The following is a 57,671-nucleotide window of genomic DNA, read 5'->3' as shown; positions in this document are numbered from 1 at the left end:
TCTATTAATGAGGCTTACCGAGATTGCGCAACACAAATTAGGTACGCTCGAGAGTTGGGAGCTGTTGCTGCACCAGCTCCTCCTTGTAGATCAAATCACGGATGGGGTCTCGCTGCAGATATTAATGTCGGAGGCTTTAATTCTCCTGTATATAAATGGCTAGAAGCAAATGCGCATAAATACGGGTACGTTAATCCACCTTGGGCAAAACCTGGCGGCAGTAAGCCCGAGGCATGGCACTGGGAGTATGCAAGAAAGGTTTAGTTAAAAATGAAAAAGTCTATTATATTCTCTCTGATTACAGTATTATTACTATCACAAAACACCTCAGCTTTAACAGAGGCCGATTATCCCGCTCAAAATATACGATTATACAGCTCAAAAAGTTCAGCTTGCACTGAAGCTGCAGGCTCAGTGTCAGCTGAACTGTCAAAAAATATCCCATCAGATTGGGGGAAGATTTTCTCGGCAGCAGCAGAAAAATTTAACGTTAACCCTAATTTTCTAGCAGCGCTATATCTAACAGAACAAGGAAACACCTGGAAGCCTCTTAATTCTCAGTGGGCGTCATCACCAGTCGGCGCGAGTGGCCCAATGCAGTTCATGCCCGGCACCTGGAGTGGACACAAACAAGACGGAGATGGTGACGGTAAAGCCGATATCATGAATCCATATGACGCTGTTTTTGCAGCTGCACATCTTATACAATCCATGAGCACCGACAAGAATACTCCACTAGGAGACATTGGAAGTCCATGGAAGAGGGAGCCTATGACAATTCTCTATGCAGCAGGCGCCTATAACTGGGGTGGAGGTAATATTCAAAACCACACATCCGACTCTAGTCCACTTACAGATTCCCCAAAAGAAACTCAAAATTATCTTAAAAATATCTACGAACTATTTAACAGTGACTTTACAAAATCAGGTCACCCAAATTACAAAGATCCGGCACCTTCAGGAGAAGGTGGTAGTGAAAATAGCTCAGCTAATGTGTCAAATTGCGCAAATAGTGGCGGCGTACATGCCGGAAGTATAGTAGAAACAGCAAAAGGGCTTATAAATAAAGACAACCCAGGTACACCCTCGCAGGCATATATAGATGCTCGTGCTAAATACAACCCTGAAGCCGGTGGCGATATGAATGACTGTGGAAAGTATGTATCTACTGTTATGCGTGCCAGTGGAGCTGACCCAGACTACCCACCAGCAGGCACCAGCATCCAAAGAAATTATGTAATAAATTCATCAAAATATACTATCATAAATACTAAATCTCCTAGTGATCTTCAGCCTGGTGATATATTAGTCTACAGCGGTTCGGGATCTTACGGGCACACAATGATATATATCGGAGATCAAGGAGATGGTAACGTTGCGGTAGAAGCATCTCTTGGAGATCATCCTCCTAGATACGCAAATATTGGTAGGGTACAGACTCAATTGGGATATTCAACTAACGTAGTAGCGAGGTTAAATAAATAATTATGTTCAATATTTTTACGCAATTAGATCGCAAAGTTAAGATTGCTATTATTTCATTTGTGGGAATATCCATCTCACTTATAATCTACGCAATTTATCTGCTGCAATTCGATGCCACGATATACGTATATTCCATACCTGACAACTTGACGATGTCTTATGGCGACGTAAAAAACCAGCGAATTTCATCCAGGAAAGATATTAAAGTAAAGCACGGTAACCATAAATTTACTTTCTCAGCTAACGGATTTGAAAGTTATACTACAGAAATAAATATTAACAAAAACGAGAAGAAAAACATCATATTTGCCTTAGAACCTATTACAGATGAAGCTAAAAAAGAATACGCAAAAGACAAATATACTGATATTAAAGAGGGTATAGCTGGTAAAAAAAGTAGAGAAGCCACCCGTCAATTGGAAAATAAAAATCCCGCTATTAAATCACTACCTATCCATAGTAAAGATTTTTACATATTTCCATGTGATAGATACAGATCTGAAGGAGATAAAACAATAGGAATCTGCATAACTGTTACCGACTATTTCAATCGATCTCAGATTGATGATGCATTCGCGAAATTAAAAGAAAAAGGAATAAACCAAGAAGATTATGACATCAAAGTAAATAATCGTATTTGGCCAACAGAGAAAGAAAAGTCTACAGGAGCTGCAGTTCAATGTAGAGGCTCAAATCCTGACTGGTGCTACACATACAGAGATATTTAGCTCTTAAGCGGCATAATAATGTGCGTATAATCAGGATTTTTTATCTGCTCTCGAATTACGCACGGCGACAATTTGCCATTGAACGAAAATACTATTTCATCTGCGTCAATAATATTCAAAACTTCCGTTAGATAGCGTGAATTAAGTGTTACTTGACCGTCTGCGGATATTTTGGCTGTTGCCTCTGAGGTATTCTCGCCAAGTTCAGACGCAATCGAATGAATAGAAAGCAGAGAGTCCTCCTCTGACGCGGTAATTGTAATTCCACCACCAGATTCACGCGCAAATAACGCTGCAATTTTCGTAACTCGACTAAAATCAGACTTCTTAATAACAATCTCAGTTTCGGCAGTTGATGGAATTAATTGACGATAATCAGGGAATTTCCCGTCAATTAATCGACTAACAATTTCCATATCTCCCGTCTTAAAACAAACTTGAGAATCATCAAAAAGAACCGTAATTTTCTTCTCATCGCCAACACTCTTACTGACTTCCGCTAAAGTAGAGGCGGGAATAATGGCCGACACTTCATTGTCTGACTTTATCAGACGCTTTTCTGCCAACCTGTAGCCATCAGTAGCAGCCAAATATAGCGATCCTTCATAATTATGCCAATAAACTCCCGTAAGAACTGCTCGCGTGACGTCAGAGCTGACAGCCAACTTCGTTTGGATTATAGCTTTCTTAAGATCCTCAACGTCAATTTCATATTGTATAGCGGTCTTTTCATCAATTGTAGGCAGCTCAGGATACTCGTCAGCTACCACGCCATTGATAACTGATGAGAATTTTCCTGAAGTTATATGCAAATGTTCGTTTTTAGTTTCAAGTTCCACTGGACCGCTTGGTAAGTTCGTAATGAACTCTGATACCAATCGGGCAGGGATTGTAATAGACCCATGATCTTCAATTTTCGCACCAATGTATTGAGTAGAAGCAATTTCCAAATTCGTTCCAGCAATCAATAACCTTCCTCCATCAGTGCGAAGTAAAATATTATTCAATATCGGCAGTTCATTGCGACTTGATGCGATATCTTTAATTAGGTTAAGTGCTTTTGCAAGTTTTTCTTGGGTGACTGATACTTTCATTATACTTTCCTTAATTTTTAATTAGTCTTAATAGTAATAGGTGCTGTGGAAACTGGGTAAAAAATGTGTTCAAACAGGGGTAGAGTGGCGATAAAATAGGTGGAAAACTCTGTGTGTTGTTTGTGGACTTTATAGTGGATATTTGTGTATTATTCCACCGTCTGCTGACTTGTCGTTCTCTTTCCACATATCTGTGTGTTAGTAAGTCACCGCAAAAACACAATATCTGCACAGCTTTTCCACAATTAATGAACATATAATTTATCCTTGATGTCGTTAATTTGCTCGCGAATACTGATATTAGTAAGACTTTCTTTAGTAATCTTCTCGATTGAATGCATAGCGGTTGTGTGGTCTTTTCGTCCAAGCTCTTGGGCAATTTTCGGAAAACTCATTTTCAGCTCACTACGTAGAAGGAACATCGCAATTTGTCTTGGCATCGCGATAAATTTGTCACGCCTTGATGAGCATATATCTTTTACATCAATATTATAATAGCGTGCCGTCTTATCGATTATCTGTTTGGCAGTTATATGTTGTGGTCTGTTACGTTTAATATCTCCCAAAATTCCTTCAGCTGCCGCTAAATCAGGTGTGAAATTCTGCATTTCCGCATAAGCAAGCAGTCGATTCAAGGCGCCTTCCAGCTCACGAATGTTTGTCTTAAAGTTGGTCGCTAGATATTCTACGACATCGGAATCTAGTTCAGTGTTACTGAGTTCAGCTTTTGCCTTAACGATAGCGCAACGAGTTTCATAATCGGGCATCTGAATATCAATTGCCATACCCCATTCAAATCGACTGCGCAAACGATCGGTTAGAGTAGGAATGCTTTTTGGAGGTTTGTCTGAGCTAATAATAATTTGCTTATTGTTCTGATGAAGATCGTTAAATGTATGGAAAAATTCGTCTTGAGTTTTTTCTTTCCCAGCGATAAATTGCATATCATCGACAATTAAGACATCGACATTGCGATATTTATCAGAAAAACCTTTTTTCTTAAATCGAATAGAATCTAGAAACTCATTAACAAACGTTTCCGTAGTAATATAAAGCACGCGCGCCGAAGGTTGTTTTTTAATTATCTCGTTACCAACAGCCTGCATTAAGTGAGTTTTACCAAGTCCAGAACCTCCGTAAAGATAAAGCGGATTATATTTTTCCCCCGGATGTGCGGCGACCGCTTGGCAAGCAGCATAGGCCAAATCGTTACTTGAGCCAACAATGAAACTGTCGAATGTATATCTAGGATTAAGATTGCTAGAATGAGATCTTTTTGATGGTAAGATTAATGGTTTTGCTGGTTTTGGTTGATCACTTTTATCAACTTCACGATTAACGCGTGGTTTTTTATTGCTAGATTCGACATTATAAGAAATAGACGGGGCATTAATGCCGTTATGTGACAGAGCTTCCAATATTTGCGGATGAAATCGCTTTTCAAGTTGAGTCCTAGCGAAAATATTCGGCGCAATTATAAGAACTTCTTTGTCGGAGATTATTTCCAATTTGGTATTTTTGAACCACGCAGTAAACGACGAAGATGATACAGTCACTTCAATCTCACCTAAAACACCCTGCCAAACTGCATGACTATCCACGAAAACTACTCCCTAAAATCCTGTTAACTGTCTTTACTATAACAAATAAGGGGAGTTTTCCACAAGTATAAACGGAGTAGAAATGACTTTACTTGAAACAGGGGTGGAGTTTTCCACAGCTAGAAACCTTATCTGTTAAAACTGTGGAAAAATATACAGAGACAGTGGAAAAGTCATTGTCGACTTGCAAAAAGTACTGAAAGAATATATACTATCTATTGATATGCCAAAGCGAACATTTCAACCACACACCCGACATCGCGCAAAGACGCATGGTTTTAGGGCACGAGTTTCTACCAAGGCTGGTAGAATGGTTTTGAAGCGCCGCCGCCTAAAGGGTCGCGCTAAAATTGCTATTTAATAGCTAAAAATTATCCCGTCGATGAAGGCGGGATTTTTTGATATAATTGTAAAATATGTTACAACAATGTAATAGATTTCACGGTCATGGCAGTTTGAAGTTTGTCTATAAAAATGGACAGGCGGTTCGTTCGTCTATAGCTACAATAAAATACGTGAAAAATCCGTATCGAAATCACAGCAGGTTTGCGGTTGTTGTTAGTAAAAAAGTTTTAAAATCAGCAGTACGTCGGAATCGCATACGTCGACGTGTTTATGAAATTATTCGCTTGGAACTTACTAATATGAAAAATGATCAAGACGTGGCTGTTATTATATTTTCGGCGGAGGTTCTATTGATGTCACATAAAGACCTGAAGCAGACGATAAAGAATCTTTTCTCTCAAGCTCAACTGTATAAATAGGCAATTTTTTGCTATAATTAAGGTATGAGTTTTTTTGATGAGTTTATCGTTCGACCGATTTTAAATTTACTAATGGCTATTTATAGTATAATTCCAGATTTTGGTGTTAGTATTATTATATTTACAATTATAGTAAGACTTTTACTTTGGCCGCTAATTAAGAAGCAACTTCATCAAGCAAAGGCAATGCGTAAAATGCAGCCAGAGTTGGTGAAGATCAAAAAGCAGTACGCGAAGAATCCACAAATGCGTAATTTAGCGATGATGGAACTTTATAAAAAGCATAATATTAGTGCTTTTGGATCAATCGGTGTTATGATTATTCAGTTTCCGATTTTGATTGCAATGTATCGAGTGGTGCAGATTTTTGTTTCTAGTCGAACCGACTTGGGAAAATATGTTTATGATTTTATGAAAAATCTGCCGGTTGCTAATAATTTAGTAAATAATCCAGATCAGTTTAATCAGAATTTCCTGGGAATTATAGATTTGACACAACACGCAATATCAAAGAGTGGTATTGTTTTTGGCTTGGTTGTTTTGGCAGCAGTCGCGGCGTATTTGCAATATTTAACTTCAAAACAATTGTCACCTCAATCTGATAGCAATCGTAAATTGCGTGACATTTTAGCTGAGGCTGGCGATGGAAAAGAAGCAGATCAGACAGAAGTAAATGCTATTATGACACGAAAAATGATGAAATTTATGCCAGTAATGATGTTCTTCATTATTGTATATTTGCCAGCGGCTTTGGCTCTTTATTTGACAACAGCCAGCGCTGTGGGATATCTCCAGAACTATATCATCTTCAAGCAAGACTCTAAAGAAATGCAAGAAATTGCAGATAAAAAATCTAAAGCATCGACAAAAATTGACAAACGTGTTAAAAAGGCTACAGAGGCCAGGATAACTCGGATCAAGGCTAAGGATTAAGGAGGATTTATGGACCAAATTGAAACGGTTGAATTTGTAAAAAAATATTTAGAGGATTTGCTAACATTCTTTGACTTGAATCTGGAAGTTTCGGTAAAAATCGAAGATGGAATTGTTGTAGCTTCAATTCCACATAGTGAGCGAAGTAGCATTTTAATTGGTAGAAATGCGGAAACATTGCGTAGTATTCAGAATCTTTTGTCGACGGCGCTTCGTCATAAAGAGGCGTCAACTGTTCGGGTGAATTTGGATATTGCGGACTATAAAAAGCAGCACGCTGAAAAAATCGCCGAAAAGGCGCGCGGCTGGATTGAAGAAGTTCGACGAACTGGCGAATCAAAGGTGGTGGATTTGAATGCTGCTGATCGCTGGACGGTGCATCACTTGGCTGGTGAATATAGTGATATTGATACGCATTCTGAAGGTGAAGGTCGCGAACGACGGCTAATTATTAGTCAGAAGAGTTCTTAGTGTCTTTAAAGACTATTCTGGAGTATAGAACGTAATTCCAGACGAGGCCGACTACTGTGGCAGCCAGCTTGCTAATTAATAGAGCAAGTGATTTATTTAATCCGAAGCTTATGAATATCGGTGTGATAATAGCGATAATAATTGTCTGAATTACCCATAAACCAAATAGTGTAACTGCGGCGAATAAAAGAAATTGTTTTTTCAAGTTTTGAGATGTTGACTTAAAAGTGTATTTTTTATTTGCAAAAAACGAGAACAAAAAAGCAACGAATGTTGATATAAAATTAGCAAACTCTTTTGGGATATTTAAGAAGATTGTTAGGCTAAAAAGTATGCCAAAATCTAACACTGTATTAGTACTGCCAACGATAAGAAATCTTAATTTATCGGCGTGTTTTTTTAATATTTCCTGCATGGTATTCCTCTATTAAATATAATGGTCTGTTTTTTGTTTCAATAAATATTCGACCTACGTATTCGCCAATTATACCTAGGGATAATAACTGAACTCCGCCGAGGAATAAGATAACTGCCATTAGCGAGGAATACCCAGCACCAGTAGAAACTCCGAACAAAGGACGAACTAAAAGATAAATAATCCAGACAAAAGCAATAAACGAAATAATGAATCCAAAAATAGTTGCCATTCGTAGCGGCGCGGTAGTAAAGCTGGTAATTCCGTCGATTGCTAAGTTGAGTAGTTTTCGGTAATTCCATTTGGTTTGGCCGGCTAATCTGGGATTACGATCGTAAAATATCTCTTTTTTCCTATAGCCAATCCAGCTAAAAATTGCTTTTGTATTGCGCTGAGATTCGCGGAATTTTTGCAAAGCCTCAATGCATCGGCGATCCAGCAAGCGAAAATCTCCAGTGTCGACCTGAATGGGGATGTTAGTTGATTTTTGCAATATTCTATAATACCATTGGCTGGTTTTTTCCTTCAGCCAGGTTTCGCCTTGTCGATTGTTACGGCGAGCATAGACGTCATCGTAACCATCTTCCCAATATGAAATCATTTCCTGAATGAGCTCTGGCGGGTCTTGTAAATCTGCATCGATAATCACCAGAGCGTCACTTTTTACGTGGTCAATTCCAGCTATCATGGCAATTTCCTTACCGAAGTTTCGCGATAAATTTATATAGCTAATTCGAGAATCTTTTTTCGATTGCTCGGCTATGATTGAAAAAGATTTATCGGTGCTACCGTCGTTTATGAAGAGAAATTCGAATTGATAATTGGGTGTGTTTTTTGTAAATTCGTCCAAGCGCTTAAATAATTGCGGTAAAACAGATTCTTCATTGTAGACTGGGACGAGAATAGTGATGGTTTTCATGGTATTAAATATATTATTTTATTCTGAAAAATTGCTTAAATTTTAATAATCCAGTTTGATTTGGCAGCGGTCCATCGTGGATAATATTACGAATATAGTCGACGGAAACCTTACGATTTTTTTGGATATAAAAACGTTTTTTATAAGCTGCCGGTTTGTGGATAATTGACGCTAAAGCGCCCTTGAATGCGGGCCAACCGTTGCCGTGGCGAATTGCGCTGGCAAAAATCAACCAATATGTCAGTAAAAATCGTATACCAATATGCCAGAATAATTTACCTGGAACATTTTTAATGAAGACTAATGGTAAGTTTTTGAAAGTATTATAAACAGCTAATCCGGGAACTTTTTTACTACTAGCGCCAACTTTATGATAAGCAATAGCCTTAGGTGTAAAGCGAACTTTCCAGCCGGCTAATTGTGCTCGGAAGCTTAAATCGATATCCTCATAATACATGAAGAAATCCTCATCAAACATATCTATATCATCAAAGATTTTTGCACGATAGATAGCACCGCCGCCAGTCGCACCAAATACTTCTTCAGGCTTAGTTGGTGTGTTTTTTATGGGTTCGTCACGGTTTCTTGGTCCAGGAAGTCCCCATGTTGTGTAAAAATCTCCAGTTGTGTCAAGAGTCTTGCTATTGCGTCTTTGTAGAATTCCAGTTGCAATTCCGCATTCTGGGTATTTTGATAATTGATAAACGAGAGCTTCACACCAGTTTTTATCAGCTATCGCATCCGGATTAAGCATTCCAATATATTCAAAGTTGTTTTTTAGAGCGTAGATTAATCCTGTATTAATTCCTCCCGCGAATCCTAGATTATCTGAGTTTTTGAGCAAAACAATTTTTTCTTTTTTGTGCGAAGATATATATTCTTCAAATACAGTAACAGAATTGTCGCTACTATTATTATCTACTATAACAACAGTAGGCTTTAAGGTTTGTTTTATTAATGAATCAACGCACTCTATAGCATCGTCGGATCCGTTCCAGTTAAGAACTATAATTGCAAGTCTATTCATAATGTTCTTTTTGTATTGTATAATAGGTGATGTATATTATGAAGTGGCTAGAGGTTTTTAATAGAAAAAATAGGATTCTCTTAAGAGAGCTAGTTATTACGGATTTTAAATTGAGATATCAGGGCTCTGCTCTCGGATATGTATGGAGTGTTCTTAAGCCGCTTTTTCTATTTTCGATATTGTATTTAGTTTTTGATAAATTTTTAGGGGTAGGAAGGAATATAGAACATTTTCCAGTGTATTTATTGCTGGGGATAATTTTATGGAACTTCTTCGTAGAAGCAACTAATCAAGGACTAAATTCTATAGTAGGTAGAGGTGACCTACTCAGAAAGATTAATTTTCCTAAATATATTGTTGTAATTTCTGGCACTGTATCCTCATTGATAAATTTACTATTTAATATGATAGTGGTGCTCTTATTTGTGTTAGTAAATGGAGTCCACTTATCATGGATGTCACTATTAATCGTACCACTAATAATTGAACTGTATATATTTGCTTTAGGGGTGGCTTTTTTCTTGTCTGCTCTTAATGTTAAGTCGCGAGATACTGGATATCTATGGGAGGTATTTACTCAGGCTGCATTTTACGCCACCCCTGTTATTTATCCAATGCAGATGGTTTCACAGAAGAGTAATTTTGCTGTTGATCTGTTGTTTCTTAATCCTGTTGCACAAATTATTCAAGATAGTAGATATGTGCTTATAACTAAAGATACGATGATTATGTGGAATAGATTAAGCCCGCTAATGATGTCTGTACCGTTTTTAGTTATAGCTATAGTGGTTCTATTTGCGGTTTGGTATTTTAAGAAGCAGTCAAAGACATTTGCTGAGGAGATTTAGGATATATGAAGGACGTAGTTATAGAAGTTAATTCTCTTACTAAGACTTTTAAGATACCAACAGAGTCTAGTAACGGGATTAAACAGAAGACTATTAATTATATTAAAGGCAAAAAAGGCTACAGGGAATTTACGCCATTAAAAAATATATCTTTTGATATTAAAAAGGGTGAATTTTTTGGAATAGTGGGTAAAAATGGTTCAGGTAAGAGTACTCTATTGAAGTCTATAGCTCAAATCTATTCTCCGACGAAGGGCTCAGTACGAGTAAATGGATCTCTTGTCCCGTTTATCGAGTTGGGTGTTGGTTTTAATCCAGAATTAACAGGTAGAGAAAATGTATTTTTAAACGGAGCTTTACTGGGATTTAGCCATAAAGAGATGGAGCTGATGTATGATGATATTGTTGAATTCTCTGAGTTGGCAGATTTTATGGAAGAGAAGCTTAAGAATTACTCATCAGGGATGCAGGTTAGGTTAGCCTTCTCTGTAGCTATTAAAGCTCGTGGCGATATTTTAATGCTTGATGAAGTGCTGGCTGTCGGGGACGCGGCTTTTCAGCAGAAGTGTTTTGATTATTTTGAGAAAGTTAAGCGTAGTAATCAGACTGTGGTTTTTGTGACGCATGATATGAACGCCGTGCGCAGATTTTGCTCGAGAGCTATGTATATAGAAAATGGAACGATAAAACATATTGGATCTCCTCAAGAAATTGCCGATATATATACGGAGGTTAATATGGATGCGGTTACCAGTGCAGAAGAAGAATCTCATGACGATTCAGTTAGTATGTCTGTTGATATACCTAGTAAAAAAATTTTTACGCAAGAAGACTCGATTGATATTGGCGTGACTGTAGACGGTATTGATGAAGATGTTTTTGTGAATATATCCTTTGTGTACGGAGGGTTTGTATTTGCTGATCGCAACTGTAGAGACACTCCTAGTGACTTTATACAAAACAATAGGAGGATTAATTTCAATCAGAGTTTGGATGGCTTTAATCCTGGCAAATATGATATTCATATGTCATTACATCGCAGGGCTGATGATGGCATAATTAAACATTTGCCACGAGCATTTTCGTTTATTATTACAGGTAAGGATGATTTTCGTGATGGTCCAATGAGAATAATGGGAAAGTGGAGTGTAAAGAAGAGGGGATAAAATCAGATGAAAAATAAGATTATAAAGAGTACTAAATTTGTTATTAGAGCAGCATTACATCCGTCATACGGTAGTGAACAAGTAAGGTTGTTTCGTGACCGTAGATTTATTAATAAGAAACGATATGAAGATTATATTGAATGGTTTGATAAGCATAAAGTCACCGATGAGCAACTTAAGTTACAAAGAAAATGTTCCAAGGAATTTAAGCAACGTCCATTGATTAGTATTTTGTTGCCGACATATAATACAAATCCAGTATATCTGCGTAGCTGTATTGACTCTGTCCTATCTCAGAGTTATGACAACTGGGAGTTGTGTATTTCTGATGATAATTCTACTAGCGATCAAACAAAGAGTGTTATAAATGAATATGTAGAAAAGTATAATAATATTAAGGCTACATTTCGTAAAGAAAATGGTCATATATCAAAGTCATCTAATACAGCTCTTTCGATGGCTAAGGGTGACTATATATCATTACTCGATCATGATGACATTTTACCTCCCAACGCCTTGTTTGAAGTGGTTGATGTTATAAATAAAAATCCTGATGTAGATCTTATTTATACGGATGAAGACAAGATCGATAGTGACGGTATTCATATAGAACCATTTTTTAAACCCGACTGGAGTCCTGATTTTATGAATTCATGCAACATGGTAACGCATTTTGCTACCATAAAAGCAGGTATAATTAGAGGTGTTAATGGATTTACCGTCGGCACACATGGCGCGCAAGATTGGGATTTATTTTTGAAGATTTCTACTAAAACTAATAATATTTATCATATTCCGAAAATTTTATATCATTGGCGTAAATCTGAGACGTCTACTGCTATGAATGCTGATAGTAAACCATATGCTTATATAAATCAAAAGAATGTCCTTCGTAGTAGTGTGAGGCAAAGAAGAGAGAATGCTTATATAGATTCTCATGTTGCATTAGGATTTTGGCGTAAAAAATATGTAATCCCGACAAATCCGTTGGTGTCAATTATCATACCGACCAAGGATAATTTTAGATATATAAAAAAATGCATAGATTCAATTATTGAAAATACTTCGTATCCATATTTTGAAATAATAATTGTAGATACGGGATCTACAGATTCTCGAGTAAATGATTTTTATGAAAAATTAATAGATAATAATGACAATGTGCATGTTATTAAATACAAGAAGAAATTCAATTTTTCAGATGCATGTAACTATGGTGCAAATAATTCTAGTGGAGAATATCTGCTATTCCTTAATAATGACACGGAGGTTATTACTCACGACTGGATCCAGTCATTGCTTGAGCATGCTCAGCGTCCAGAAATAGGGATGGTTGGACCTAAGCTTATATTTGAGGATAAGACAATACAGCATGCTGGAATAGTCTTATCTGAAAGAGATATCGCATTCCATCCGTTTTATGGTCAGGATGAGCGCACAGATATATTTACGTATATTTATACCGCCAATATTCGTAATGTATCGGCAGTAACTGGTGCTTGTTGTATGATTAGTCGTGATAAGTTCAATAAGGTGGGTGGGTTTGATAATAAACTTCGTATAACGTATAACGATGTAGATCTTAACCTTAAATTACGCAAAGAAGGCTATTATAATGTCTACACTCCATACGCGGAGTTATTCCATTATGAGTCTAAGAGTGTTGGTCGCATAAACACGAGCGAGAGAGATACTAGCGAACTAGAGAGTGCCCAAAAAGAGATGCGTAAGAGATGGGGTGAATACTTGAAGAGGGATCCATTCTATAATGATAATTTTGAGCAATTTGGTCCGGGCTATAGGTTGCCCGAATAACGTTAACTATTAATTATAAATAACCGCGATAGTAAGTTGTACTGCCGCGGTTATTTATATTATTTACGATGTAAAGATGTATGAGTTATTATACTTAGTATATTCCTGATGATGTAGATATGTGGCTAGCCCATGATTGTTGACCGTCGCCCCATCCATGTACTTCGACAGTATTATTGGTTGTACCTCTGTATTTGACATAATAGATAGTGTCTTTTCCTCTTCCTTGCAAATCGGCTACTACTATGTCATTTGACCCTATTACATAGCCAGACTCTGGGTAATTACTTGCGGTGTGACGTACCCAGTTTTTTAATGAAGAATCCCACACGTGAAATTCGATAAGACCGCTCGTAGTATTGTCGTATTTAACATATATGAATTCATCTTTTTTATCTCCATCAAGATCTGCCGCAATAACTCTTCCTGTATTCATGCTAGCTGAAGGGTGGCTTGTTGCTGTGTGTCTAAACCAACTAGTTCCATTATTATTCCAACCATGCACTTCAATCATGCCGGAATTAGTCTGCTCATAATTAATCAGATAATATTCGTCATTACCATCGCCATCAGTATCTGCTGTTATAACTTCAGAAAATAGCGGATCAATAGGTCCGGCAGATGTTGCAGTGTGAGCTAGCCAACGCAATCCATCTTGAGTCCACGTATGAAACTCAACTCTACCACTTGCAGTTCCATTGTAGTCAACCTTTGTTAATACGGTATTTTTGCTATTAACCTTCCTTGATATAACCTTACTGTACTGCTGATTGAAGGTGTATGAGTTTGTCGCTGTATGTTGAGACCATGTCTGTAAGTTACTATTGGCCCATGTATGCATTTCGGCACATTTACTGCTAGTATTATTAGGTACGGATATGGTTAATGTGTCATTATTCCCATTTATTCTAGTCGGTATAATTCTAGCACCAGTTTCTACGTTAGGTATATTCTGTCCGTTTTTGCAAGAGAACGAACTGCTTGATCTGGTATCTCCAAACCAGTCCGTAAAGTAATTATAAAAGTTACGATTACCATAGGCGCTACACCCATCACCTACGCCATACCCAGATGACATAGCAGCGGCATTTGGTTGATATGGTGTATAACTATAAAGAGCGGCGGTTGTCCAATTCTGAATATTTATATTAGATCCTCCGCAAGCAACATTCGGACTCCATCGAACGAAATTTACGCCTGTTGTATATGGTGAATACCAATTAGGATTGCGTGTTATTATGTAGTGAAAGTGTTTCGCTGCCCATTCTAGCTGGTTTTCTAGGCCAAAATATTTACTATCACACTCGGCGGTGTCTGGACATCCATAGCCAGTTGCGCTTTTGAATTGCCCACGAGTTGGCCACGTGTCAGTAACTAGGGCTTGTTCTTTTTGGAGTAAAACTATTAAAAGCTGTGGGTTTACATGATATTTTTGAGAGATATCAAAGATTAATTGAGCGGCGCTTCTCCCGTCTTTTGTTTTATAATCACGGAGGCATGTGTATGGAGGACTATGCCATCCTTTCGATGTGGCATACTGAGCGCGAGTCATATCGGGTCTTCCAAACTCACTGGCTGGCTTTGCGCCGTTTGTATCACATTGGGGAACTTTACTATTTAAAAATGACTGAATTTGGTCTGCACTCATAGATCCGTAATTTGTTGCTACGGCGTCATCCATAATATTGCTTGGGTCAAAATCATTTAATACCGCAGATGCTGGCGTAGAAGATAATATCGCTCCTAAGCATATTGACGTAAGTATGCCTAATTTTAATATTAATTTCTTCATATAGTTATTTCTCCTTCAGTATCTCCAGTCACGTTGTTGTCTTCGTAATGAATATTTATTGTCCATTTTCCAGGTGATAGCTGAGACAATGGAATGTTAAATCCTTTACAGCTAGACGTACTTGGTCCAGCTTGCAGCTCTACGCTATTGAAGTATGTTTGTCCGCTAGTATTGTGCATTGATAACGTACATCTTCCGCTTGGTGATATAGTTTGGATCAAACTACGGATATAAAGAGTATTTGATTCTTTATCGACCGTTGTAGCTGTTATACTTACTCCAACTGTTGGTTTTTTGCCGTTGGATGACGGAGTTGGTTCTGGTGAAGGATCACTTCCTTGTAATGTTTTAGATTTTTGATCTGATGGCTCTTTTCTTGATTTATTAGACACCTCATCTAATGATCTTTTTTTTATGTCTTGACCAGCGTTTTTTTGCTCCTCGGTGGCTGCGCTAAATTGGCTTTGAGTAAAAGGCCAGAGCTTAAACTTATAAGAAACCAAACCGTAACCTACTAAAGACAGCAGTATGACAGCTATTAAAATCAACACTTTTATTTTTTTATTTTGTTTTTTCTGTATTTTCATAATTGTTACCTAATTAATACTACTATAGCAGATATAGATAAAACGGTAAAGCTTTAAAAAGTTCTTTTATAGAATAAAATATCTCCATTATGTACAGTGACTTTATCGATTAGTTCGTAACAAGGTAGCTGTAGTGGCGTCGTAGATAACACATGAGTAACGGATTTTCCTATATGATTGCTACAACTCAATTTTGCAATAAATACATCCGGCTGACTAAGTACGAGATCTTTGTCTATGGTGTCAGATAGAAGTATATGTGCATACCTGTTATAAATTGTCCTATCTTTTGACACTTTTGACCAGAAATCTTTATCAGGGTAAGTATTGACCCCCGTAATTGATTTCCTATTTGCCATTTGAGGGAAATTTTCTAGTACGCTTGTGCCGGACAATCCCCATGTGTCGTCACTAGACGAGGTAGAGATAATCTTTTTGGTTATAATATTATCGTTATACCCGCTTCCTAGACCTCTATATAACGGCTGCACAGTTATTGTCGACATAATACATAAAGAAGAGAGCACTAACAGTCCGAGTTTTTCCTTTTTTATAAATATAAGGGCTAGCCCACTAGAAAGGCTTATTGCGGCTAGTAATAATACGCGAAGATCCCCGGCAAAGTTACGATTGAACTTTACGACATACACGATGGTACAGACATAAATGATAATCACTATAGTTGAATATAGATATGGTAAATAGCGATATTGTGATGAAAATTTTATAGTATTGGCAAGCGTGTATATTAATGAAAAGATTCCTATAAAACCTAATCCAAGCTGCAATCTTGTTATCGGTACAAGATGCATCATGAAAGGTTTTGCTATTGAAGAGAATCCTGGAATAAATAAATGAGATATGAATATTAAGCAGGAAACAAAAATAGCAACTCCAACCCAATCTATAGTTTTATTTTTACGCCATTTGCTATATAAAATAAACAGTATAGGAATGATAAATGCAAAAGGCGTGATGATAAATGCAGACATTTCACTTTGATTAATGGATCCTTTACTTGGATCTATCGATGAAATGGATGTGTCATCCATAAGCCGGTATTGGCTATAGCCAGTGAGACCGATTAGATCAGCCTGTGATGGAGTTCCCGAATTTACGAATCGTGCCCCGGGATAATCTGTACCGGAAATGGCTTGTACAGCATCTATTCTGGTGATTAAAAATATACCAACTATGCCGATCACTGCTAGAGTAGATCCTACTATGAATGCCGTATTTACATATAGTATTTTTCGTACTTTTTTGGGTGCTTTTTTCCAAGTATTTATATAATAGCCAATCGCTACTAGAAATACGGTGATGACAACAGGCACTTGAAAGGCTGGATATAACAGTAGGGCGAAGCTTACCATTGAATAGGTTAATAAAAGTGATAATATGAGTTTCGATATTATATCACCATGTTTATATCTCTTTAAAAAAGACAAAGATTTATTTTCTATTAATTTCATTATTAATAGCAGTATGACAATTCCCCAGACGATACTCATTATAGTAATGGTTTGGTACCACCAGAATATAAAAGGGGCAAAAGAGCCTATGATAGCGATAGACCCCGACAGCACGTATTTATTGGGAAGAAATTTTAACGATAGAAAGTATATACTTAATAGTAATGATGCTAGTAATAGCCACCACTTAAAGGCAAAAGCAAACTCGAAAGGAATTATTAAAAAGGCAAGATTTTGAGGTCGGAATATTGTTGACCATTCTTTGTATGGTGCATCAGATACAAGGCTCATATTCTTGCCAGAATTTCCAAAGTTCTTGTTTATTAATGGATATCCAGCTTCTTTTTGTGCGATTGTAAATTGTGTAACAACTAGCCACTCGTCGCTGCGAATAGGTCGAGCTTCGCCTGATATGAGATTAGATGATTTACCATTAAGGAAAGAGTCATAATATAAGCCAAATGAAGATCCAGATATTTTAAATCCTGTCGCAAAAATTAGACAAAAGATAATAGTAGACGGGAAAACCCATTTTTTATACGAATCATCTTTTAATTTTGTAAAAATAGAACGTAGAACTTGCATAACATTTATTAGTATACAGTAAAAATAGCAAGTATAAAGATTGTGTTTTTTTGAGAACAAGTCTAAAAAACGAAAAATAAAAAATGAGTGATGTGCTATAATTGTTAAAGATGGTAAGAATGTAAGGAGGCTACGTAATGATAAACATCGCATCACCCGTTATAGAGGAAGAGGAGCGTCGGGCGGTAAATGAAGTTATAGAGTCAGGTATGCTGGCTCAGGGCCCAAAAGTCGCTGAGCTTGAAGAAAATTGGGCTAAATATTGTGGAGTGAAACATGCTTTAGCTGTGAATAGCGGTACAGCTGCTATTCACTGTGCTTTATATGCTGCAGGAGTTGGTGAAGGCGATGAAGTTATCACTACGCCATATAGCTTTATTGCTACGATCAACCCTATACTAATGTTGGGCGCTCGACCAGTTCTTGTAGACATAGATGAGGAAACATTTAATATCGATGTTTCAAAAATAGAAGCAGCCATTACAGATAAGACTAAGGCTATAATTCCAGTTGATTTGTATGGTCAACCTTGCGACTGGAAGGAGTTGCGAGAAATTGCAGATAAGCACGAACTCAAAATTATTGAAGATGCATGTCAGGCAATTGGCGCAGAATATGACGGCGTGAAAACTGGTGCCTTGGGTGATTTTGGATGTTTTTCACTGTATGCTACAAAGAATATTATGTGTGGTGAAGGTGGCGTTGTTACCACTAATAGTGATGATGCTGCGGCTGCTATTCGCTCATTCAGGCAGCACGGAATGACTTCATCTTACGAGTACGCTGATTTAGGATATAACTATCGTATGTCAGACTTGCACGGTGCTATCGCCGTTGAGCAATTAAAGAAAGTAGAAGACTTTACGAATAGGCGACAACATAACGCTAATATGTTAAATGAAGCGTTGGCTGGAATTGAAGAGATAGTCTTACCGAAGATTGCAAGCAACAGAAATCACGTATATCACCAATATACTATTTTACTAGATAAGAGTATACGAAGAGATGATTTTATAGCTAAATTAAGAGAAAAAGGAGTTGGTGCTGGAGTTTATTATCCAAAACCGTTGCACGTATATCCACATATTTCAAAACTTGGATATAAAGTGGGAGATTTTCCTGTTGCCGAAGATTTGGCTGCAAGAGTTGTATCTTTACCTGTTCATCCAAAAGTTACAGATGCTGATATTGAAGTAATTGCTAATGCAATTAAGGAAGCCGTAAATGACTAATAATAAAGAAGGTAAAATAAGGGTTGCTGTCATTGGTACTGGAAATATGGGGCGCAATCATGTGCGTAATTATTTCATGCTTCCAGAATCTGAACTAGTGGCAATAGCAGACGTTAATCCAGCCGCAAAATCGTTGGCTGACGAATACAAGACAAAATTCTTTACTGATTACAAGGAAATGCTTGAGAAAGTTCATCCAGATGCCGTGTCTGTGGTTGTGCCTACTCCATTTCATCTTGAAGTTGCAACTGAGGTGATGTCTCGAGGTATTAATTGTATGCTTGAAAAACCAATTGCATCTTCGGTGGAAGAGGCTGATAAACTAATTGCTTGTGCTGAGAAAAATAAAGTTACGTTTACAGTTGGTCATATAGAGAGGTTTAATCCAGTCATTAAGAAACTGAAGCAGATGATCGATGATAATGCTATAGGTGATATAACCTCGGTAGTATGTAAGCGTGTTGGTGGTTTTCCTGCTGTTGAGCCAAAAACGGATGTAATTATTGACCTTGCAGTTCATGACGTCGATATAGTTAATTATCTATTAGGACAAAAACCTAAAGCTATTCATAGCCACGGATCGCGTACTCGTCATAGTAAAAAAATTGATTCAGCAGAAATATTAATGGATTATGGTAGAGCATCAGGATTTATTCAGGCTAATTGGCTGACTCCAGTAAAAATTCGTACCATTGCACTGACTGGATCGTTAGGCTATCTAGAGGCTAATTATATAACACAGGAACTTACATATTATAAACATAATATGAAAGAGATTCAGAAAGATGGATTTACTGAATTTGTTTTGCAGGTTGGTGATCCAGAAAAGCGTGTAATAAAAGTTGATTTTGAAGAGCCTTTAGCTGCTGAATTGAAAGCTTTTATGGCTAAATCTATGGGCAGGACGGCATCAATTGTTGATCCGGTAGATGCGCGCGAAGCGTTAAAAATATCATTAGAGGCTGTTGCGCCTTTTGACGTTAAATAGGAGGATAATATGAAAAGAATTTTAGTAACAGGCGCTGGTGGATCGCCTTCTGCAAACTTTATTCGATCTCTTAGGGCTGCAGATGAAGAATATTACATTGTTGGCACAGATGCTGATAAATATTATTTACAGCGTGCTGAAGTTGATGCTAAATATCTAGCACCGTTGGCAAACGACCCAAAGTACATTGATTTTTTGAATTACATTATAGAGAAGGAAAATATTGAGTTTGTACACGCCCAAAACGATGTTGAGGTTGGGTTTTTGAGCGAGAATCGAGAGAAAATTAAAGCCAAAACATTCTTTCCAGCCAAAGAAACCGTTAAAATCCTTCAAGATAAGTTTGAGTCGTTTAAACTATGGGAGAAGGCCGGCATTAAAGTTCCTAAGACTAAACTAATTGAAGGTAAGGATACTGATTTAGATGCTCTATTAGAGGAGATGGGTGGGTCTATGTGGATTCGCGCAATATCAGGAGCCGGTGGTCGTGGATCTCTTCCAGTTCACGATGTTAAGACTGCTAAGAACTGGTTAGATTTCCAAGAGAAAAATGGCTCTTGGTCTGGTAATTTTACAGTATCAGAATTGCTTGAACCAGAGACGGTTACTTGGATGTCGTTATGGAAAGATGGCGAGTTAGTTGTTGCCCAGGGACGCAAGCGCTTATATTGGGAGTTGTCAAAAATTTCTCCATCAGGTGTTACTGGTGCTACTGGAACGGGATTAACTTACTCGGATGCTGAACTTGATGATATTGCTCGTAGGGCTGTGCTGGCTGTTGATAGCAGACCAGATGGTCTATTTGGTGTGGATATGGCTTACGACAAAAATGGTGTACCAAATCCAACAGAAATTAATATTGGCCGATTCTTTACGACTCATGAATTCTTTACACAAGCGGGTCTTAATATGCCTGAAATGTTTGTTAAGCTTGGCTATGGTGAAGAGATTCCCGCGATTGATAATAACACCAATCCTCTACCGGATGGTCTAGTATGGATTCGAGGAATGGATTTCCGACCAGTTTTGTCGGATATGGGAGTTGTAGAGGAGAGTGTTGCTCAGCGTGATCGTATCCTTAAGGAAATATCATAGGTGAAAATTCTCGTTACTGGCGCATCTGGTTTTGTTGGCAGGCGTTTTTTGGAAATGGCGCCTGCCAGCTGGGAGATAATTTGTTTAGGCAGATCCAATATTGATTATGATGATGTTAAGTGGGTTGAATGCGACTTGTCTAGTAAGGAGAGCTCAAAGATAGCTGCTGATGTATTGGCTGATAAAGAATTCGACGTTATAGTCCATTTGGCGGCTTTTGTACCAAAAAAAACTATCGAAGACAGTTTAGAGAAGTGTAAAGAAGGCAATATAGATGGGACTATTAATCTTCTAACATATTTCGGCAAAAAGGCAAAAAAGATTATTATCGGCAGCACTGTAGAAGTTTATGATAAAACAAAAATTAGTGGCCCAATTACGGAAGATAATGTTGTGTCTGGTAGTTCATATTATAGTTCCACTAAGATAGCTAGCGAAGTAATTGTTCAATCATTTGCGCAAAAAAATAACAAAGAGCTTACCATTTTGCGATTTTCAATAATGTATGGCGGATATGACCCAATTGCTAGAGCTATTCCTAATTTCATTAGAGCGGCTAAGTCTGGAGATAATCTGACTATTAATGGTCCACTAGTTCTTCGCGACTATGTGCATATTGACGATGTAGCTAGTAGTATTATATGTGCAGTTAATTCGGCGGGTGCTGGAGTGATCAATATTGGGACGGGTAGGGGAGTCTCTATTAAAGAAACAGCGGAGTCAATTATTAAAAGTATGCGATCGAGTAGCTGTATAAATATTATATCCGATAGCGGTGGTTGCAATATAGTGATTGATATATCAAAGGCAGAGAGTCTACTTGATTATCATCCTAAAGTGTTCTTTCCGGATAAAATTAATGAGATGGGTGATCTCTATGAAAATTGTAAATAGAAATATATTTATAGATTTTGATGGTACTTTGGTCGATATTGCTCCTCGTCATTATAGAGTATATAAGAAGTGTGTCGAAAAAATGGGCGGCACGCCTCTTGATCGGAAGAAATATTGGGAATTGAAACGTGATAATATTTCCTGGAATGAATTATTGTTGATAAGTGGGCTTGAGGTAAATAATAGGGATGATTATCTCGAATTATTTATTGATCGCATAGAATCGTTGGAGGAATTGTATAGAGATGAGCTTTTTGTAGATAGCTTGTCTGCGCTAAAAAAGCTATCTTCGAATGACAATAAGCTATATCTACTTAGTTTAAGGCGAAACTCAGACGCTCTAGATAAGCAGATTGAAAAGTTGGGAATTGGGTGCTTTTTTGAGGAAATTTTATCAGGGCATAGTGACACAAAAGAAGGCACATTATTAAAGAAGGCAGATATAATTAAGCAAACAATAGATAATCCCGAAGACTCTATTATTGTTGGAGATACTGAAGCTGATGTTGCTGCGGCTCAGCAGCTCAACGCTACCAGTATTGCTCTTTTGAGTGGAATTCGTAGCAAGAAGTTCTTGAAATCAATGGAGCCAGACTATTTAGTTGCCGGTATTGGTGATATAGCTAACATTAATTTTTAATCTGGTAACCTATTTCTTAAAGTTATTATTTTCATTGGATACGTCGATTGTAAGGGCTGTCAACGTTAGCTGTATTCCTAGTATAAACGGTAGTACAGCTAACATTACGCTGCCTGCGGTCGGTGACTGGTGGGCGAATAACTTAACATATAACAAAAATATAGCCAACAATAGCGATATTATTAAGAAAAACATACCCGTGAATAGGAATAGTGCTACAGGATGAAAACCATATAATACATATTTGTAATAAATTCTGCGCCAGAATCCTTTCCATACGGCCTTTAGATTTCTCCAGGCTGTCGGGATTAGTTTGATGGTTGATTTTTCGTCGCCATAATGTGCTGGTACAGCATGGTCAATGACTTTAGCATTAGCTATTGACAGAGCAGTCAGCATACTAGTTTCGTAATCATAACGTTTTTCTACTATAGAAAAATCGACTTTTTCGATTATTTCACGACGCAGCCAACCGCACCCGTTAGTGATGTCTGTAATAGAATAATACCCAGTAGAAAATTTGGTGAGTAGAGATATGAATATGTTTCCAAATTGGCGATATTTTGGCATAGTTTTGAAGGCTTCTCGATGGAAAAACCTGCTTGCTTTTACGTAGTCTGCTGATTGATCTATGAAGTCATCTAACATCGCCTTTAGATATGATGAATCAAACTGATCATCTCCTGCGACTATACCGATAGCTGTTGCTTTAGTATTTTTTATTGCATGATTATACCCAGCGATAAGAGCTCCTCCAACACCTTGATTTACCTTATTGTCAACAATAATAAGCTTACTGTATTGTTTTTTTAGTTTGTTCAAGACTCCAATAGTGTTATCAGTGCTAGCATCATTAACGGCTATAATATGATCTATGTATTCTGGTATTTTCTTTATTGTTTGAGTAATCATTTTCTCTTCGTTATAACAAGGTATAACGACTGCGGTCTCTAGTTTTCTGTACATATAATCAATTATACTACAATCGTATATGCATTATGAACGAATATGATATTCTTAATAAAGATAATATGAAAAATGGTATATTTTTAAAAATCTTTTTATTTCTTGTCGTAGGCGGTATTACGCTACTAATAGACACGTCAATATCGTATATTTTATACCACAATATACATTTGCCAGCTTTTTTGGCTAGTGGTATCGGCTTTTTGTCAGGATTTGTTTTTAACTTTCCTGTGAATCGTAAGAAAGTTTTTAATCATAGTCAATATGATAGATTCTCTTTAAAGATACAAATTACTCTTTACACATTACTTAGTTTATTTAACCTAGTAGCAACCTCGTCGATTATTGCCACTTTAGTAAACTCTAACGTACTGGATATCCAATGGGCGAAAGTTGTAGTTACTGCAGTATTTGCAATTTGGAACTTTCTGGTTTTTAATTTATTTATTTTCTCAAAGAACAACGACAAAAATGTGGAAATAAAAAATGGCTTATTCTAACTAGGGATGATTTAACTAAGAATACTATATATAATACCCTAGGGTATGACAGAGCTGTGGTTGTGAATGTGGACGGATTGTCTACGAACGATGCAGCTAGTACGTGTAAGAGCTTATAGATATTTGCCGTATCCAGATTTTTTTAATGGTTCGGCAAGTATTTCTAACTGCTCCTTGGAAATCCAACCGTTTTGAAAGGCGGTCACTTCGGGTGATCCGACTATTTGTCCAGTCCTTGTTTGGATTACACGTACAAAATCTTCGGCATCGGTTAAGCTATTTATCGTGCCAGTATCAAGCCATACGTCACCGTTGTCTAAAGTCTGCACTTTGAGTTTTTTGCGATGTAGATATTCAGCGTTTACGGATGTTATCTCCAGTTCTCCTCGGTCGGATGGCTTTACATTTTTAGCAATATCTATTACATCGTTATCATAAAAATATAGACCTACCACTGCAAAATTGGATTTTGGATGCACTGGTTTTTCCTCGATGGAAACAGCTTGATTATTCTCGTTAAATTCAACCACTCCATAGCGTTCAGGATCAAGCACTTTATATGCAAATACAATGCCGCCGTCAGGGTCTGTGCACTCTTGTAGTGAATTATCAAGGGCGGCTCCGTAAAATATGTTGTCGCCAAGTATTAGTGCCACTTTATCATTGCCAATAAAGTTTTCACCAATAATAAAAGCTTGCGCTAGACCGTCTGGTGTAGGTTGAACAGCGTATTCTAAATTTATACCCCACTGCGAGCCATCACCAAGAAGTTTCTTGAAGCCATTTTGATCGTCTGGAGTAGTGATTATTAAAATATCACGAATTCCTGCTTGCATTAACGTGGTTAGCGGATAATAAATCATCGGTTTATCATAAATGGGCATCAACTGTTTACTTATGGCTTTTGTAATTGGCCATAGACGCGTACCCGATCCACCCGCTAAAATTATTCCCTTCATCATATTCTCCTTTGTGTTGTATGATTATATATCTATGATTCGACAGTATCAAGGTTAAACGGTTTTGAGACTAATGGAGGTTGTATTTTTTAGGCGTTGTTTGAGATGTATTGCCTTAGGTCTTCCTCCCAGTTACGGCTCTTAAATCCTGTAGAGTGTAGTTTATCTAGGCTCATATCGCTATTGAGTGGCCGTGGTGCAACTCCTGGCTTGTTGGCAAAATATTCTGCGGTAGTTGTATTAGAAACGATTAAGTCTTTATGATTAGATAATTCAAATATTTTTCTAGTAATATCCGCCCAAGAAGCGAGTGGTCCGTCATTTGTTGCGTTATAAGTTCCGAATGGAGCTTTAGTTGATAATAGATGGTCTATAATACGCACTAACTCACTGGTAAACGTTAAACGGCCTATTTGATCATTAACAACGGTTGGTGAGATATTTTTTTCCGCTAATCCTAGCATGGTGCGGACAAAATTTTTGCCTTCACCAATTACCCATGTGGATCGAAGTAGATAGAAGCGGTCTAATTGTTCAACTAATAGATCTCCCGCAGCCTTACTCTGACCATAGACACTAAGCGGGCTAAGTGGCTCGTCCTCTGTGTGGGGTTTTTGGGTTCCATCGAATACATAATCACTGGAAATGTGAACCATTGTCATATCATATTTTCGGCATACTCGAGTAAGGTTAGACACTGCAGACGCATTAACTTTCCAAGACGCTACGCGGCCCTCTTCGGTTTCTGCTCCATCGACATTAGTGAAGGCGGCAGCGTTAAGTATGATATCAATGTTGGACCAGTCAAAAGATTCAACTGATTCTAAGTCTGTGATATCAAGAGTGTCAATGTCAGCAGATTTGGCATTAGGGTATTGTCTTTGTAGGGCTAATCCTAGTTGTCCGTTAGCGCCAATAATGAAAATTTTATTATCGTCCATAATTTTATACCTCCATAGGAATTACATTATTTAATAGTGGATGTGCGGCATCTTTTTCGGAAATAATTGCTTGATCCTTATTGATTGGCCAGTTGATTTTTAGCTCTGGATCAAATAAATTAACAAAAGTATACTTAGCATCTGGGAACCAATGAGCATCAACTAGATATGTGTAGGCTATATTATCATCAAGTGTTTGATAGCCGTTAGCTACGCCTTTAGGGACGAAAATTGCTGTACCCGGATTAATCTCGTGCGTAAAAACTCGGCCGAAGCTATCTCCTTTACGAAGGTCACACCAAGCTCCAAAAACACGCCCATTGGCTGTTGAAATGAATTTATTCCAAGGCTCAGCATGAAGTCCACGAGTGGCGCCAGTTTTGTCATTGAAGCTGATATTGTTTTGTACGATATTAAACGACGGTAAACCTAAGGCTTCCATTTTTTCTTTTTGATAATTCTCTTTGAACCAGCCGCGATTATCGCCATGTACGGGTAATTTAATGACAAATAACCCTGGAATTGACGATTCAGTGACTGTAAGTTCATTGTAGTTAGTTGGGTCAAACATAATTATTGTCCTTGTTTTGCATAAGCTGCTTCAACGGCGTCTTTTTGGGTGCGCCACCAGTCTTCGTGTTCGCGGTACCAGTCGATAGTTTGCATTAGTCCATCGTGCATGCCAGTTTTATTGTCTGTGTATTGCGGTTGCCATCCTAACTCGCGGCGTAGCTTGCTGGAGTCCATTGCGTAGCGCATATCATGACCTGGACGATCGTTGACATGCTCGTACCAATCTTTACCTTTACCCATTAGCTCACAAATCAATTCAATCACCATCTTATTATTAACGTGATCATTATCTGCGCCAATGATGTAGGTTTCTCCTAGAACGCCTTTTTCTAGGATTAAATGAACCGCTGAGTTATGGTCATCAACATGAATCCAGTCGCGTACTTGTTCACCGGTACCATAAAGTTTTGGTTTAATATCGCTTAAGATATTCGTAATTTGACGTGGAATAAACTTTTCAATGTGTTGGTATGGCCCGTAATTATTAGAGCAATTTGAGATAGTTGCTTTAATACCAAAACTACGGGTCCAGGCACGAACTAGCATATCACTGGAAGCTTTTGTACTGGAGTAGGGACTTGATGGTTTATATGGCGTATCTTCCGTGAAGCGATTTGGATCATCAAGCTCTAGATCACCAAAAACCTCATCAGTTGAGATGTGATGTAGTCTCTTATTATGTTTTCGAATAGCCTCTAGAATGGTATATGTGCCAATTATATTTGTTTCAACAAATGGCCAGGGATTGCGTAAAGAATTGTCATTGTGACTTTCGGCAGCGAAGTGTACAACTATGTCATTTTCAGCGACTAATTTGTCTATTAATTCGGCGTCACAAATATCGCCCTCTACGAATGTAATTTGGTCAGCTACAGTTTCCAAATTAGCACGATTTCCGGCGTATGTTAATTTGTCAATAACAGTGACTTCATATTCTGGCTTGTGTTTTACGGTATAATGCACAAAATTCGAGCCAATGAATCCCGCGCCTCCCGTGACTAGCATCTTTGTCATAAGTATAGTATATCAGGTATAATAGAGAAGTTATAGAGGAGGATATTATGAAAGTTGTAATTGTTAGCGGCTATTTTAATCCATTACACGGTGGGCATTTAGATATGATCGATGCAGCTGCAAAAATGGGTGATTATTTGATTGTAGTGGTGAATAACGACAAACAGCAATTGCTAAAAAAAGGAAAAATTATCCTTAATGAAGAAAATCGACTCCGCTTAATGCGAGCATTAAAAGGCGTGGATCAGGTGATGCTTTCTATTGATGAGAATCCTCCGGTTACAGAAACCTTAGAAATGATCGCTCGGCAATATCCGGGATGTCAATTGGTGTTTGCAAATGGTGGCGATAGATCAGCACCGGAAGTTGTTCCAGAGCGTGATGTTTGCGAAAAGTACAACATCAAAATGGTCTATGGAGTTGGCGGCTCAAATAAAGCAGACTCGTCTACTCGAATTAATCAAGCTACTGGGCAGGAAAGCTAATATCAGCTTTTCCGGCCATATTTTTCATATACAGCCAAAGTTTGCTCGGCCATGCGCTGCCATGAAAATGTCTTAACATGTTTCTTGCCTTTCTTAACGAGTTCATTGCGTAATTTGTCGTCAGATAAGATGTCGTCAATTGATTTTGCTATATCCTCGACACTGAAAGGATCAAAATAGTGAGCAGCATCACCGTGGGTTTCTGGTAAGCAAGTAGCCGTGCTCGAAGCTACGGGCGCGCCGTGTAACATTGCCTCTAATCCTGGCAAGCCAAATCCTTCACTGAGCGAAGGGAAGCAATAGACAGCTGTATTTTCGTACATCCAGCGTAATTGCTCGTCTGATATAAAGCCGGTAAACACAATATTTTTAATTCCGTGCTCATTTACATATGTCTCGTGGCGAGCGTAATTACTGTCTTTTTTACCTGCCAAAGCCAGTGTTAAATCTGGATATTTTTTTTGCAACAAAGCAAATGCGTCGATTAATCGGCGCAGGTTTTTATGTGGTGTTGGTCTACCGATATACATAATGAATTTTTTACCAATCAGCTCATCAACAGGCTCATTACCTTTTGGCAACTCATCCGCAGACTCCAAAGTTACAGTAATTTTCTCTGGGTTTACGCCGGTGAATTTAATCAAATCATTTTTTACGAAGTTAGAAATCGTAATAATATGCGAAGATTTTCTGGCGACTTTTTTATTGACCCATTTATAAATTTGCTGCTTAATCCAGAAAATGACAGGATTTTTATCTGGATTCCTAAATCTGACAGTAGTCAAATCTTGCATTGTAGTGACGACTGGGCTGGAATTATACCAAACAGGCTGCTGAACCATCGCAAAATGAACTAAGTCTGGATGGAGACTTTCAAGTTGTTTTTTAAAGTCGATTTGCTCGGCAAAAGTGTATTCTTTGTAGGGACAAATGACTTTTTTAAAGCGCGGATTGCTTGGCTGCCAATCGTCGAAATCTTTTGGCTTGAGTAAAATAACATAGTTGTTTTTATTGTCAATTTTCTGCAAATAATGAATCAGCCGTTCGATGTACCGACCAGTGCTAGTTCTTAACGTTCGGGCGTCAATTACGATTTTCACGATAATACTCCTTCCATGATTTATCAACTATTTTTTTCATTGCTTTATGGAAAATTGCGGCTGAAAATTCGTTAGCTGTGGCTGAAATCTTTGTTGGTGAAACTTTTTTTCCTGGCAGTTTCTCTAAAACTTCTATTAGCGAAGAATCTGTTTGTTCAGAGAAAAACCAACCGTTTTTTTCAGGTTTTATATAATCAAGTGCGCCACCAGCTTCATACGCAACCACTGGAATGCCAGATGCCAACGCTTCAACTGGTGCAATCCCGAAATCTTCGTGTGAACAAAAAATAAACAAATCTGCTTTTTTAATATATTTTTCTCGCGTAGCATTATCGACAAATCCTAAGAAATTAGTATGTTTATCGGCGATATTTTTTAGATTATCAACGTCTGGACCTTTTCCGATAATATCTAATTGCCAACCAAGTTTCTTACAAGCTTTAATAGCAATATCAAGCCGTTTCATTGGCACAATTCGCCCCCAAATCAGACAGCGAGGTTTTTTTGGGATGGATGTTTGCTTGCGATTTTTAGCAAGTGGCGAAAAGTTCGACACGTCAATTGGCGGAAAAATAACCATACTTTTTCGTTGGTAAAACTCTTCAATATCAGCCTGAATTCCCGTAGAGTTGGCAATAAAAACATCAACTTGCTGGGCGGCGTTAAAATCTCGTTTTTTCAGTGGTCGTACTAGGGTTTTTAAGCCTAGGCGTGCCAGCCATTGCGGACGGAAGCTTGGTCGTTTGATATATTCGTCGTAGTGCCGCCAATAAAAATGCGTTGGCGTGTGGCAGTAGCAAATATGAAGCTGATCTGGTCTAGATTTGCGGACAAATTTTGCCTCGCCATTCCCCGAGCTAGAAATGATAATGTCGAATTCACTAAGGTCGAGTTTAGCGAACCACCATTGTCTAAGAAGTGGCAATAATCGTCGAATTTTTGAAAACGGCCATCGCTGTAGATAACCAGTAACGACTTTGTTGTCTAATCTTTCTCGCCACTCATCGCTACAAAAAGAAGTGTAAATTGGCGCTTCTGGATATAATTTATGAATTTCCAAAACGACTTTTTCGGCGCCGCCACCGTAAATCCAGTCATGAACTATGGCAATTTTTGGCTTACTCATTAATTATCTTTCTGGAAAATAACCAAGCAGGTTTTTAATAAAATTGTAATATCCAGCCAGAGACTCCAGTTTTGAACATAATATAAGTCAATTCGTCGACGCTCTTCAAAGCTGATACTGCGCCTGCCAGATACTACTGCAAGTCCAGTGAGTCCTGATTTGACTGCCAGCAAAACGTGTTTTTTGTCGTAGGCGCTTAATTCGTGTGGTACCAGTGCTCGAGGTCCAACTAGGCTGATGTCTCCCTTAACGACGTTGAATAATTGCGGCAATTCATCAAGGCTAAAGCGGCGAATAAATCGACCGACTGGCGTCACTCGAAAATCATGATCTAGCTTGTCGCCGTTTTTACGATATTCTTCAATTAGCTCAGGCTTACCTACCATTTGGAAAACCTCCTCGTCGGTCTTGCCATCAAACTTTGCGTAATGTGAGCGAAATTTATAGACCTTAAAAGGTCGATTATAACGAGTGAGACGTTTCTGTTGTTTACCATGCATTAAAATTGGTCCAGCTGGGTCGCTGATTTTTACAGCAATTGCCACTAAAAGCATAATTGGCGAGGCGATAATAATCCCAATTGTCCCACCTATAATATCCATAATTCGCTTAACAATTCGCCCGTAGCCCATTAGCGGCGTTGGATGAGTGTGAATTAGCGGCACAGAATCAATGATGTCGATGGTGTGCTTGGTGGTCATAATTCCGTCAAATTCCGGCGCTTGATAGAAATCCAGATAATGTTTCTGGGCAATTTGATAATGTTCGCTAACGTTTTTTGAGTCAGTTTGGATGATGACGTCAATTTTATCTCTGGTGAGCGCCGATTCTAATGACGAGCGTCGAAGCTTTTTTAATTCAATAGGAATGAATTGGGTTTGCGCAATAATTCCGCTAATCTTAAAGCCGGTTAACGGATTGGTTTCTATAAAATCAGCCAGAACGTGAGTTAAGTCACAATTGCCAATTAATATAACACGGCGCGCGCCCAAACCGCGTTTTAAGAGCTTCAGGCGAACAATATTGGCGGCGCTGCGGAAAATCATTAGTAAGATGAAGCCAATTCCGGTGGCGTAAACCGCGACAAGCTTGGCTGGGAATAATGGAGTATTAGTAAAGAACGTCACGGAAATCATAATCATAATTCCAGTTATTGACGCTAAAAGTATTCGTCCGAAGTTTCGCAATGGGTGTGTGTAAACCTCTCGGTCGTATAAGCCAAAGAAATAGAACATCACGATCCATAACGGCAGCGTCATAAAAATGGAGGTGATAAAATCCATGGCATTGATGCTGGTATGGAATGGTCTAGGATCCAGGGAAATTCGCAAAATATAGGCAATAGTAAATGCACTTAATAAAGCTAAGATATCAAGAATGACCAGAGCAATTTTGAAGTAAAAATCAGACTTTTTCCGCATAATCTCTGGGGTAATTATACAAAAATATGCCGATTATAGCAAAACAATGAATCGTATTTATAAAACTGCCAAAAAACCAGAAATGCACAAACATCGCGATGGTTAGAGATAAGATAAATTGAGCTTTAATTTTACGGATATTTTTTATGGCAAAAAATGTAATCGTCAATGGGGCGATTAGAAGAGTAAATAGTCCAACAATTCCTAAGCCGCTGAGCAATAATATGTAAAAAACGTAGACTGTTTGGTCCGCTGGGACGTTTACGTGAAGGTGTTTTTGGATGAAATTTCCAAGGTTGCCGAGCCCGACGCCGAAGAAGAACGTTCGTGGCGATGATAGCCAGGATTTTACGGCCAGGTCACTAGCGCTAAGTCTGTCGTTGGCGGAAGCTTCAACAAAACCGGCGGGCTGGAAAGAATTGTTGCTTGACGGAACGTTTTCGGCGGGTTTTGGTGATGGATTTTTGGCGACGGATTTTTGCGGAATCTTAATTTTCCCGAGAGATAATTGATCGACCATACTGACGAAGGTATTGTGTGCGATGAAGGGCGTATTGGCGTATTTAATGTTGGCTGATGAGAACAATAAGGCGAATCCGAGTAATAATCCAGCGAAGATGATTGGAAGTTTTTTACGCACAAAAGATACGTCAATTCGTTTTACGAAAGCGATTATCAATAAGGCTGTGATGGCGATAAAAATTGCTAAAAATCCGCCACGGGAGAATGTTAAAGATATGGCAATGGTTGTGAAAAATAGGCTAAATTTGGCTAGGCGAGATTTTGATTGAAAGAGCGCAAGGAAAAATGCTGGAAGTAGAGAATTGGCGAAGAATTGCGGTTCGGCGGCGAATAAATTGATTCGTGGAAATCCAAAAACGTCGGCTTTACAGCCAGCGCAAAGCGTACCAAATCCTGTTGGCTCAAAAGTGGCGACGATGAGCTGAATAATCGCTAAAATCCCAAAAACTAGTCCGCTCCATAGTCCGATTATGATGAGTTTGTGTTTTTCTGATTTTGACAATTCGCCGTAAATTAAGCCAGCAGATAATCCGACGGCGAGTAAGAATAATAGCGATAATGAATATAACGCGGTGCGCAGGCGTGCTTCTGCGAAAAATACGCCGACGGTAATGGCGATAAAAATTGCCAAAAGTCCGCCGATTAGCCATCGGTTTTTTAACAATTCTTGGCGTTTTTTAAGTAGTAATGGCAAAGAAAATAATAGTAGGATTATGGCAACGATTTGATATAATCCTACCCGCAGTGACGGAAAATCCAGAATTGATAAGCCGACACTGGGGTGCAGGGCGAAGCCGTCGCCAAAAATAATAATAGCCAGAAGCCAGAATCGAACGTCGTTAATGTATTTTTTTACCATATTTTAAGTATAGCGTATGGTGTATACTTTAGATATGAAACTGACGAAAAAGCAAAAAATAATGTTGGATTTTATCGATGGATTTATAAAGGGCAATGGCTATAGTCCGACGCTTCGGGAAATTATGCGCGCTTTGGGCTATAAATCCGTATCAACAGTGGCAAAACATGTTGATAATTTGGTGGCTGCGGGATTTTTAGAGAAGCAGGATGGCGAAGTTAGATCTTTGACGCTGAGTAGTGAGAAAAAAGAAGTTTGGTGGCAGAATTTAGCGAAAGAAATTAAGAAGAGAGAAGTAAAAGACGACGAAAAATCACGCTCGGAAGTGGAGATTTTAAAAAAAGCATTGGAAATTGTCCGTCAGTAACTTTACAACTATTCAAAAACTCGCTATAATACAAGACATATTCCGGCATAGCTCAGTGGTAGAGCGGTTGGCTGTTAACCAATAGGTCGCTGGTTCGAGCCCAGCTGCCGGAGCCAAATCGAATTTTAAGACTTCAACAAGTATAGTTGAGGTCTTTTTATTGTCTTTGCAGTTATATATTTCTAATAACGCGGAATAGATGAGATAATAATGACCATGAATAACACTTATTGTGATGGCATGTGGGCTAGATTTCTTTCTAGTCAATGTTTACGGGATGATTTTAAGAGCGGTCCAAAGAGTAATGATTTAAAGGATATTTTTAACTTTGCTACAATTTCGGCGGAGAGCGCTGAAGATTTTGAGCAGCGATTTCCAGTGATTGCGCATATTGATCTTTATAGACACACTGCTGTAGACGGCTACTCATATGTTCGGCTAGTAGAGAATGAATTGCCAGAGATACGAAAGTTAGCGGAAGAGAGACAAGAGGTTGACATTGTTAAGCAGATAGATGATTTGATGAGGTTTATAGAGTTGGGTGTTAATGGCGTAGATGGCGATGTAGTTTTATTAGTCTTTGATGGTATGTAAAACAATAAAAGCCAACTTCTCAATAAAAAAATTACCACCTCATCACGGGGTGGCAATTTTATGTAGTTGCAGGTTATCGTAGAATTAATAGTCCTGCAGCAACTAATGCTAGAGTGGCGATAACACCTAAGAAGACATTAAATCCTGTGTTTGCGAGTAGACCACTTACAGTATTCTGAGGCTTATTAGCTGGATTATGAGCGGCAGCTGACGGATTTCCAGGCTGAGGTTGAGGTTGAGGCTGTGGCTGTGGCTGTGGCTGAGGCTGAGGCTGTGGCTGAGGTTGAGGTTGAGGCTGTGCTGCCCTAGGGATTGCTGATGTGTCAATAGCCAGAGTACCGCTAAATGTAGCTGAAGCTGTTCCGAGTGTTACGCTTCTGGTCCAAGAGGTATTCAGGATAGGGGATGCTCCGTTTGCTGGCAGTGATATTAGCTGAATATTTCCAGGAGTTGCCGTGCTGTTAATAACGTCTGCTGAGTTGGTCACGGGAATTACGCTTCCTGTCAAACCTTTCAATGGTGAAGCAAATGATTTGTCGGTAGGTTTAATACTAGGCTGCTGATCTTCAAGATTTAGTGAAGTTAGGGAAGTCAGTCCAGCCAGTGGGCTTATATCTGTAATCTTGTTTTCTTTAAGTGACAGAGTCTTTAGAGAGGTTAGTCCAGCTAGTGGGCTTAGGTTTGAGATTGAGTTATGGTTTAATGACAAATTCTTAAGGTTTTTGGCAGCTTCTATTCCGGTTAGGCTGGTAATGTTTGAATTGTCCAGGTTAAGATCTGTCAATTTTTCCAGCTCTACGTCAGTAATTTTTTGATCTGTTGCACGAGTTGTACCAAGTTTTTCTCCTAGTTTTTCATTGAGCAACTTGCGCAGTTCCGTATCTTTTAATTCAACCTCTTTAGGTTCTCGCTTTTGATATACACGAACGTAGTCGACTGACATAGTTGCTGGGAATGTACTTGGTTCTTCTGCTACTACATTGTAAGCATTGGACCACTTGCCGCCAGGACCGTCGATATAATTTCCACCAATTGCCATGTTTAGTCGCAAGAAGAATGGTACGTCAAATGGTCCGTGTGGTGTGTTTGCGGCATTTGGTTGACCAAACCCTTCGACCGTGTGATAGCTCTTTCCGTCAATAAAATATTCCAATTTTCCTTCAGTCCATTTTACTCCATATGTATGCCAGTCGGTGGTATTTGAAAAGCCCGCAGGTAGATCTGTTTTGTGGCTATTCTTGTGCATTTTATTAGTTGTGGACTTTCCCCAGTGTGCATCTGCGGCAGCATAATCCAAATCAGAACCTTTTGTCTCTACGATGTCGATTTCGCCATTCATAGGCCATCCATCACCGTATCTTTTTTCGTTAGGACTCATCCAAAATGCTGGCCAAGTACTCTTATTATTTGGCATTTTTATACGAGCTTCAAAGTATCCGTAAGTCCAGGCTTTTTTATCCTTTGTTTCTACAAATCCAGAAGTAAAATCTTTATTTTTGCCCTTATTGCAGGTTATACCTGGCTTATGTAGACCAATTAGATTTAAGCTGCCTCCGCTAACGTTTATGTTTTCTGGGGAATCTTTATAGCACCCTTGAACCGCACTAGCATTCCATCCTCCTACGTATGGAGACCATACATTCGTGTCTAATGAATCTCCATTAAACTCATCTGACCAAACTTTCTCGTATTCACTATCTGTTGGCGGATATGGACTTCCTGCGCCTTTAGCGTTATCTATAGGCAGGGCGACTAACGACCCACCGATAATAACTGCAGCGGTCATTAATCCAGCTACCGCCTTAAGTCTTGTATTCAAAAAACGTTTTTTTATTAACATTTTTTATCTCTCCCAATATTTTGATATTTAACATCACTATAACAATAAGCGGAATAAAAGTAAAGCTTAGTGTATAGTTATTTTAACAACAGAATTATAGAGGTGTCGAATACTAAAGTTTCAGGTTGAAATAAAAAATTGCCACCCCATAATGAGATGACAATTTTTCTGTAAGCGCCTAAGCTAATTAGCGATTAATTGTTAGGCTTATTGATTTTAGAGACTTGATATTAGAGAGTGCTCTTAGATCAAAGACAGAGTTATTTTTAAGGGATAGAGACTTAAGATTATTAGCAGCCTCTAATCCTGTTAGATCATGAATTTTTTCTGCTTCTGATATGTCGTCAGCTGCATCTAAGTTAAGATCTGTCAATTTTTCCAACTCTACGTCAGTAATTTTTTGATCGTCTTTACGATTAGTATTAAGTTCTATAGCTAATTTTTTATTAAGTTGAGCACGTAAATTATTATCTGGCACGTTGACTTCCTTGGCTGTTCGCCTTTCGTATATGCGAATGTAGTCAATTGACATAGTTGCCGGGAATGACTCTGGGTGTTCAGCTAGAGCGTTGTAGGCGTTTGACCACTTGCTACCATTGCCATCAATATAGTCGCCGCCGATTGCCAAGTTGAGTCGTAGGAAGAATGGCTTGTCAAACGGACCATAAGGTGTATTTGCCGCATTTGGCTGACTAAATCTGTTGATTGTATGGAATTTCACGCCGTCAATGTAATATTCCAATTTTCCTTCAGTCCATTTTACTCCGTAAGTGTGCCACTGAGTGGTGTCTTTAAATCCAGCTGGTAATTTTTTACCTTGAGCATGCTTCTTGTATCCTGGCGAGATTCCCCAGTGTGCATCTGCTGCCGCGTAATCTAAGTTAGAACCCTTAGTCTCTACGATGTCAATTTCACCACTGCGAGGCCAACTACCGTACGCAGATTCGTTAGGACTCATCCAAAATGCTGGCCAAGTACTCTTATTATTTGGCATTTTTATACGAGCTTCAATATATCCGTAGGTCCAAAATTTTTTGCCCTTCGTTTCTACGAATCCAGAGGTGAAATTGCCGCTTTTTTCATTGCCACTACACTTTTCGCCCGGCTTGTATAGTCCAACTATATTTAGGTTGCCGTTTTTGACATTGACATTCTCTTCTCTGTCTCTATAGCAACTTTGAACATGATTTGCGCCCCATCCACCACTGCGCACTTTCCAGGATTCTCTGTCTAATGATGTGCCGTCAAACTCGTCGCGCCAAATAGGTTCTGTGTTCCAATGAGCACTATCATTTAGTGGATAATCATCACTGACGACACTTTTAGCTTGTCCAGTTGGCAAGGTAAGTAGTGATCCACTGATAACTAATCCAGCTATCATTATGCCGGTTAATATTTTAACTTTTGTATTTAAAAAGCGTTTTCTTATTAACATACACTCCCCTAAATTTAATACTAGATGCCAATTATAACAACAAGCACAATAAAAATAAAAGCAAACTTAATCAATTTACAGCAAAATTAAAGTTTTCTTATTTATTATGAAGCTACTATCAACAGAAGAAAGGATTGTTATGAACAAGATTCAAGCAAAAGAAGTTAATTTAACAACAAATGAGGCGTTAATTTTACAACAAGTATATGAAGATGGTGGCGACGATGCTACGATTCTAGCTGGGCAGGTTGGTCTATCGCGGCGAACGGCAATGAATGTTCTGGTGGATCTGCGACGTAAAGGATTAATGGCAATTGATCAGGCGTATGGTGATGCTTGGGTGAAGCTGACGGTACGAGGTAAACGTTTGGTTCAACGAATTTGGCCAGAAGCTCAAGCGATGGCTATGACGGTGTAATATTGCTGGTAAAATGAGAAGGATTTATAATAGTAAATGTGAGAATTTTATTAATTGAAGATGATATTGCAATTTCTCGACTGTTAAAAGAAGGCTTAGAGGATGAGTCTTACGCGGTTGATGTAGCACACGATGGCAGTGAAGGCTATCGAACCGCTGTCGCCGATGAATATGATGTTATTATTTTGGACATAATGTTACCAGGAATGAATGGCTATGAAGTTTGTCGAGCCCTGAGGAATGACGGTAATAAAACGCCGATTTTAATGTTGACTGCGCGTGATGCAGAACGTGATATTGTTGAAGGTTTGGATACCGGTGCTGATGATTATTTGGCTAAGCCGTTTAGCTTTGATGTACTATTGGCCCGCATAAGGGCGCTACTTCGTAGACCGAATGAGAAATTAGAGGAAATTCTTCAGGTAGGGGATTTGAAACTTGATCCAAGTCTGAAAAAAGTTACGCGAGCTTCTCAGGAGATTAACTTGACCGCTAAGGAATATGGTGTTCTGGAATATTTAATGCGAAATAAAGGTAAGGTTTTATCAAAAGAACAAATCATATCACACGTTTGGGATTTTGATGCGGATGTATTGCCGAATAATGTCGAGTTATTTATTATGTTTTTGCGACGAAAAATTGATAAGCCGTTTAAGTCGAAATTAATTCACACGGTTTCTGGTTTTGGCTATAAATTGGAGGAAAAATTGTGAAGCAGAAGCGCGTCCAGCGATTAGCATTAAGTTATTTGACCGTAATTATGACGCTGTCAGTGTTGTTCAGTGGAATTATTTATGCCGTTACCTCGACGCAACTTAACCGAGAATTGCCACCTGACGATCATATTAAGCAATCTGCGGATATTGAAGATCAATTTCATCATCGGTTAGAGCGACGCGACAATGAAACGCGTGAAATGGTGGTAATATCTTTAATTGCGTTAAATGGTGCGATGTTGGTGTTCGGCTATTGGTTGAGCCTAGTGTTGGCACGAAGAACGCTGGCGCCAATTGAACGGTCAATTGAACAGCAAGCCCAATTTGTATCTAATGCTAGCCACGAGCTAAGAACTCCGTTGGCAGCGTTGCTTTTGAGCAATGAAATAGCGATGCGTAAGCGTGTGCTGACCGACGAAAAAGCTCGTCAGGTTTTGGGCCAAAACGTTGAGGAAATTAAAAAACTGACTAACCTTAGCAATTCGTTGCTGGATTTGGCGAAGTCGGAAAATGCTTTGGGCAGTCCAGAGTCAATTGATATTTCTGAAATTATTAAAGAAATCATAGGGCAATATTCTCAGGTTGCAAAAGCAAAGCAAGTTAAGATTTTTCGTAATATTCCAGATGGTCAAAAAGTAACTTTGCAAGTAAATGCGGTTCGTCAGATTTTATCAATTTTGGTGGACAATGCTATTAAATACGCGCCGCAAAAGGTCGGTGAGGTGAAGATTTGGGTCAGACTGAATAAAAATTCTGTGGAATTTATAGTTAAAGATAACGGACCGGGCATTTCGTCAAATGATCAAAAGCATATTTTCGAGAGATTTTATCGTGCAGATGCAGCACGGACTCGGACCGACGCGTCGGGTTATGGTTTGGGGCTGGCAATTGCTAAAACCTTGGCGGATTGCTGCGGTTACACTATTCGCATCAAAAGCAAGCCGTCAGCTGGCGCAGAATTTATACTAGTCATTCCAAAGTAATAACAGATAGAATATGCTATAATTTACGCATGGAAACATTGCCAGATCACGATAAATTATTAACCGACAGAGCCTTACAGTGTGCGGCGACGGAGCTAAACGTTGATTTATCTGAATTACGGATCACGCCAGTAAGTGGCGGCTTTTCGCTTAATCGTCGAGCGTTAGTGTCGTCTGGTGATCGAACGATTTTCGTTAAAGAAGTTGATGCTAATTTATTGTCGGATAAGGGTGAGCGGGAACTAGGCTGGCTAAAAAAAGATTATGCAGTAACGCGTTTGTTGCAGAAAACTTATCCGCAATATGTTGCTGATTGGACTGAATTGGCCGATGATGGTCACGTGCTGATGACGAGCAGTTACGCTTCGTCAGACGGGTGGTTATGGCAACCTCCGACGGATAACTCTGTCGCGGAACGTTATATTTCGACGGTGATAACCGCGGTTCGCGAGTTGGAAAAAATAAAATTGCCGCAGGAGCTAATTGAAGAATTGCAACTACAACCATTTGTGGCGAGAGAGCTTGGCTTAGATGATGGGATTGATCAGATTATTGCTGATGCTGATATTCGTCGTCGGTTGATTGATAATTATCAAAAACTATTGCCAAATCAGTTGGAGATTAATAAGCGGCGTTGTCAGGCTATAATTGAGCTGTTAGAAAAGCGCGATGAGTTGATTGATATTTCGGTGCGCGCTAAAGAATTTGCCAAGCAGACGGAAGATTGCTTTAATCATTCGGATGTTCGTAGTGATAATTTGGCATTTAATCCGCAAACTGGCGAGTTGAAGTTGGTTGATTGGAACTGGGCTTCCTATACACCCCAGGGATCTGGTGCGACAGAATTTCTGGTTGATATGGCGCGCCATGGTCATGACGTAACGCCGTGGCTGGGTGAGTTGAACGCGGAAATGCTGGCGTCATTTGTCGGATTTTTCCTTACACGTAGCCTCAAACCACCGCTCAAGCCGGGTGATAATCTTCGTCAAATGCAGGCGTTATCAGCGGCTGTTGCTTACGATTTGCTGCAATCTATGTAAAGAAATCATAAATGTAAATAATACAATGTACTTTCATTGACAGACGCTATATATCGCGTGTATATTCAATATTAAGCACTACATATGGTGTTTTAGAAAATAAATAACGTTTTTTTGCAACACGCACCCACTGGAGAGGTTGGGCTAGTTTGCTATTTTTATAAACAAGGAGGGGGAATGTATAAATCAATTAAAAAACGCGATGGTCGAACTGCTAAATTTGATCGGAAAAAAATTGAAAAAGCAATTGAAAAAGCAGGACTGGAAACTGGTGAGTTTGACGTCGCTCAAGCAATTGAATTGACCGACAAGGTTTTGGGCGTTTTGGAAACTCGTAACCAAAAGCGTCTACCAAGTGTTGAAGATATTCAGGACATTGTTGAGGATGCGTTGATTGACTCTAAGTTTAAGAAGACTGCAAAGGCGTACATTATTTACCGTGATCAGCATAAAAAATTGCGCGAAATTACCTCTAATGCACACGTTGATTTGATTGATAAATATCTGGAAAATTTGGACTGGAAAGTTAATGAGAACTCTAATATGGGCTACAGTCTTCAGGGTTTAAATAATTATGTTTCAGCGGAAATTACGAAGACTTACTGGCTGGATAAAATTTATACATCGAAGATTGGGCAAGCTCATAAAGAAGGCGACTTGCACATTCACGACCTTAACTTGCTAAGCGTTTATTGTGTCGGCTGGGATTTGACTGACTTATTACAAGAAGGATTTACTGGTGTTGCTGGTAAGGTTGCCTCTAAGCCAGCTAAGCATTTCCGATCAGCACTTGGTCAAGTTGTAAACTTCTTTTACACATTACAGGGCGAAGCGGCTGGTGCTCAAGCTTTTTCTGATTTTGATACACTATTAGCACCGTTTATCCGCGCCGACAAATTGAGCTATGAAGAAGTAAAACAGGCTATTCAAGAATTCGTCTTTAATGTTAATGTGCCGACTCGTGTTGGCTTTCAGACACCGTTTACTAACATTACACTTGACCTTGAATGTCCAAAGCATATGGCAGATAATCCAGTGATTATTGGTGGCGAAATGCAGGACACGACATATGGCGAATATCAAGAAGAAATGAATATGCTAAACAAGGCTCTGCTGGAGGTTCTTTCTGAGGGCGACGCTAACGGTCGAGTCTTTACCTTCCCAATTCCAACGGTCAATATCACCAAGGATTTCAACTGGGATAATCCAGTGATTGAAAGTTTGTGGGAGGCTAGCGCTAAATACGGCATTCCGTACTTCTCAAACTTCATTAATTCTGACATGGATCCAGAAGATGCGCGCTCGATGTGCTGTCGATTGCGTATTGATAATCGTCAATTGGAATATCGTGGCGGCGGATTATTTGGCTCAAATCCAATGACTGGTTCGGTTGGTGTGGTGACAATAAACTTGCCACGACTGGCGCTAAAATCCAATAACGAGAAAGAGTTCTTTAAGGGCTTGGCTGAACTTATGGATATGGCAAAGGACAGCCTGGAAACCAAGCGCAAAGTTTTGGAGCGATTGACCGACGCTAATTTGTATCCGTACACCAAGTTTTATTTGCGAAACATTAAACAGCGTTTCAATCAATATTGGAAGAACCATTTTTCAACCATTGGTTTGATCGGCACGAACGAGGCGGCGCTTAATTTGCTGGGCGTGGATATTGGCACGGAAAAGGGCAAGGCTTTTGCTGAGAAAACTCTTGATTTTATGCGTGATCGTTTGGTGGAGTATCAAAAGGAAACTGGCAATAATTACAATCTTGAGGCAACGCCAGCTGAAGGCACAACTTATCGATTGGCACAGCTTGATAAAGCCAGCTTCCCGGATCGAGCGCATTTTGCTAATGGAATTGGTGCGGAAGTTAAATGTCCGTTCTATACCAACTCAAGTCACTTGCCAGTTAATTACACGGACGATTTGTTTGAATTGATGGATCTTCAGGACAATTTGCAAACCAAGTACACGGGCGGCACGGTGATTCACTTCTTCTTAGGTGAGCGTATGGACGATCCGCAAACTTTGAAAAAATTGGTGAAAACGATTTGTGAAAATTACAAATTGCCATACTTTACGTTCAGTCCAAGCTTCTCAATTTGTAAGAATCACGGCTATATTGTTGGTGAGCATCCAGAATGTCCAAAGTGTGGAGAAACAACTGAAGTTTACTCACGTGTGGTTGGTTTCTTGCGTCCAGTTTCTCAATGGAATAAGGGTAAGCAAGCGGAATTTGAAATGAGGGAACGTTATGACAATGCCGCCGAACACCAGCGACTTAGTGCCGTCGCGGCAGCTTAAGGTATCAATTGGTGGAATTCAGAAGCTGTCGCTCGTGGACTATCCAGGGCATGTGGCGGCAGCTCTGTTTCTCTCTGGCTGTAATATGCGGTGCGGTTATTGTCATAATCCTGAATTGGTATTACCTGAACGATTGGCGCCGAGCCTTCCAGTTGATGAAGTGATGATATTTCTAAAATCACGAGTTGGTCGACTGGATGGCGTAGTGATTTCTGGCGGTGAGCCAACGATGAGTGAAGATTTACCCGAGCTTTGTCGGATGATAAAAAAGCTTGGTTTTGATATTAAATTAGATACCAACGGCACACATCCAGACATAGTTCGCGGAATGGTCGAAGAAGGACTGATTGACTTTATTGCGATGGACGTGAAAGGTCCGCTGGAAAAATATGTTGAAATTGCGGCACGACCGATTGATTTGGAAGCGATCAAGGAGAATGTTCGGTTCATGATTGATTCGGGAATTGATCACGAATTCCGTACGACGATTGTCCGCGAGCAATTGGAAGTCGGCGATTTTGAGAAGATTGGCGAGCTAGTTAAGGGTGCGAAGAGATTTGCTTTGCAGCATTTTCGCACTGGCACGACAATTAGTCCAAAGTTTGCGAATTACCACACTTTTACTGACGAAGAATTTAGAGAAGCTCAGAAAATAATGGAAAGGTACGTTGGAGAATGCGTGATTCATTAGAGGTTGAAATTGTGCGCGTCCGTCAGGAAAATCCTGAGGTGAAGACGTTATATTTTGCGCGACCGTTCGACTTTACCACCGGACAATATATTACGGTTTTTATTGATGGTAGCAGCGTGCGTGAAGGGAAGGCTTATAGCATTTCTTCTACTCCTGACGATGAGCTAATATCAATTACTGTGAAGAATGTTGGTGGTGAATTTTCTAGCTATTTATGTTCACGGAATGTTGGCGATAAATTACAAATTAGCCACGCTTATGGCGATTTTAATCCGCAAACAGAAAGTCCTTTGGTTGGAATTGCTGCGGGCTGCGGACTTAGTCCAATTTGGAGTGTTATGGCAAGTTCTAGTCAGCCGACGTTTTTATATTTTAGTCAAAAATCGCCAGAATATATGGTTTTTGAAAATGAGCTAGCGGTGTCAAATATTAAAGTGAAGAAGTTCAGTACTCGCCAGCAAGTTGAAGAAAAAGATGGTTGGTTTAACGGTCGATTTGATATAGAAAAAATTGTTCACGAAATACCAGAAGATGCGCATTTTTTGGTCTGTGGAAGTTTGCCGTTTGTTAGAGATGTTTGGCAAAAATTATTCGCCGCCGGTGTGAGCGAATTGAAAATTTCAACGGAGACTTTTTTTGAGCAATGAACGAAGGTTTGGCAAATGGAGCGGGCGATTTTAATGTTTTCTCGGCGTTGGGTGATGTTAATTTTCAGGATTTATCTTCAGAAATTGATGATGATGCGACTGAATTAAATTTGGTAGAAGCGGTTGCCAGCGGTGAGAAAATTGATACGTCATTTGCCGAAGAAAATGAAGTGGAAGCAACAGAAGAATGTTTGGACGCTGAAAGACGATTGGAAATTTGTCAAAACATAGTGAGCGCGGCGTGCGCCAGTTGCGCTGCGGCGGGAAACTGTCCAATACTAAGGATGCGAAATTTTGCTGAAGATAATTTACAGAAGACAACAGAAGAACGTAAGAGCTATTTATCTGACTTAATGAATGATGATTGTGATTTTGTTGTTGCTGGATATGTCAGTGTCGATAATAAAGAGAAGCCATCTGAGTCGATTGAAAAAGATAGTCCATCAGAAAATGAAAAAACTGAATCCGTATCAGAAAAACCTGCGGTTAAGTTGGAAGTGAGCGACAATGACGCGTCGATACGCATGTCGGCAGAAAGTAATGAAGTGAACAAATCGACGGATGATGAATGTTTGAGTAGTGAGAGTGCGTCGTCGGAAAATATTCCAAGCGCGGAAATAATCAAAGAAAATATCCCGCCGAAAATTAATGAAGAGTCGGACGAGACCGAGGTGGCTAATCAAATTAACTTGATGGACTCGGAATCTGTCGATGAAAAAATAGATATGTCTTCTGAGAATCAAGCTCCGGCTGTTGATAAAGAAGATGAATTGCCGAGAGAATTACCTATAAAGAAAGATAGCTATATAGGAGATGAAAACGATATAAACTCTGCACCGATTTTTGAAGATTCTACTCTGAAGAAAGGTTTGGCTGAGAAAGTTATTTCTAATGAGTCAAATTTTTCGCCTGTGCGTGATTTTGTTCAAGTCAATAATGAAATTGATGTGGTGGATAATAATTCGCCAGCTGAGATCAAGTTGAGTGGTGAGGCTGTATGTAAAAGAACTGAATCTGTTGAGTTGATAGAAAATAAGAAGGATTTGCCAATTTTATCTCAACGTGATTTTGAAGAGCGTGAAGTATGTTTCGAAGATTCAGAGAATATTGCCATGGACGAAGATTTTGACAATTGTATTGTCGTAAATGAAACAGATAATATAGCAGATGATTTGGGTGATTGCGTAGAATTGACTGAAGAATGTAGCGAATTGGTCACTACATATAATTCATCTGATGAAAAAGCTAGTTATAATTGTGATGAAGATGACACCAATAATACAAATATATCCGGCGTTTATTCAGGGATTTGGGCTGACGATAGCCCATTGAATCCGGAAGATGATAAGACTTCGAACGTCAGCTATAATTCTAGCGTACTTTCTGGGCTGATAGCATTAGTTGGTTCGTTGGCGGTTAGAATTGTCTTCAAGAAACAAGAAGGATTGTGCAAGTAGATATATAATAAGCGTATGAATGATAAAGAAAATACTATTAATGTCGCTCGTGCCATTATTCGCATTGGCGACGCCGCTGAAAAAGCCAAAGATTATGGTTTGTTGAAGTCGCTAGAGGAAATGGTTGATCAGTTGACTCGACATAACGTTAAAGACGCTGAGGTTGATATGCAGTTGTTGTTGGAGTATGTTAAGTCGTTGAACGATTGTGAATATTGCCGAGAATCTAACGGCGAGATGAGCACTGCCGATTTGGTAGATGAAATAAATCGACAATTAGCGCGTCTTAGTCAGGAGCAAGTGGATAATTCTAGTAAATTGGCTTTGGAATTTGAGCCGACAGTTCATTTAGTGACTGCGAATTATGCCAAGGATGAGAATGGGACGACTTCTGGCGTATCAATAGCTTTGGTTTTTAATAGAGATGGCTCAGTAAGTGCACCGCGTGATCATTTCTTGAATGCGGAATTGCTTAATTATTTTAATGATAAACATCAGGTCAATTATAAATTTATTGAAGATGATTTACCGCTGAAACTTCAGGATTATCAATTAGTTGCGGGAACGGCGGAAGTGCGAGAAATTTTGCCACGGGAATTGGAAGTAATAGATTTTTAAGGTTTTATGAAAATCTCCGTACACATTAAACCAAACTCTCGCCATCGTGAGGAAGTTGTGAAAAATGACAATGACACATTGACGGTTTATGTCAAAGCTCCAGCAATTGAAGGTCGAGCCAACGCGGCGGCTATTAAATTATTGGCAAAACATTTTAAGGTTGCGTTGTCTAAAGTTAAATTAGTGCGCGGTGCAACTTCAAAGTATAAGATATTTGAGATTGATTAAGTTTACGGATAAACGGAGCCCGGTGTCATATTGCCGATTAAATTTTGTACCGTTACGAATGAATAGCCTTGTTGTTTGAGTGAGTCAAGAATGCAAGGAACGGCATTTACGGATGTCTGATGAATATCGTGCATTAAAATCACAGCTCCGTTGTGAGCGCCAGCGACAGCCCTTGAACAGACTATCTCACTATTACGATCAGCCCAGTCGCGTGTATCGACAGACCATAGAATAGACGACATTCCACGTTGACGGAACTGCTCCAAAACTGTCCGATTAAACGCGCCATATGGCGGACGTATGATATTTGGCTTGATGCCGACTGCTTGTTTTATGGCATTATTTGTTTGGTCAATTTCGCTAGATAGTTGCTCTGTTGAAATCTTATTTAACTCTGGATGCGACCAAGAGTGGTTGCCTAATTGATGCCCGCGCGACTGCATACGACGTAACGTGTTGGCGCGTGCTGAAACTTTGCTTCCAATTAGGAAAAATGTCGCCTTGGCGTCGTACTTATCTAATATGTCCAATAATTTTTCAGTGTATGGTCCAGGTCCGTCGTCAAAAGTTAGAGCAATTGTTTTATTTGCGACGATAGGTGTTGGAGCTGCAGGTGCTGGTTTTGGTTTTTCTGCAGGTTTGGGGATGTTAGCGAATTTTCTCGCCGTTGGGTTTTGTAGATATTTAGAGACGGAGGAAATTGGCACGGTAATTGTCAATTCGCCGTAAGATGATGGTAGTAGCGACGCCTGACCAAGCGGCCAAGCCAGTGCATTGCCGTCGTTGGTGATGATAAAGTTAGACAAAGCTTCTTTATTTATGATTTCGTTCAGGTCAATTTCTGGCTGTTGGCGCTGTTTGATGGTCTGAGAAATGCTATTTTTGGCAGCGGATATGATTGCTTCGGCGGCTTCATCAGATTGTTCAGTAAAATCAGTCAAGCTGACGACTTCGCCAGATTTTTTGTCGAAAGTCCAAAATTGCGTCACTGATGCTGGATGTGCGCCGTTCATATCCTGCTTAATATTGACGACAATCGACAGTGCTTCTGAAGTGTTGTATGTGACTTGATAGCTAATCGTTTCGGTCATTGGCTTGTCAAATACTGTCGCCAGTAAAACCGTATTTTGAAAATCGCGATCAATTTTATCAATCGACTCGCTAATTAAGCGATTAATCTTTTCGTTTTCCGTGATCGGATATTCAATTGAAACTTTTTCCCGTTTGTTATCTCTGGTGACGAACTTTGAGCGAATGCCAGAATATTTCGAATCAGCAAAATAATACTTTTCGTCAGATGGCGCAGTCGTTTGTCGCGAGTGTGATTGATTGAGGAAATATATCCCAAATAGCCCTGCCAAAAATAGCAATATCAAAAACGGTATGATAATAAATAGCTTTTTCGATTTTGGTTTTGCTTTTTTTCTCTGAATGCGCATACTATAAGTATAGCACTAGTACTTTGGTTTTGTTATTATTGATAATAAGTAGAGACTAGCTTGATCAAAATTACAACAGAGAGGAATTTACGAAGTGGAACTTGAGCCAATTATAAAAGTCGATAAACTCGTTAAAACTTATGATGGAGATAACGTGGTCGACGGCGTGTCGTTTGAAGTTAAAAAGGGCGAGATATTTGGGATTCTTGGTCCTAACGGCGCGGGCAAAACAACAACGTTGGAAATGCTGGAAGCGCTCAGACCAATTGATGGCGGCGTGGCTACAATTGACGGCATAGATGTCGCTAAGAAACCTAAGGATATTAAGAATATAATTGGTATTCAGCTTCAGTCGACGGCTTTTTATGATAAACTGACTTTGCGTGAACAATTGAAAATGTTTGGTAGTTTATATGGTCGAACAGTTGATACTGAGGCGCTGCTTGCTAAGGTTCAGTTGACAGAAAAGGCTAAGAATTACGTCGAGCAGCTTTCTGGTGGTCAAAAACAGCGTTTTGCGATTGCTTCGACATTGGTTAATAATCCAAAAGTGTTGTTTCTGGACGAGCCGACCACGGGGCTTGATCCGCAGGCGCGTAGAAATTTATGGGACTTGATTAAGGAAATTCGCGACGAGGGAATTACGATTCTCTTGACGACGCATTATATGGACGAGGCGGAATTATTGTGTGATCGTCTGGCAATTATGGATAGCGGTAAGATTATCACAATTGATACGCCGCATAATCTCATCCAGCAATTATTGGCGCGCGGTTTTAAGAAGGAACAAGTTGTCGAGCAGGCCAACTTGGAAGACGTGTTTATTGATTTAACAGGAAAGGCAATTCGGGATTAACATGAAAAAATATTGGATTGGAATATTCGGGCAAGTTCGCGCTCAGCAAAAGCGTTTCGTTCGAGATAAAATGGCGTTATTTTTTACCTTTCTTTTTCCACTGATTTTTCTATTAGTGTTCGGGTCAGTTTTTAGCAATAATTCTACCAGTTTTGATATTGCAATCATCAATAATTCACAGACGGAATTTGCTAAAAGTTTCGTTAAAAACGCCAAAGAAAATTCGAAGGATTCGATTCTCAAAATTAAGGACGTTAAAGATATGAATGACGCGCGCGAAAAAATGAAGCGGTCGGAGCTTAATGGTATTATTGAGCTTCCAAGTGATTTTGGTGCGATAAAAAATAATGGCAATCATCCTATTCCAACAGGCACTGTGAATGTTATTTACTCTAAGGGTTCTGAACAAACAGGCGGCGCGTTGGTAGCAGTGATGAATCAAATTACCAATAACATCAATAATCAGATGGGCCAACCTGAAGCTCCGCTTAAAGCTGTTGGTAAAGCGATTGGTGATGAGCAATTAAAATCGTTTGATTACATATTTACGGGGCTATTAACTTTCAGCTTGATAAGTATGGGTATTTTTGGCCTAGCTAATCAAATGCCGGCTGAAAAGAAGCGTGGCTCGTACCGACGCTTACGTGCAGCGCCGTTTACTTCTGGTCAGTTGATTATCTCTACAGCAATTCACTATACGATTATTTCCTTGCTTAGCTTGATCATGATGGTTGTTGCTGGCACTTTGATATTTCACTTTAATATGCGAGGCGATTGGGCACTGTTTGTGGCTATATCTGTATTATCAGCATTCATGATGGTGGGAATAGGGCTATTGATTGCTGGCTGGTCGAAAAACGAAGATCAGTCTTCCGCATTAAGCAATTTGATTTCTTTTCCAATGATGTTTCTGTCTGGCACATTTATCCCACTTTATCTATTTCCAGAATGGTTGCGAAGCGTTGCTCAATTTGTTCCCATAACTCCAATCACGGATGGTTTTCGGCTAATTATGACTGAGCACGCAAGTTTTATGGAAGTCTTACCACAATTTGGAATTATCGCGGCTTGGACTTTTGCTGTCTATTTCTTAGCCATTAAGCTATTTAGGTGGGAATAACTATCCAAGGATAGTGAAATAAATAGAAAAACGTCATGCTCACTATAGGCGGATACTTGATATTTTTGACAATGGGAGTTGTTTAATTCCGCGCGATAAATCAAATAATTATTCTATGCCGCCAGCCTTAAGAATGCTTCTTAATCCGTTTTCTCCACCGATGAATCCGCTGGTTTGATAGTCGTTAATAACCATATATGGCAAGCCATTCACGCCAAGTGACAAGGCTTTTTGCGTGTTGCTATCAATTTCTTTTTGGTGCGGTTTTTTGGTCATACAATCGGAAAATTGCGATTCATTCATGCCGACATTTTTAGCGGAAGTTAGGAAATATTCCAGTGGAAGAGCAGGGATTTTTTTCGGCACAGCAACGTTTTTTACGCCGATTCCTTTATCGAAATAGTCGCTCTTAATGCGCGGGACGATATCGTGGGTGTACTGCCAATATTTATCCTGATCGGCAGCACAAAACGCAGCGTGAGCACCAGTTTCGGTATTGTTGGTCATCTCTTTTAATAGTGTTACTACGCGATGCTCATAACGAACTTTTCCGGATTTAATATAGTCATTTTTGAAGAATTCTGTGCTGGTTGCGGCTTCGACCTCGGAGCAAAATGAACAAAAATAGTCAGTATAATCAATGAATACGTTTTTCGCGTCAGCGGATCCTTGTGACATTTTTTCATTCCACGGTTTATTATCGCCAATGTGACGATTCGGCGGGCGATTAACAATTCCATAAATAAACAAAGCTACAATTCCCACGATTACAATTCCCGAAAGAACCCAAATAAGTGCTATACCTGATGATTTTTGTCGATTCATATTTTCTCCTGTTTAGATAATTCTGTGTACATAAAAATAATTTGACCTGATTTATATATCGAGAATAAACTAAGCAGTAAAGCTAATAAAAGGACTATTGTGCTGGTGATATTTGCGGCGGTGGCGGCAGCAGCTCCTGAGAAAAATAGGGTTACAATTGGTAAAATTAGTGATGTTCCGCAGGGGACGCAGCCGAGTCCAATTGTTGCGGCAATTGATGCGATTCCGCTTAATCCGACTTGTCGAGATATAGTTTTTTCATTGTCGCGATTATTCTTTGCTGTAAAAATTACAGCGGCGATCGATACACCTTGAAGAATTGATACTATCATAAGCAGCGCGCCATTTGGTGAAGTGAAACTTTGTTTGAAGATATCTATAATCATTGAGCCGAGTAGCGTGATTTTATCGAGGATTGGTAAACGCGACATCATTAGTGGTCCGTAAAAATTGGCATTGATTGCGAAATAAATTATCACGGCGAAGGCGACGGTCGCGACAATTGTTATTAGGAAATATTTCGGTAAACCAAGCATTCTGCCGACTCCTAAAAGCGCTGATTTGATGGTTAGTTTGTAGTGCTTATCGTTGTAATTCATTGTGGTAGTTGTGCTATAAAGTTTGCTAGTGTGTTATTTATGATGTCCTTTTTTAGTTCGTAAATAGCTTTTGTCGGCCATGGAATACTATCAATTTTGAAGTATTTTTGTAAATGTGGCAAATATGTTTCATCGAATTCATTCTGCGACTGTGTTATTTTGTAGCCATGTGGCGCACAAATCCATTTGTGAATAAGGTGGTCCACGATAACGTACGATTCTTTTGATTCGCGTTCAAGTGAATCCAGACCCCAAACCGCGTGAAACATGATTTCATAAATAGTTTGGCTATTTGCCTTGTAGATGTACGGAGAGATAGGATTATCATTGTCGTTGCAAACGATAGTAGGCATACTAATCACTGAATTTTTAACAAGAGCTTCTACCCATGTGCAAACTTCATCGTTAACGTCTTCGGATGCTACTTCGATAGACGTGACTAGGCTTGACGTCTCGCCGGGACCCCAATCGCGGATGACAATAGTGCCGTCGGGTTTGAGTGCTCTATCTAGCATTGCGAGCGTTTTAGTGCGCTCAGGTCGAGATAGATAGCTCATCAATTCGTGAAATACACTCGACATGTAGATAATGTCGAATTCATCTTCGGCGTTTTCAAGTTGTTCTTTAGTGATAAAATCAATGTTATTTTTTTGAAGTTGAGATTGAACAATTTGTGAAACATCATAGGCTACGTAGTGAGTTCCTGTTTGCGTCACTTGTTTGATGAATTCTGGCGAGAATCCAGAACCAAAATCAAGCAATTTGACGTTTTCACCAAGGTGTTTTTCGATGGCTCCGAATTTGGATGGCGCTGTCTGGTTCATCCGCTCTTGATAGGTTTTGTTGGTATGATTTTCCAAGTGCTCGCTACGAATTTGGTCCATATATCTATTATACGATATTCGTAAAGGCAATTCGATCATCCGCGGCAGCAACTTTTACCGTATCTCCGTCGTGAATTCGCCCGTCGATCAATTCGAGCGCTAAAGGATCAAGCACGCGTTTTTGAATCAAACGCTTAAGCGGTCGAGCGCCGAAACTTGGGTCGTAGCCGTCTCGTGCCAACATATCACGAACGCTATTGTCAAAATCCAGTGTTATGTCGCGACTATCTTTAACTTGGCGAACAACTTTTTCTAATTGCACGTCAACAATTTCACGCATCGATTCAGGATGAATGCGATCAAAAATCACGATGTCGTCAATTCGGTTTAAGAATTCTGGGCGGAAATGACCACGAAGCGTTTCTAAAATTTGATTGTCGAGAGAGCTAATGTCATCACCCGTGTAGTCCATAATCATTTGCGACCCGACGTTGCTGGTCATGATGATAATGGTGTTGCTAAAGTCAATCGTTCGTCCTTGTCCGTCCGTCAATCGACCGTCGTCCAAAACTTGCAATAGTACGTTAAACACGTCGGGATGTGCTTTTTCGATTTCGTCAAACAAAATCACGCTATATGGACGTCGTCTAACGGCTTCCGTCAATTGACCGCCCTGATCATAGCCGACATATCCTGGAGGCGAACCGATCAATCTGGCTACGGCGTGACGCTCCATATATTCACTCATGTCAATTCGAATCATGGCGTGCTCGTCGTCGAATAATTCACGACATAAACTGCGCGCGACTTCTGTTTTTCCTACGCCAGTAGGGCCGAGGAATAGGAATGAGCCAATCGGTCGATTAACGTCGCCGAGTCCAGCACGCGACCTACGGATGGCGCTTGCTACAGCTGCTACGGCGCGATCTTGTCCGATGACTTGGCGGCTGATCGATTCTTCCAATTTGGTCAATTTGCTGGATTCGCTTTCCATCAATCGTTCCACCGGAATTCCGGTCCAGCGCGCTACCACGCCAGCAATATCGTCAGGCGTAACTTCTTCGCGGAGTAATCGGTCGTGGGTTGGAATTGCCGCTAGTTCTTCGCGGGCGCTTGCTAATTTTTTCTCCAGCTCCGGCAAATCGCCATATTTAATGCGGCTGGCGGTGGCTAAGTCTGCGTCGCGTTCAGCAATTTCCAATTGTGAGCGCAGATTGTCCATTTTTTCGGTAGTCGTGTTGACGGTTTGCAAAATGTCTTTTTCGTGCTGCCATTTTTTATCAATCACTTCGGCTTTTGCGCGAATCTCGGCAATTTGCTCTTTGATTTCATCTTTGCGAATATTGGCGTGGTCGGATTTGTCCTTTTTCAACGCCGCTTCCTCGATTTCCAATTGCAAGCGTCTATTATTCAATCGATCCAGCGCAATTGGCACGCTTTCTAACTGCATTTTGAGCGAGCTGGTCGCTTCGTCAAGCAAGTCGACTGCTTTGTCTGGCAAGAATCGGTCGGGCAAATATCTGGTGGATAATCTGGCAGCTGCCACGATTGCATCATCAGCGATTTTTACTCCGTGATGAATTTCGTATTTTTCCTTCAATCCGCGCAAGATGGCGACAGTGTCATCAAAACTTGGTTCGCCAACGTAAACTGGCTGGAATCTTCGTTCTAAGGCGGCATCTTTTTCGACATACTGACGATATTCAGCGAGTGTCGTCGCGCCAATCATGTGCAATTTTCCGCGAGCCAGCGCTGGCTTTAACATATTGCCCGCGTCCATGCTGCCTTCGCTTTTTCCAGCGCCAACCATGGTGTGAATCTCATCGACAAAAAGAATAATCTCGCCGGCTGCGTCTTCTACTTCTTTCAGAACGGCTTTCAATCGATCCTCAAATTGTCCGCGGAAACTAGCGCCCGCCAGAAGACTGGAAATTTCTAGGGAAATTAGTCGCTTATCCTTCAGTGAAGCGGGAACGTTGCCTTTAACAATTCGTTGCGCCAACGCCTCAACAATTGCGGTTTTACCAACTCCCGGCTCACCGATGAGAACGGGATTGTTTTTAGTGCGGCGACTTAGGATTTGCATAGTACGTCGAATTTCTTCATCTCGACCGATCACTGGATCGAGTTTACCTTCTCGCGCCAACGCCGTTATATCTGTACCAAATTTTTCGAGTGGTTTAGTTGTTTCTTCTTGATTCATGTTTGGTGGCATAAAATCCTCCTTTTGATTTTTAGGTCTAATTTGTTACGCCCCAGCAAAAGACAGAATGGTGAAATTTGATATAGTTATCATAGCAAATTAGCACTCTCGGTGCAAGAGTGCTAACTAAAATAAATAGCCATTTTATGATATGTTAAATGTATGAATATTCTTGTCACTGGTGGCGCTGGATATATCGGCAGTCACACAATCATCGAACTATTATCATCAAATCATAAAGTAGTGGTGGTCGATAACTTATCAAATTCATCCGTCGAGAGCCTGAGGCGAGTTGAAGAAATCACCAGTCAATCAATACCGTTTCATGAATTTGATTTGTGTGATCGTCAGCGACTATCAGAATTATTTAAGTCTGAGAAAATCGATGCGGTAATTCATTTTGCCGGATTGAAAGCTGTCGGTGAATCAGTTGAGAAGGCGCTTCTTTATTATAAGAATAATCTTGAAAGTACATTGGTCTTGCTTGATGTAATGCAGGAATTTGACGTAAAGAAATTGGTATTTTCTAGCTCGGCAACAGTTTATGGCGATCCAGCTCGATTACCAATTACCGAAGATATGCCGTTGTCTGCCACGAATCCATATGGCCAAACAAAGTTGATGATTGAGCAAATGCTTCGCGACATTTCAGCGACAAATCAGGGGTGGCAATTTACATCTCTCCGCTATTTTAATCCAGTCGGCGCGCATCCGAGTGGTCGTATTGGTGAAGATCCCTCAGGAATTCCGAATAATCTTCTGCCGTTTGTGTCGCAAGTCGCCGTCGGTAAGCGAGAGCATTTGAGTGTTTTTGGTGACGATTATGACACTCCAGATGGAACTGGTGTACGTGATTATATTCACGTGGTTGATTTGGCAAAGGCTCACGTGGCGGCTCTGGAGAATTTGGGTCGCCCGAACGAATATAAAGTCTATAATATCGGCACTGGTCGTGGTACTTCAGTTTTGGAATTAGTGAAGGCGTTTGAGAGGGCATCTGGTCGCGATGTTCCATATCAAGTTACGCCACGTCGAGCGGGTGACGTCGCGGTGTGCTATGCAGATCCAGGTTTGGCGGAAAGAGAACTAGGTTGGCGAGCAGAATTGACAATTGAAGATGCTTGCCGCGACGCTTGGAACTGGCAAAACAATAATCCAAACGGTTACAACGGCTAATCACCGGATTTAGCGAAGATATTTTTTTCGTAATAAGCAGAACGTTTGGAGAGTTCTGAATTTAAGTTTTCAATTCCGCCGTACTGTTCGACCAAGGTTTTCTTCCCAGAGAATAAATTTGTGCCCAGACCTAATCGGTCGCCGTCAATTTTAATTCCTAATGCCGCCAAGGTTGATGGATACATATCGAATGTCGTGAATTGACGGTTCTTTGAATAGCTAGTTGAAATAGCTGGATTGATAAACGTGTTATAGATAGTTCGCTGATAATTAGTTCCACCAATTTTTTCGTCGTAGTATGAAGTCTGCATTCCTAAATGGTCGCCAGAAATGACAATCGTGGTGTTTTCATAAAATGGCTGAGACTTAACCCAATTGACGAATGCGGCGACTTGTTTTGAGGAGCAAGCGTGAACATTGTCATATTGATTACTGAAGGTTTTAGCGCAGGTTTCGTCCAAATAGCCATCGGTAAAATGTGTGTCGGCGGTCAATAATTGCAAGTTAAATGGCTTGTCTGACGCTGCCAAGCGCGAGGCTTCTTCGCGGGCAAATTGGAATAACTTTTTGTCTTCATAACCCCACCAAACTTTGTAATCTTCGGAGATTTTTCCGTGTTTTTTGGCGTAATTGTAATCTTCGATATTGAAATTGCCGTGCTGAGTTAATAATTTATCGCGTCCGCCAAAACTTGCTTCAGAGCCCATAACAAATGTTTGATTATAGCCTTGTTTTTCTAAAATCTCACCAAGACTATATGCTCCTGGCAAAAACCTCTTAAATTCGCCAAGCGCATTATGGTCGCGTCCACCAACCAAGTTTTCCTTCAGCGGAACACCAGCGGATTGTGCAGCCATTCCTGCCACGGTCCAGCCCGTGTTTGTTGCAGGTAAAGCGCCGCCGACGCCAGATGCTTTGTTTGAGAATGAGGTGTTTTTTAATGCCAATTCTTCCAGCTCTGGAATAATGGAGGTTTCGGAACTGCCGCCATTAGCCTTTGATGCTAAAGTGTTTTCCATTGACTCTAAATAGATGTATATTAAGTTGCGCTTTTTCTCTGGAAAAGTTAATTTGGCGGTTTTTGGATTGACGTAATTTTCCTCGTAAAGTTTGGTTGATTGAGTGAGAGCATAAATATAGTTAGGGATGCCGAAACTTTGAATTAGAAGGATGATCGCAATTAAAAACATACTTAGCGAGTAAATTGCTTGATTTCGTAATCTCAAAAACGGCAGGGTAAATTTTCGTGATGATTTGATTTTTTTCAAGCAAAAGGCGATTATGCGATTGATAAAAGAGATTGATTTGTCGAACATTGGGATTAATAAAGCGCCGAATAATAGGAAAACCAGCGGAAGATTTTGCAGGACGGCCGACCATAAATTGTCAGATTTGCCACCAGCTAATCCGTTGACGAAATAAAAAATTATCTCGTCGATTTGTGAATCTTTAAAGACTATATATTTATATCGCGCCGCAATTAAGCAAAATGCCGCCAAAAAAAGCAAAATGATTGATATTGATTTAATCCAGAAACGTTTGGTAAATTTAATTTTTCTCACCATTCTATTATATCACTTACGTTTTTTGCGGATGAAGGGGTATAATAAAAGCATGAACAAGAATAAGGCGCGCACATTCGGAATTAGTTGGTGGATTGGGCTGGTTTTATTTGCGGGGATGATTTGTTTGATGTTGGGCGATATTTTACATAGAGATGGCGTAATTGGCTCAAAAACTGATGTTTTGGTGATGGGCACGAATGCTGGATTCAAGCCGTTTGAATATATTGACAATAATCAAGTGGTTGGGTTTGATGTTGATCTGGCGAGGGAAATTGCTAAAAGCTTGGGTAAGGATTTGAAGGTCGAAGATATGTCGTTTGATGGGCTATTGCCAGCGTTGGATAGTGGTCAAATTGATATGGTGGCGGCTGGAATGACGGTGACGCCCGAGCGAGAAAAAAATGCGTTGTTTTCAGATCCGTATTATTCGGCGTCGCAGAGAATAATTGTTAAAAAGGGTAGTCCGATTCGCAATAAATATCAATTACCAGGGCGAAAAATTGGCGTACAGCTGGGTACGACTGGCGATACTTTGGCGTCTAAAATTGCTGGAGCATCAGTCACACAATTCCAAACCGCACCGAGTGTTTTGCAGGAATTAAGTTCGGGAAAAATTGAAGCGGTTATTCTGGACGACGCTCCCGCAAAGCAATATTCGGCTGGATTTTCTGACCTAGAAATCTTACCGGGCGCGCTCAGTGATGAAAGT

General features: G+C 39.6%; 56 protein-coding genes, 1 tRNA gene and 1 pseudogene (2 of these 58 only partly in view). 34 read left to right on the top strand and 24 right to left on the bottom strand.

The genetic code is table 11. The features are described from left to right. The 3 genes in view from LR957_RS03395 to LR957_RS03385 are tightly spaced (at most 6 nt apart) and all read left to right on the top strand, a layout consistent with a single transcriptional unit that may run on beyond the window. Positions 1 to 264, top strand: the final stretch of a protein-coding gene (locus LR957_RS03395) for a M15 family metallopeptidase (RefSeq protein WP_232272932.1). 2,745 nt of this gene lie to the left of the window's left edge; the window shows 264 of its 3,009 coding nt (coding positions 2,746-3,009); its start codon lies beyond the left edge, outside the window; it ends in the stop codon at positions 262 to 264. A gap of 6 nt (positions 265 to 270) precedes the next feature. After that, positions 271 to 1,485, top strand: coding sequence for a lytic murein transglycosylase (locus LR957_RS03390; protein WP_232272931.1), 1,215 nt, complete (start codon positions 271 to 273; stop codon positions 1,483 to 1,485). A gap of 2 nt (positions 1,486 to 1,487) precedes the next feature. Then, positions 1,488 to 2,213, top strand: coding sequence for a peptidase associated/transthyretin-like domain-containing protein (locus tag LR957_RS03385; protein ID WP_232272930.1), 726 nt, complete (start codon positions 1,488 to 1,490; stop codon positions 2,211 to 2,213). On the opposite strand, the gene dnaN is transcribed toward LR957_RS03385, so the two are convergent. Both dnaN and dnaA read right to left on the bottom strand, forming a co-directional pair. Next, a complete protein-coding gene (dnaN, locus tag LR957_RS03380) occupies positions 2,210 to 3,307 on the bottom strand; it encodes a DNA polymerase III subunit beta (protein WP_232272929.1) in 1,098 nt (365 codons plus the stop codon). The two genes, LR957_RS03385 and dnaN, sit on opposite strands and share 4 nt — an antisense overlap. 245 nt (positions 3,308 to 3,552) lie before the next feature. Beyond that, positions 3,553 to 4,908: a chromosomal replication initiator protein DnaA gene (gene dnaA, locus LR957_RS03375; RefSeq protein ID WP_232272928.1), complete on the bottom strand. Its 1,356-nt coding sequence runs from the start codon at positions 4,906 to 4,908 to the stop codon at positions 3,553 to 3,555. A gap of 223 nt (positions 4,909 to 5,131) precedes the next feature. On the opposite strand from dnaA, the gene rpmH reads away from it, so the two are divergent. From rpmH to LR957_RS03355, 4 genes are read left to right on the top strand one after another with little or no spacing between them, the layout of a single operon-like run. Beyond that, positions 5,132 to 5,269 carry a 50S ribosomal protein L34 gene (gene rpmH, locus LR957_RS03370; protein WP_129635430.1) on the top strand — a complete coding sequence of 46 codons (138 nt, stop codon included), beginning with the start codon at positions 5,132 to 5,134 and terminating at the stop codon, positions 5,267 to 5,269. Between the two features lie 55 nt (positions 5,270 to 5,324). After that, positions 5,325 to 5,672, top strand: a complete 348-nt coding sequence (gene rnpA, locus LR957_RS03365; RefSeq protein WP_232272927.1) for a ribonuclease P protein component — start codon at positions 5,325 to 5,327, stop codon at positions 5,670 to 5,672. 24 nt (positions 5,673 to 5,696) lie between these two features. Continuing rightward, positions 5,697 to 6,605, top strand: a complete 909-nt coding sequence (locus LR957_RS03360; protein ID WP_232272926.1) for a YidC/Oxa1 family membrane protein insertase — start codon at positions 5,697 to 5,699, stop codon at positions 6,603 to 6,605. A gap of 9 nt (positions 6,606 to 6,614) precedes the next feature. Further along, complete coding sequence (locus tag LR957_RS03355; protein ID WP_129631941.1) at positions 6,615 to 7,076, top strand: Jag family protein; 462 nt, start codon at positions 6,615 to 6,617, stop codon at positions 7,074 to 7,076. Here the strand turns inward: LR957_RS03355 and LR957_RS03675 are convergent. The 3 genes from LR957_RS03675 to LR957_RS03345 are packed head-to-tail and all read right to left on the bottom strand — an operon-like array spanning position 7,057 to position 9,437. Next, entirely contained in the window at positions 7,057 to 7,491 is a 435-nt protein-coding gene (locus LR957_RS03675) for a GtrA family protein (protein WP_445082932.1), read from the bottom strand. The two genes, LR957_RS03355 and LR957_RS03675, sit on opposite strands and share 20 nt — an antisense overlap. After that, positions 7,460 to 8,410, bottom strand: a complete 951-nt coding sequence (locus LR957_RS03350; protein ID WP_232272925.1) for a glycosyltransferase family 2 protein — start codon at positions 8,408 to 8,410, stop codon at positions 7,460 to 7,462. Before LR957_RS03350 ends, LR957_RS03675 begins: the two co-directional genes overlap by 32 nt. Before the next feature lie 13 nt (positions 8,411 to 8,423). Continuing rightward, a complete protein-coding gene (locus tag LR957_RS03345; RefSeq protein ID WP_232272924.1) occupies positions 8,424 to 9,437 on the bottom strand; it encodes a glycosyltransferase family 2 protein in 1,014 nt (337 codons plus the stop codon). 38 nt (positions 9,438 to 9,475) lie between these two features. Here LR957_RS03345 and LR957_RS03340 point away from each other — a divergent pair, with 38 nt between their 5' ends. From LR957_RS03340 to LR957_RS03330, 3 genes are read left to right on the top strand one after another with little or no spacing between them, the layout of a single operon-like run. After that, positions 9,476 to 10,285 carry an ABC transporter permease gene (locus LR957_RS03340; RefSeq protein ID WP_232272923.1) on the top strand — a complete coding sequence of 270 codons (810 nt, stop codon included), beginning with the start codon at positions 9,476 to 9,478 and terminating at the stop codon, positions 10,283 to 10,285. A 5-nt stretch (positions 10,286 to 10,290) separates the two neighbouring features. Then, a complete protein-coding gene (locus LR957_RS03335) occupies positions 10,291 to 11,451 on the top strand; it encodes an ABC transporter ATP-binding protein (protein ID WP_232272922.1) in 1,161 nt (386 codons plus the stop codon). A 6-nt stretch (positions 11,452 to 11,457) separates the two neighbouring features. Next, on the top strand, positions 11,458 to 13,266 hold the full coding sequence (locus LR957_RS03330) for a glycosyltransferase family 2 protein (protein WP_232272921.1): 1,809 nt from the start codon (positions 11,458 to 11,460) through the stop codon (positions 13,264 to 13,266). A 94-nt stretch (positions 13,267 to 13,360) separates the two neighbouring features. Here the strand turns inward: LR957_RS03330 and LR957_RS03325 are convergent, their stop codons facing one another. Genes LR957_RS03325 through LR957_RS03315 form a run of 3 tightly spaced genes read right to left on the bottom strand, consistent with a single transcriptional unit; the run spans position 13,361 to position 17,702 of the window. Beyond that, positions 13,361 to 15,058, bottom strand: a complete 1,698-nt coding sequence (locus LR957_RS03325) for an FG-GAP repeat domain-containing protein (RefSeq protein WP_232272920.1) — start codon at positions 15,056 to 15,058, stop codon at positions 13,361 to 13,363. Next, positions 15,055 to 15,645, bottom strand: coding sequence for a hypothetical protein (locus LR957_RS03320; RefSeq protein WP_232272919.1), 591 nt, complete (start codon positions 15,643 to 15,645; stop codon positions 15,055 to 15,057). Before LR957_RS03320 ends, LR957_RS03325 begins: the two co-directional genes overlap by 4 nt. A 53-nt stretch (positions 15,646 to 15,698) precedes the next feature. Then, positions 15,699 to 17,702, bottom strand: coding sequence for a DUF7657 domain-containing protein (locus tag LR957_RS03315; RefSeq protein ID WP_232272918.1), 2,004 nt, complete (start codon positions 17,700 to 17,702; stop codon positions 15,699 to 15,701). A 137-nt stretch (positions 17,703 to 17,839) separates the two neighbouring features. Between LR957_RS03315 and LR957_RS03310 the strand changes: the two genes are divergently transcribed. The 5 genes from LR957_RS03310 to LR957_RS03290 are packed head-to-tail and all read left to right on the top strand — an operon-like array spanning position 17,840 to position 22,551. Then, positions 17,840 to 18,934 carry a DegT/DnrJ/EryC1/StrS family aminotransferase gene (locus LR957_RS03310; protein ID WP_232272917.1) on the top strand — a complete coding sequence of 365 codons (1,095 nt, stop codon included), beginning with the start codon at positions 17,840 to 17,842 and terminating at the stop codon, positions 18,932 to 18,934. Continuing rightward, complete coding sequence (locus LR957_RS03305) at positions 18,927 to 19,922, top strand: Gfo/Idh/MocA family protein (RefSeq protein ID WP_232272916.1); 996 nt, start codon at positions 18,927 to 18,929, stop codon at positions 19,920 to 19,922. The genes LR957_RS03310 and LR957_RS03305 overlap by 8 nt, the downstream gene beginning before the upstream one ends. A gap of 9 nt (positions 19,923 to 19,931) precedes the next feature. Continuing rightward, positions 19,932 to 21,017 (top strand): ATP-grasp domain-containing protein, encoded by a 1,086-nt coding sequence (locus LR957_RS03300; RefSeq protein WP_232272915.1) that lies wholly within the window; start codon positions 19,932 to 19,934, stop codon positions 21,015 to 21,017. Beyond that, positions 21,018 to 21,911 (top strand): NAD-dependent epimerase/dehydratase family protein, encoded by an 894-nt coding sequence (locus LR957_RS03295; protein ID WP_232272914.1) that lies wholly within the window; start codon positions 21,018 to 21,020, stop codon positions 21,909 to 21,911. It begins immediately after the preceding gene. Beyond that, positions 21,895 to 22,551 (top strand): HAD family hydrolase, encoded by a 657-nt coding sequence (locus LR957_RS03290; protein ID WP_232272913.1) that lies wholly within the window; start codon positions 21,895 to 21,897, stop codon positions 22,549 to 22,551. Before LR957_RS03295 ends, LR957_RS03290 begins: the two co-directional genes overlap by 17 nt. A gap of 9 nt (positions 22,552 to 22,560) precedes the next feature. On the opposite strand, the gene LR957_RS03285 is transcribed toward LR957_RS03290, so the two are convergent. After that, a complete protein-coding gene (locus tag LR957_RS03285; RefSeq protein ID WP_232272912.1) occupies positions 22,561 to 23,517 on the bottom strand; it encodes a glycosyltransferase family 2 protein in 957 nt (318 codons plus the stop codon). A gap of 32 nt (positions 23,518 to 23,549) precedes the next feature. On the opposite strand from LR957_RS03285, the gene LR957_RS03280 reads away from it, so the two are divergent. Next, on the top strand, positions 23,550 to 24,017 hold the full coding sequence (locus tag LR957_RS03280) for a GtrA family protein (protein ID WP_232272911.1): 468 nt from the start codon (positions 23,550 to 23,552) through the stop codon (positions 24,015 to 24,017). Positions 24,018 to 24,130: 113 nt separating this feature from the next. On the opposite strand, the gene rfbA is transcribed toward LR957_RS03280, so the two are convergent. The 3 genes and pseudogenes from rfbA to rfbB all read right to left on the bottom strand — a co-directional run bounded on the left by rfbA (position 24,131) and on the right by rfbB (position 27,504). Continuing rightward, positions 24,131 to 24,976 carry a glucose-1-phosphate thymidylyltransferase RfbA gene (rfbA, locus tag LR957_RS03275; protein ID WP_129636465.1) on the bottom strand — a complete coding sequence of 282 codons (846 nt, stop codon included), beginning with the start codon at positions 24,974 to 24,976 and terminating at the stop codon, positions 24,131 to 24,133. Between the two features lie 89 nt (positions 24,977 to 25,065). Next, positions 25,066 to 26,488 (bottom strand): annotated as a pseudogene (locus tag LR957_RS03670) (sugar nucleotide-binding protein). A gap of 2 nt (positions 26,489 to 26,490) precedes the next feature. Continuing rightward, the gene (rfbB, locus tag LR957_RS03260) at positions 26,491 to 27,504 is read right to left on the bottom strand and encodes a dTDP-glucose 4,6-dehydratase (protein ID WP_232272908.1); all 1,014 of its coding nucleotides are present in this window, start codon (positions 27,502 to 27,504) and stop codon (positions 26,491 to 26,493) included. Positions 27,505 to 27,551: 47 nt separating this feature from the next. Here rfbB and LR957_RS03255 point away from each other — a divergent pair, with 47 nt between their 5' ends. Further along, a complete protein-coding gene (locus LR957_RS03255; RefSeq protein WP_232272907.1) occupies positions 27,552 to 27,989 on the top strand; it encodes an adenylyltransferase/cytidyltransferase family protein in 438 nt (145 codons plus the stop codon). Between the two features lie 2 nt (positions 27,990 to 27,991). On the opposite strand, the gene LR957_RS03250 is transcribed toward LR957_RS03255, so the two are convergent. From LR957_RS03250 to LR957_RS03235, 4 genes are read right to left on the bottom strand one after another with little or no spacing between them, the layout of a single operon-like run. Continuing rightward, entirely contained in the window at positions 27,992 to 29,089 is a 1,098-nt protein-coding gene (locus LR957_RS03250; protein WP_232272906.1) for a glycosyltransferase family 4 protein, read from the bottom strand. Next, entirely contained in the window at positions 29,073 to 30,215 is a 1,143-nt protein-coding gene (locus LR957_RS03245; protein WP_232272905.1) for a glycosyltransferase, read from the bottom strand. Before LR957_RS03245 ends, LR957_RS03250 begins: the two co-directional genes overlap by 17 nt. Beyond that, a complete protein-coding gene (locus tag LR957_RS03240; RefSeq protein WP_232272904.1) occupies positions 30,215 to 31,636 on the bottom strand; it encodes a sugar transferase in 1,422 nt (473 codons plus the stop codon). The genes LR957_RS03245 and LR957_RS03240 overlap by 1 nt, the downstream gene beginning before the upstream one ends. Then, on the bottom strand, positions 31,620 to 33,017 hold the full coding sequence (locus LR957_RS03235) for an O-antigen ligase family protein (RefSeq protein ID WP_232272903.1): 1,398 nt from the start codon (positions 33,015 to 33,017) through the stop codon (positions 31,620 to 31,622). The genes LR957_RS03240 and LR957_RS03235 overlap by 17 nt, the downstream gene beginning before the upstream one ends. A gap of 34 nt (positions 33,018 to 33,051) precedes the next feature. Here LR957_RS03235 and LR957_RS03230 point away from each other — a divergent pair, with 34 nt between their 5' ends. The 3 genes from LR957_RS03230 to LR957_RS03220 all read left to right on the top strand — a co-directional run bounded on the left by LR957_RS03230 (position 33,052) and on the right by LR957_RS03220 (position 33,978). Further along, on the top strand, positions 33,052 to 33,384 hold the full coding sequence (locus LR957_RS03230) for a LexA family protein (protein WP_232272902.1): 333 nt from the start codon (positions 33,052 to 33,054) through the stop codon (positions 33,382 to 33,384). 41 nt (positions 33,385 to 33,425) lie between these two features. After that, a tRNA-Asn gene (locus LR957_RS03225) sits at positions 33,426 to 33,500 on the top strand. Positions 33,501 to 33,600: 100 nt separating this feature from the next. Continuing rightward, positions 33,601 to 33,978 carry a hypothetical protein gene (locus LR957_RS03220; RefSeq protein WP_232272901.1) on the top strand — a complete coding sequence of 126 codons (378 nt, stop codon included), beginning with the start codon at positions 33,601 to 33,603 and terminating at the stop codon, positions 33,976 to 33,978. A 73-nt stretch (positions 33,979 to 34,051) separates the two neighbouring features. On the opposite strand, the gene LR957_RS03215 is transcribed toward LR957_RS03220, so the two are convergent. Both LR957_RS03215 and LR957_RS03210 read right to left on the bottom strand, forming a co-directional pair. Then, on the bottom strand, positions 34,052 to 35,818 hold the full coding sequence (locus LR957_RS03215) for a family 16 glycosylhydrolase (protein WP_232272900.1): 1,767 nt from the start codon (positions 35,816 to 35,818) through the stop codon (positions 34,052 to 34,054). A gap of 187 nt (positions 35,819 to 36,005) precedes the next feature. Continuing rightward, positions 36,006 to 37,253 (bottom strand): glycoside hydrolase family 16 protein, encoded by a 1,248-nt coding sequence (locus LR957_RS03210; RefSeq protein WP_232272899.1) that lies wholly within the window; start codon positions 37,251 to 37,253, stop codon positions 36,006 to 36,008. A 139-nt stretch (positions 37,254 to 37,392) separates the two neighbouring features. On the opposite strand from LR957_RS03210, the gene LR957_RS03205 reads away from it, so the two are divergent. From LR957_RS03205 to LR957_RS03160, 10 genes are all read left to right on the top strand, one after another. Beyond that, the gene (locus LR957_RS03205; protein WP_232272898.1) at positions 37,393 to 37,671 is read left to right on the top strand and encodes a MarR family winged helix-turn-helix transcriptional regulator; all 279 of its coding nucleotides are present in this window, start codon (positions 37,393 to 37,395) and stop codon (positions 37,669 to 37,671) included. Positions 37,672 to 37,709: 38 nt separating this feature from the next. After that, positions 37,710 to 38,384: a response regulator transcription factor gene (locus LR957_RS03200; protein ID WP_232272897.1), complete on the top strand. Its 675-nt coding sequence runs from the start codon at positions 37,710 to 37,712 to the stop codon at positions 38,382 to 38,384. Further along, positions 38,381 to 39,370, top strand: coding sequence for a sensor histidine kinase (locus LR957_RS03195; protein ID WP_232272896.1), 990 nt, complete (start codon positions 38,381 to 38,383; stop codon positions 39,368 to 39,370). The genes LR957_RS03200 and LR957_RS03195 overlap by 4 nt, the downstream gene beginning before the upstream one ends. A 29-nt stretch (positions 39,371 to 39,399) precedes the next feature. Then, the gene (locus LR957_RS03190) at positions 39,400 to 40,410 is read left to right on the top strand and encodes a hypothetical protein (RefSeq protein ID WP_232272895.1); all 1,011 of its coding nucleotides are present in this window, start codon (positions 39,400 to 39,402) and stop codon (positions 40,408 to 40,410) included. A 177-nt stretch (positions 40,411 to 40,587) separates the two neighbouring features. After that, positions 40,588 to 42,714 (top strand): ribonucleoside triphosphate reductase, encoded by a 2,127-nt coding sequence (locus LR957_RS03185; RefSeq protein WP_232272894.1) that lies wholly within the window; start codon positions 40,588 to 40,590, stop codon positions 42,712 to 42,714. Then, positions 42,665 to 43,405 carry an anaerobic ribonucleoside-triphosphate reductase activating protein gene (locus tag LR957_RS03180; RefSeq protein ID WP_232272893.1) on the top strand — a complete coding sequence of 247 codons (741 nt, stop codon included), beginning with the start codon at positions 42,665 to 42,667 and terminating at the stop codon, positions 43,403 to 43,405. The genes LR957_RS03185 and LR957_RS03180 overlap by 50 nt, the downstream gene beginning before the upstream one ends. Then, on the top strand, positions 43,390 to 44,052 hold the full coding sequence (locus tag LR957_RS03175; RefSeq protein ID WP_232272892.1) for a ferredoxin--NADP reductase: 663 nt from the start codon (positions 43,390 to 43,392) through the stop codon (positions 44,050 to 44,052). The genes LR957_RS03180 and LR957_RS03175 overlap by 16 nt, the downstream gene beginning before the upstream one ends. Next, the gene (locus LR957_RS03170) at positions 44,049 to 45,509 is read left to right on the top strand and encodes a hypothetical protein (protein WP_232272891.1); all 1,461 of its coding nucleotides are present in this window, start codon (positions 44,049 to 44,051) and stop codon (positions 45,507 to 45,509) included. Before LR957_RS03175 ends, LR957_RS03170 begins: the two co-directional genes overlap by 4 nt. Positions 45,510 to 45,524: 15 nt before the next feature. Further along, complete coding sequence (locus LR957_RS03165) at positions 45,525 to 46,127, top strand: hypothetical protein (protein WP_232272890.1); 603 nt, start codon at positions 45,525 to 45,527, stop codon at positions 46,125 to 46,127. Positions 46,128 to 46,133: 6 nt separating this feature from the next. Continuing rightward, entirely contained in the window at positions 46,134 to 46,355 is a 222-nt protein-coding gene (locus tag LR957_RS03160; RefSeq protein ID WP_232272889.1) for a DUF167 domain-containing protein, read from the top strand. A 2-nt stretch (positions 46,356 to 46,357) separates the two neighbouring features. Here the strand turns inward: LR957_RS03160 and LR957_RS03155 are convergent, their stop codons facing one another. Further along, entirely contained in the window at positions 46,358 to 47,794 is a 1,437-nt protein-coding gene (locus tag LR957_RS03155; protein WP_232272888.1) for a polysaccharide deacetylase family protein, read from the bottom strand. 94 nt (positions 47,795 to 47,888) lie between these two features. On the opposite strand from LR957_RS03155, the gene LR957_RS03150 reads away from it, so the two are divergent. After that, a complete protein-coding gene (locus tag LR957_RS03150) occupies positions 47,889 to 48,650 on the top strand; it encodes an ABC transporter ATP-binding protein (protein ID WP_232272887.1) in 762 nt (253 codons plus the stop codon). A 1-nt stretch (position 48,651) separates the two neighbouring features. After that, positions 48,652 to 49,770 carry an ABC transporter permease gene (locus tag LR957_RS03145; RefSeq protein ID WP_232272886.1) on the top strand — a complete coding sequence of 373 codons (1,119 nt, stop codon included), beginning with the start codon at positions 48,652 to 48,654 and terminating at the stop codon, positions 49,768 to 49,770. Between the two features lie 108 nt (positions 49,771 to 49,878). On the opposite strand, the gene LR957_RS03140 is transcribed toward LR957_RS03145, so the two are convergent. Genes LR957_RS03140 through LR957_RS03125 form a run of 4 tightly spaced genes read right to left on the bottom strand, consistent with a single transcriptional unit; the run spans position 49,879 to position 54,233 of the window. Next, complete coding sequence (locus LR957_RS03140) at positions 49,879 to 50,595, bottom strand: DsbA family protein (protein ID WP_232272885.1); 717 nt, start codon at positions 50,593 to 50,595, stop codon at positions 49,879 to 49,881. Next, complete coding sequence (locus LR957_RS03135) at positions 50,592 to 51,131, bottom strand: hypothetical protein (RefSeq protein ID WP_232272884.1); 540 nt, start codon at positions 51,129 to 51,131, stop codon at positions 50,592 to 50,594. Before LR957_RS03135 ends, LR957_RS03140 begins: the two co-directional genes overlap by 4 nt. A 59-nt stretch (positions 51,132 to 51,190) precedes the next feature. After that, complete coding sequence (locus LR957_RS03130; RefSeq protein WP_232272883.1) at positions 51,191 to 52,078, bottom strand: class I SAM-dependent methyltransferase; 888 nt, start codon at positions 52,076 to 52,078, stop codon at positions 51,191 to 51,193. 7 nt (positions 52,079 to 52,085) lie between these two features. Further along, a complete protein-coding gene (locus tag LR957_RS03125) occupies positions 52,086 to 54,233 on the bottom strand; it encodes an ATP-dependent Clp protease ATP-binding subunit (RefSeq protein WP_310736988.1) in 2,148 nt (715 codons plus the stop codon). A gap of 150 nt (positions 54,234 to 54,383) precedes the next feature. Between LR957_RS03125 and galE the strand changes: the two genes are divergently transcribed. After that, positions 54,384 to 55,397, top strand: coding sequence for a UDP-glucose 4-epimerase GalE (gene galE / locus LR957_RS03120; RefSeq protein ID WP_232272882.1), 1,014 nt, complete (start codon positions 54,384 to 54,386; stop codon positions 55,395 to 55,397). On the opposite strand, the gene LR957_RS03115 is transcribed toward galE, so the two are convergent. Continuing rightward, positions 55,394 to 56,959, bottom strand: a complete 1,566-nt coding sequence (locus LR957_RS03115) for an LTA synthase family protein (RefSeq protein WP_232272881.1) — start codon at positions 56,957 to 56,959, stop codon at positions 55,394 to 55,396. The two genes, galE and LR957_RS03115, sit on opposite strands and share 4 nt — an antisense overlap. Positions 56,960 to 57,011: 52 nt before the next feature. On the opposite strand from LR957_RS03115, the gene LR957_RS03110 reads away from it, so the two are divergent. Continuing rightward, positions 57,012 to 57,671 carry the 5' portion of a basic amino acid ABC transporter substrate-binding protein gene (locus LR957_RS03110; protein WP_232272880.1) on the top strand. The gene runs 132 nt beyond the window's last position, so the window shows 660 of its 792 coding nt (coding positions 1-660); its start codon is at positions 57,012 to 57,014; its stop codon lies off the right edge, out of view.

Source organism: Candidatus Nanosynbacter sp. HMT-352 (genome assembly GCF_021222645.1).
Lineage (GTDB): Bacteria > Patescibacteriota > Saccharimonadia > Saccharimonadales > Saccharimonadaceae > Nanosynbacter.
Note: the sequence above shows the minus strand (reverse complement) of the source record. Positions and strands in the feature narration are given on the sequence as shown.

Bases quoted from the DNA above. Each gene is read 5' to 3' on its own strand.
- LR957_RS03390 (WP_232272931.1), top strand. From the start codon at position 271: ATGAAAAAGTCTATTATATTCTCTCTGATTACAGTATTATTACTATCA.
- LR957_RS03385 (WP_232272930.1), top strand. From the start codon at position 1,488: ATGTTCAATATTTTTACGCAATTAGATCGCAAAGTTAAGATTGCTATT.
- dnaN (WP_232272929.1), bottom strand. From the start codon at position 3,307: ATGAAAGTATCAGTCACCCAAGAAAAACTTGCAAAAGCACTTAACCTA.
- rpmH (WP_129635430.1), top strand. From the start codon at position 5,132: ATGCCAAAGCGAACATTTCAACCACACACCCGACATCGCGCAAAGACG.
- rnpA (WP_232272927.1), top strand. From the start codon at position 5,325: ATGTTACAACAATGTAATAGATTTCACGGTCATGGCAGTTTGAAGTTT.
- LR957_RS03360 (WP_232272926.1), top strand. From the start codon at position 5,697: ATGAGTTTTTTTGATGAGTTTATCGTTCGACCGATTTTAAATTTACTA.
- LR957_RS03355 (WP_129631941.1), top strand. From the start codon at position 6,615: ATGGACCAAATTGAAACGGTTGAATTTGTAAAAAAATATTTAGAGGAT.
- LR957_RS03675 (WP_445082932.1), bottom strand. From the start codon at position 7,491: ATGCAGGAAATATTAAAAAAACACGCCGATAAATTAAGATTTCTTATC.
- LR957_RS03350 (WP_232272925.1), bottom strand. From the start codon at position 8,410: ATGAAAACCATCACTATTCTCGTCCCAGTCTACAATGAAGAATCTGTT.
- LR957_RS03345 (WP_232272924.1), bottom strand. From the start codon at position 9,437: ATGAATAGACTTGCAATTATAGTTCTTAACTGGAACGGATCCGACGAT.
- LR957_RS03340 (WP_232272923.1), top strand. From the start codon at position 9,476: ATGAAGTGGCTAGAGGTTTTTAATAGAAAAAATAGGATTCTCTTAAGA.
- LR957_RS03335 (WP_232272922.1), top strand. From the start codon at position 10,291: ATGAAGGACGTAGTTATAGAAGTTAATTCTCTTACTAAGACTTTTAAG.
- LR957_RS03330 (WP_232272921.1), top strand. From the start codon at position 11,458: ATGAAAAATAAGATTATAAAGAGTACTAAATTTGTTATTAGAGCAGCA.
- LR957_RS03325 (WP_232272920.1), bottom strand. From the start codon at position 15,058: ATGAAGAAATTAATATTAAAATTAGGCATACTTACGTCAATATGCTTA.
- LR957_RS03320 (WP_232272919.1), bottom strand. From the start codon at position 15,645: ATGAAAATACAGAAAAAACAAAATAAAAAAATAAAAGTGTTGATTTTA.
- LR957_RS03315 (WP_232272918.1), bottom strand. From the start codon at position 17,702: ATGCAAGTTCTACGTTCTATTTTTACAAAATTAAAAGATGATTCGTAT.
- LR957_RS03310 (WP_232272917.1), top strand. From the start codon at position 17,840: ATGATAAACATCGCATCACCCGTTATAGAGGAAGAGGAGCGTCGGGCG.
- LR957_RS03305 (WP_232272916.1), top strand. From the start codon at position 18,927: ATGACTAATAATAAAGAAGGTAAAATAAGGGTTGCTGTCATTGGTACT.
- LR957_RS03300 (WP_232272915.1), top strand. From the start codon at position 19,932: ATGAAAAGAATTTTAGTAACAGGCGCTGGTGGATCGCCTTCTGCAAAC.
- LR957_RS03290 (WP_232272913.1), top strand. From the start codon at position 21,895: ATGAAAATTGTAAATAGAAATATATTTATAGATTTTGATGGTACTTTG.
- LR957_RS03285 (WP_232272912.1), bottom strand. From the start codon at position 23,517: ATGTACAGAAAACTAGAGACCGCAGTCGTTATACCTTGTTATAACGAA.
- LR957_RS03280 (WP_232272911.1), top strand. From the start codon at position 23,550: ATGAACGAATATGATATTCTTAATAAAGATAATATGAAAAATGGTATA.
- rfbA (WP_129636465.1), bottom strand. From the start codon at position 24,976: ATGAAGGGAATAATTTTAGCGGGTGGATCGGGTACGCGTCTATGGCCA.
- rfbB (WP_232272908.1), bottom strand. From the start codon at position 27,504: ATGACAAAGATGCTAGTCACGGGAGGCGCGGGATTCATTGGCTCGAAT.
- LR957_RS03255 (WP_232272907.1), top strand. From the start codon at position 27,552: ATGAAAGTTGTAATTGTTAGCGGCTATTTTAATCCATTACACGGTGGG.
- LR957_RS03245 (WP_232272905.1), bottom strand. From the start codon at position 30,215: ATGAGTAAGCCAAAAATTGCCATAGTTCATGACTGGATTTACGGTGGC.
- LR957_RS03240 (WP_232272904.1), bottom strand. From the start codon at position 31,636: ATGCGGAAAAAGTCTGATTTTTACTTCAAAATTGCTCTGGTCATTCTT.
- LR957_RS03235 (WP_232272903.1), bottom strand. From the start codon at position 33,017: ATGGTAAAAAAATACATTAACGACGTTCGATTCTGGCTTCTGGCTATT.
- LR957_RS03230 (WP_232272902.1), top strand. From the start codon at position 33,052: ATGAAACTGACGAAAAAGCAAAAAATAATGTTGGATTTTATCGATGGA.
- LR957_RS03220 (WP_232272901.1), top strand. From the start codon at position 33,601: ATGAATAACACTTATTGTGATGGCATGTGGGCTAGATTTCTTTCTAGT.
- LR957_RS03215 (WP_232272900.1), bottom strand. From the start codon at position 35,818: ATGTTAATAAAAAAACGTTTTTTGAATACAAGACTTAAGGCGGTAGCT.
- LR957_RS03210 (WP_232272899.1), bottom strand. From the start codon at position 37,253: ATGTTAATAAGAAAACGCTTTTTAAATACAAAAGTTAAAATATTAACC.
- LR957_RS03205 (WP_232272898.1), top strand. From the start codon at position 37,393: ATGAACAAGATTCAAGCAAAAGAAGTTAATTTAACAACAAATGAGGCG.
- LR957_RS03190 (WP_232272895.1), top strand. From the start codon at position 39,400: ATGGAAACATTGCCAGATCACGATAAATTATTAACCGACAGAGCCTTA.
- LR957_RS03185 (WP_232272894.1), top strand. From the start codon at position 40,588: ATGTATAAATCAATTAAAAAACGCGATGGTCGAACTGCTAAATTTGAT.
- LR957_RS03180 (WP_232272893.1), top strand. From the start codon at position 42,665: ATGACAATGCCGCCGAACACCAGCGACTTAGTGCCGTCGCGGCAGCTT.
- LR957_RS03175 (WP_232272892.1), top strand. From the start codon at position 43,390: ATGCGTGATTCATTAGAGGTTGAAATTGTGCGCGTCCGTCAGGAAAAT.
- LR957_RS03170 (WP_232272891.1), top strand. From the start codon at position 44,049: ATGAACGAAGGTTTGGCAAATGGAGCGGGCGATTTTAATGTTTTCTCG.
- LR957_RS03165 (WP_232272890.1), top strand. From the start codon at position 45,525: ATGAATGATAAAGAAAATACTATTAATGTCGCTCGTGCCATTATTCGC.
- LR957_RS03160 (WP_232272889.1), top strand. From the start codon at position 46,134: ATGAAAATCTCCGTACACATTAAACCAAACTCTCGCCATCGTGAGGAA.
- LR957_RS03155 (WP_232272888.1), bottom strand. From the start codon at position 47,794: ATGCGCATTCAGAGAAAAAAAGCAAAACCAAAATCGAAAAAGCTATTT.
- LR957_RS03145 (WP_232272886.1), top strand. From the start codon at position 48,652: ATGAAAAAATATTGGATTGGAATATTCGGGCAAGTTCGCGCTCAGCAA.
- LR957_RS03140 (WP_232272885.1), bottom strand. From the start codon at position 50,595: ATGAATCGACAAAAATCATCAGGTATAGCACTTATTTGGGTTCTTTCG.
- LR957_RS03135 (WP_232272884.1), bottom strand. From the start codon at position 51,131: ATGCTTGGTTTACCGAAATATTTCCTAATAACAATTGTCGCGACCGTC.
- LR957_RS03130 (WP_232272883.1), bottom strand. From the start codon at position 52,078: ATGGACCAAATTCGTAGCGAGCACTTGGAAAATCATACCAACAAAACC.
- LR957_RS03125 (WP_310736988.1), bottom strand. From the start codon at position 54,233: ATGCCACCAAACATGAATCAAGAAGAAACAACTAAACCACTCGAAAAA.
- galE (WP_232272882.1), top strand. From the start codon at position 54,384: ATGAATATTCTTGTCACTGGTGGCGCTGGATATATCGGCAGTCACACA.